58 protein-coding genes are annotated in these 57,671 nt (G+C 42.2%); 22 read left to right on the top strand and 36 right to left on the bottom strand.

Annotated elements, in window-relative coordinates:
- Positions 1 to 237: 237 nt before the first annotated feature.
- Positions 238 to 360, bottom strand: coding sequence for a hypothetical protein (locus F7734_RS65240; RefSeq protein WP_279239706.1), 123 nt, complete (start codon positions 358 to 360; stop codon positions 238 to 240).
- A gap of 216 nt (positions 361 to 576) precedes the next feature.
- On the opposite strand from F7734_RS65240, the gene F7734_RS12970 reads away from it, so the two are divergent.
- Positions 577 to 1,236: a hypothetical protein gene (locus tag F7734_RS12970; protein ID WP_155745119.1), complete on the top strand. Its 660-nt coding sequence runs from the start codon at positions 577 to 579 to the stop codon at positions 1,234 to 1,236.
- Positions 1,237 to 1,299: 63 nt separating this feature from the next.
- Positions 1,300 to 1,908 (top strand): hypothetical protein, encoded by a 609-nt coding sequence (locus tag F7734_RS12965; RefSeq protein ID WP_243146853.1) that lies wholly within the window; start codon positions 1,300 to 1,302, stop codon positions 1,906 to 1,908.
- Between the two features lie 287 nt (positions 1,909 to 2,195).
- Here F7734_RS12965 and F7734_RS12960 read toward each other — a convergent pair whose 3' ends face one another.
- From F7734_RS12960 to ltrA, 4 genes are all read right to left on the bottom strand, one after another.
- Positions 2,196 to 2,453 carry a hypothetical protein gene (locus tag F7734_RS12960; protein ID WP_155745118.1) on the bottom strand — a complete coding sequence of 86 codons (258 nt, stop codon included), beginning with the start codon at positions 2,451 to 2,453 and terminating at the stop codon, positions 2,196 to 2,198.
- A 195-nt stretch (positions 2,454 to 2,648) separates the two neighbouring features.
- Positions 2,649 to 4,583 carry a hypothetical protein gene (locus F7734_RS12955; protein WP_243146852.1) on the bottom strand — a complete coding sequence of 645 codons (1,935 nt, stop codon included), beginning with the start codon at positions 4,581 to 4,583 and terminating at the stop codon, positions 2,649 to 2,651.
- Positions 4,584 to 4,598: 15 nt separating this feature from the next.
- Complete coding sequence (locus F7734_RS12950) at positions 4,599 to 4,892, bottom strand: hypothetical protein (protein WP_207714085.1); 294 nt, start codon at positions 4,890 to 4,892, stop codon at positions 4,599 to 4,601.
- Positions 4,876 to 6,570, bottom strand: coding sequence for a group II intron reverse transcriptase/maturase (gene ltrA / locus F7734_RS12945; protein ID WP_347566189.1), 1,695 nt, complete (start codon positions 6,568 to 6,570; stop codon positions 4,876 to 4,878). Before ltrA ends, F7734_RS12950 begins: the two co-directional genes overlap by 17 nt.
- On the opposite strand from ltrA, the gene F7734_RS66100 reads away from it, so the two are divergent.
- Positions 6,490 to 6,672, top strand: a complete 183-nt coding sequence (locus F7734_RS66100; protein WP_347566190.1) for a hypothetical protein — start codon at positions 6,490 to 6,492, stop codon at positions 6,670 to 6,672. The two genes, ltrA and F7734_RS66100, sit on opposite strands and share 81 nt — an antisense overlap.
- A 523-nt stretch (positions 6,673 to 7,195) precedes the next feature.
- Here the strand turns inward: F7734_RS66100 and F7734_RS12940 are convergent.
- From F7734_RS12940 to F7734_RS12905, 9 genes are all read right to left on the bottom strand, one after another.
- A complete protein-coding gene (locus F7734_RS12940) occupies positions 7,196 to 7,726 on the bottom strand; it encodes a hypothetical protein (RefSeq protein ID WP_243146851.1) in 531 nt (176 codons plus the stop codon).
- 12 nt (positions 7,727 to 7,738) lie between these two features.
- Positions 7,739 to 8,164: a hypothetical protein gene (locus F7734_RS12935; RefSeq protein ID WP_155745116.1), complete on the bottom strand. Its 426-nt coding sequence runs from the start codon at positions 8,162 to 8,164 to the stop codon at positions 7,739 to 7,741.
- A gap of 56 nt (positions 8,165 to 8,220) precedes the next feature.
- A complete protein-coding gene (locus tag F7734_RS12930) occupies positions 8,221 to 8,508 on the bottom strand; it encodes a hypothetical protein (protein WP_155745115.1) in 288 nt (95 codons plus the stop codon).
- Between the two features lie 92 nt (positions 8,509 to 8,600).
- Positions 8,601 to 8,834: a hypothetical protein gene (locus tag F7734_RS12925; protein WP_155745114.1), complete on the bottom strand. Its 234-nt coding sequence runs from the start codon at positions 8,832 to 8,834 to the stop codon at positions 8,601 to 8,603.
- Entirely contained in the window at positions 8,834 to 9,076 is a 243-nt protein-coding gene (locus tag F7734_RS12920; protein WP_155745113.1) for a hypothetical protein, read from the bottom strand. The genes F7734_RS12925 and F7734_RS12920 overlap by 1 nt, the downstream gene beginning before the upstream one ends.
- Positions 9,070 to 9,282 carry a hypothetical protein gene (locus F7734_RS12915; protein ID WP_155745112.1) on the bottom strand — a complete coding sequence of 71 codons (213 nt, stop codon included), beginning with the start codon at positions 9,280 to 9,282 and terminating at the stop codon, positions 9,070 to 9,072. Before F7734_RS12915 ends, F7734_RS12920 begins: the two co-directional genes overlap by 7 nt.
- A 27-nt stretch (positions 9,283 to 9,309) precedes the next feature.
- Complete coding sequence (locus tag F7734_RS60685; RefSeq protein WP_166481880.1) at positions 9,310 to 9,465, bottom strand: hypothetical protein; 156 nt, start codon at positions 9,463 to 9,465, stop codon at positions 9,310 to 9,312.
- Positions 9,440 to 10,711 (bottom strand): hypothetical protein, encoded by a 1,272-nt coding sequence (locus tag F7734_RS12910; RefSeq protein WP_155745111.1) that lies wholly within the window; start codon positions 10,709 to 10,711, stop codon positions 9,440 to 9,442. Before F7734_RS12910 ends, F7734_RS60685 begins: the two co-directional genes overlap by 26 nt.
- A gap of 969 nt (positions 10,712 to 11,680) precedes the next feature.
- Positions 11,681 to 13,168 (bottom strand): hypothetical protein, encoded by a 1,488-nt coding sequence (locus tag F7734_RS12905; protein ID WP_155745110.1) that lies wholly within the window; start codon positions 13,166 to 13,168, stop codon positions 11,681 to 11,683.
- Positions 13,169 to 13,427: 259 nt separating this feature from the next.
- On the opposite strand from F7734_RS12905, the gene F7734_RS12900 reads away from it, so the two are divergent.
- Genes F7734_RS12900 through F7734_RS12890 form a run of 3 tightly spaced genes read left to right on the top strand, consistent with a single transcriptional unit; the run spans position 13,428 to position 18,192 of the window.
- Positions 13,428 to 15,596, top strand: a complete 2,169-nt coding sequence (locus tag F7734_RS12900; RefSeq protein ID WP_166481879.1) for an AAA-like domain-containing protein — start codon at positions 13,428 to 13,430, stop codon at positions 15,594 to 15,596.
- Positions 15,597 to 15,604: 8 nt separating this feature from the next.
- Positions 15,605 to 17,668, top strand: coding sequence for an AAA-like domain-containing protein (locus tag F7734_RS12895; protein WP_155745109.1), 2,064 nt, complete (start codon positions 15,605 to 15,607; stop codon positions 17,666 to 17,668).
- A 56-nt stretch (positions 17,669 to 17,724) separates the two neighbouring features.
- Complete coding sequence (locus F7734_RS12890; RefSeq protein ID WP_155745108.1) at positions 17,725 to 18,192, top strand: site-specific integrase; 468 nt, start codon at positions 17,725 to 17,727, stop codon at positions 18,190 to 18,192.
- Positions 18,193 to 18,290: 98 nt separating this feature from the next.
- Here F7734_RS12890 and F7734_RS12885 read toward each other — a convergent pair whose 3' ends face one another.
- Positions 18,291 to 18,515, bottom strand: a complete 225-nt coding sequence (locus tag F7734_RS12885) for a hypothetical protein (RefSeq protein WP_155745107.1) — start codon at positions 18,513 to 18,515, stop codon at positions 18,291 to 18,293.
- Between the two features lie 194 nt (positions 18,516 to 18,709).
- Here F7734_RS12885 and F7734_RS12880 point away from each other — a divergent pair, with 194 nt between their 5' ends.
- The 5 genes from F7734_RS12880 to F7734_RS12860 are packed head-to-tail and all read left to right on the top strand — an operon-like array spanning position 18,710 to position 20,775.
- A complete protein-coding gene (locus F7734_RS12880; RefSeq protein ID WP_155745106.1) occupies positions 18,710 to 18,853 on the top strand; it encodes a hypothetical protein in 144 nt (47 codons plus the stop codon).
- Complete coding sequence (locus F7734_RS12875) at positions 18,831 to 19,253, top strand: DUF6262 family protein (protein ID WP_155745105.1); 423 nt, start codon at positions 18,831 to 18,833, stop codon at positions 19,251 to 19,253. The genes F7734_RS12880 and F7734_RS12875 overlap by 23 nt, the downstream gene beginning before the upstream one ends.
- On the top strand, positions 19,250 to 19,852 hold the full coding sequence (locus F7734_RS12870) for a DUF6262 family protein (protein ID WP_155745104.1): 603 nt from the start codon (positions 19,250 to 19,252) through the stop codon (positions 19,850 to 19,852). The genes F7734_RS12875 and F7734_RS12870 overlap by 4 nt, the downstream gene beginning before the upstream one ends.
- The gene (locus tag F7734_RS12865) at positions 19,836 to 20,282 is read left to right on the top strand and encodes a hypothetical protein (protein WP_166481878.1); all 447 of its coding nucleotides are present in this window, start codon (positions 19,836 to 19,838) and stop codon (positions 20,280 to 20,282) included. Before F7734_RS12870 ends, F7734_RS12865 begins: the two co-directional genes overlap by 17 nt.
- A 19-nt stretch (positions 20,283 to 20,301) precedes the next feature.
- Positions 20,302 to 20,775, top strand: a complete 474-nt coding sequence (locus F7734_RS12860) for a pentapeptide repeat-containing protein (RefSeq protein WP_155745102.1) — start codon at positions 20,302 to 20,304, stop codon at positions 20,773 to 20,775.
- A gap of 401 nt (positions 20,776 to 21,176) precedes the next feature.
- On the opposite strand, the gene F7734_RS12855 is transcribed toward F7734_RS12860, so the two are convergent.
- The 18 genes from F7734_RS12855 to F7734_RS12770 form a co-directional block, all read right to left on the bottom strand.
- Entirely contained in the window at positions 21,177 to 21,683 is a 507-nt protein-coding gene (locus F7734_RS12855) for a DUF3368 domain-containing protein (protein WP_155745101.1), read from the bottom strand.
- The gene (locus F7734_RS12850) at positions 21,676 to 21,924 is read right to left on the bottom strand and encodes a UPF0175 family protein (protein WP_155745100.1); all 249 of its coding nucleotides are present in this window, start codon (positions 21,922 to 21,924) and stop codon (positions 21,676 to 21,678) included. Before F7734_RS12850 ends, F7734_RS12855 begins: the two co-directional genes overlap by 8 nt.
- 556 nt (positions 21,925 to 22,480) lie before the next feature.
- Positions 22,481 to 22,843, bottom strand: coding sequence for a hypothetical protein (locus F7734_RS12845; RefSeq protein WP_155745099.1), 363 nt, complete (start codon positions 22,841 to 22,843; stop codon positions 22,481 to 22,483).
- A 137-nt stretch (positions 22,844 to 22,980) separates the two neighbouring features.
- Positions 22,981 to 23,115, bottom strand: coding sequence for a hypothetical protein (locus F7734_RS65235; protein WP_279239705.1), 135 nt, complete (start codon positions 23,113 to 23,115; stop codon positions 22,981 to 22,983).
- Positions 23,116 to 23,227: 112 nt separating this feature from the next.
- Positions 23,228 to 23,554: an XRE family transcriptional regulator gene (locus F7734_RS12835; RefSeq protein WP_155745098.1), complete on the bottom strand. Its 327-nt coding sequence runs from the start codon at positions 23,552 to 23,554 to the stop codon at positions 23,228 to 23,230.
- A gap of 223 nt (positions 23,555 to 23,777) precedes the next feature.
- Positions 23,778 to 25,271 carry a Fic family protein gene (locus tag F7734_RS12830; protein WP_155745097.1) on the bottom strand — a complete coding sequence of 498 codons (1,494 nt, stop codon included), beginning with the start codon at positions 25,269 to 25,271 and terminating at the stop codon, positions 23,778 to 23,780.
- A 94-nt stretch (positions 25,272 to 25,365) separates the two neighbouring features.
- Positions 25,366 to 26,172 (bottom strand): DUF928 domain-containing protein, encoded by an 807-nt coding sequence (locus F7734_RS12825; RefSeq protein WP_155745096.1) that lies wholly within the window; start codon positions 26,170 to 26,172, stop codon positions 25,366 to 25,368.
- A gap of 245 nt (positions 26,173 to 26,417) precedes the next feature.
- Positions 26,418 to 28,721 carry a CHASE2 domain-containing protein gene (locus F7734_RS12820; RefSeq protein ID WP_155745095.1) on the bottom strand — a complete coding sequence of 768 codons (2,304 nt, stop codon included), beginning with the start codon at positions 28,719 to 28,721 and terminating at the stop codon, positions 26,418 to 26,420.
- 213 nt (positions 28,722 to 28,934) lie between these two features.
- Positions 28,935 to 29,228: a PAS domain-containing protein gene (locus F7734_RS12815; protein WP_347566187.1), complete on the bottom strand. Its 294-nt coding sequence runs from the start codon at positions 29,226 to 29,228 to the stop codon at positions 28,935 to 28,937.
- 180 nt (positions 29,229 to 29,408) lie between these two features.
- Complete coding sequence (gene rd / locus F7734_RS12810) at positions 29,409 to 29,570, bottom strand: rubredoxin (RefSeq protein ID WP_155745093.1); 162 nt, start codon at positions 29,568 to 29,570, stop codon at positions 29,409 to 29,411.
- A 105-nt stretch (positions 29,571 to 29,675) separates the two neighbouring features.
- Positions 29,676 to 31,457, bottom strand: a complete 1,782-nt coding sequence (locus F7734_RS12805; protein ID WP_155745092.1) for a M61 family metallopeptidase — start codon at positions 31,455 to 31,457, stop codon at positions 29,676 to 29,678.
- A gap of 590 nt (positions 31,458 to 32,047) precedes the next feature.
- On the bottom strand, positions 32,048 to 32,731 hold the full coding sequence (locus tag F7734_RS12800; protein WP_155745091.1) for a Crp/Fnr family transcriptional regulator: 684 nt from the start codon (positions 32,729 to 32,731) through the stop codon (positions 32,048 to 32,050).
- A gap of 62 nt (positions 32,732 to 32,793) precedes the next feature.
- Positions 32,794 to 34,086 carry a pilus assembly protein PilB gene (locus F7734_RS12795; RefSeq protein WP_155745089.1) on the bottom strand — a complete coding sequence of 431 codons (1,293 nt, stop codon included), beginning with the start codon at positions 34,084 to 34,086 and terminating at the stop codon, positions 32,794 to 32,796.
- Between the two features lie 347 nt (positions 34,087 to 34,433).
- The gene (locus tag F7734_RS12790; protein WP_155745088.1) at positions 34,434 to 35,612 is read right to left on the bottom strand and encodes a HetZ-related protein 2; all 1,179 of its coding nucleotides are present in this window, start codon (positions 35,610 to 35,612) and stop codon (positions 34,434 to 34,436) included.
- Between the two features lie 655 nt (positions 35,613 to 36,267).
- Positions 36,268 to 36,999 (bottom strand): TIGR04283 family arsenosugar biosynthesis glycosyltransferase, encoded by a 732-nt coding sequence (locus F7734_RS12785; protein WP_155745086.1) that lies wholly within the window; start codon positions 36,997 to 36,999, stop codon positions 36,268 to 36,270.
- Positions 37,000 to 37,084: 85 nt separating this feature from the next.
- Entirely contained in the window at positions 37,085 to 37,423 is a 339-nt protein-coding gene (locus F7734_RS12780; RefSeq protein WP_155745084.1) for a carbon dioxide-concentrating mechanism protein CcmK, read from the bottom strand.
- Between the two features lie 151 nt (positions 37,424 to 37,574).
- Positions 37,575 to 37,889 carry a BMC domain-containing protein gene (locus F7734_RS12775; RefSeq protein WP_155745082.1) on the bottom strand — a complete coding sequence of 105 codons (315 nt, stop codon included), beginning with the start codon at positions 37,887 to 37,889 and terminating at the stop codon, positions 37,575 to 37,577.
- A gap of 99 nt (positions 37,890 to 37,988) precedes the next feature.
- Positions 37,989 to 39,260: a hypothetical protein gene (locus tag F7734_RS12770; protein ID WP_155745080.1), complete on the bottom strand. Its 1,272-nt coding sequence runs from the start codon at positions 39,258 to 39,260 to the stop codon at positions 37,989 to 37,991.
- 122 nt (positions 39,261 to 39,382) lie between these two features.
- Here F7734_RS12770 and F7734_RS12765 point away from each other — a divergent pair, with 122 nt between their 5' ends.
- Entirely contained in the window at positions 39,383 to 40,033 is a 651-nt protein-coding gene (locus tag F7734_RS12765; protein WP_155745078.1) for an RNA ligase family protein, read from the top strand.
- Positions 40,034 to 40,060: 27 nt separating this feature from the next.
- Here the strand turns inward: F7734_RS12765 and F7734_RS12760 are convergent, their stop codons facing one another.
- Positions 40,061 to 40,726: a response regulator transcription factor gene (locus F7734_RS12760; protein WP_155745076.1), complete on the bottom strand. Its 666-nt coding sequence runs from the start codon at positions 40,724 to 40,726 to the stop codon at positions 40,061 to 40,063.
- 221 nt (positions 40,727 to 40,947) lie between these two features.
- Positions 40,948 to 42,252, bottom strand: coding sequence for a sensor histidine kinase (locus F7734_RS12755; protein ID WP_166481876.1), 1,305 nt, complete (start codon positions 42,250 to 42,252; stop codon positions 40,948 to 40,950).
- A gap of 333 nt (positions 42,253 to 42,585) precedes the next feature.
- Here F7734_RS12755 and F7734_RS12750 point away from each other — a divergent pair, with 333 nt between their 5' ends.
- The 8 genes from F7734_RS12750 to F7734_RS12715 all read left to right on the top strand — a co-directional run bounded on the left by F7734_RS12750 (position 42,586) and on the right by F7734_RS12715 (position 54,743).
- Positions 42,586 to 43,050: a Spy/CpxP family protein refolding chaperone gene (locus tag F7734_RS12750; RefSeq protein WP_155745072.1), complete on the top strand. Its 465-nt coding sequence runs from the start codon at positions 42,586 to 42,588 to the stop codon at positions 43,048 to 43,050.
- 86 nt (positions 43,051 to 43,136) lie between these two features.
- The gene (locus F7734_RS12745; RefSeq protein WP_155745070.1) at positions 43,137 to 44,084 is read left to right on the top strand and encodes an S-layer homology domain-containing protein; all 948 of its coding nucleotides are present in this window, start codon (positions 43,137 to 43,139) and stop codon (positions 44,082 to 44,084) included.
- Between the two features lie 187 nt (positions 44,085 to 44,271).
- Positions 44,272 to 45,597, top strand: a complete 1,326-nt coding sequence (locus F7734_RS12740) for a GTPase (protein ID WP_155745069.1) — start codon at positions 44,272 to 44,274, stop codon at positions 45,595 to 45,597.
- 158 nt (positions 45,598 to 45,755) lie between these two features.
- On the top strand, positions 45,756 to 46,019 hold the full coding sequence (locus F7734_RS12735; protein WP_155745067.1) for a hypothetical protein: 264 nt from the start codon (positions 45,756 to 45,758) through the stop codon (positions 46,017 to 46,019).
- 317 nt (positions 46,020 to 46,336) lie between these two features.
- On the top strand, positions 46,337 to 51,745 hold the full coding sequence (locus F7734_RS12730) for a caspase family protein (RefSeq protein ID WP_155745065.1): 5,409 nt from the start codon (positions 46,337 to 46,339) through the stop codon (positions 51,743 to 51,745).
- Positions 51,746 to 51,887: 142 nt separating this feature from the next.
- Entirely contained in the window at positions 51,888 to 54,083 is a 2,196-nt protein-coding gene (locus tag F7734_RS12725) for a caspase family protein (RefSeq protein WP_155745063.1), read from the top strand.
- Between the two features lie 112 nt (positions 54,084 to 54,195).
- Positions 54,196 to 54,387, top strand: a complete 192-nt coding sequence (locus F7734_RS12720; protein ID WP_155745062.1) for a plasmid partition protein ParG — start codon at positions 54,196 to 54,198, stop codon at positions 54,385 to 54,387.
- A gap of 50 nt (positions 54,388 to 54,437) precedes the next feature.
- On the top strand, positions 54,438 to 54,743 hold the full coding sequence (locus F7734_RS12715) for a hypothetical protein (protein WP_155745060.1): 306 nt from the start codon (positions 54,438 to 54,440) through the stop codon (positions 54,741 to 54,743).
- Here F7734_RS12715 and dcm read toward each other — a convergent pair.
- Positions 54,740 to 55,627 (bottom strand): DNA (cytosine-5-)-methyltransferase, encoded by an 888-nt coding sequence (dcm, locus tag F7734_RS12710; protein ID WP_155745059.1) that lies wholly within the window; start codon positions 55,625 to 55,627, stop codon positions 54,740 to 54,742. The genes F7734_RS12715 and dcm overlap by 4 nt on opposite strands.
- A gap of 191 nt (positions 55,628 to 55,818) precedes the next feature.
- On the opposite strand from dcm, the gene F7734_RS12705 reads away from it, so the two are divergent.
- A complete protein-coding gene (locus F7734_RS12705; RefSeq protein ID WP_155745057.1) occupies positions 55,819 to 56,325 on the top strand; it encodes a DUF393 domain-containing protein in 507 nt (168 codons plus the stop codon).
- A 264-nt stretch (positions 56,326 to 56,589) separates the two neighbouring features.
- On the top strand, positions 56,590 to 57,507 hold the full coding sequence (gene rnhA / locus F7734_RS12700; RefSeq protein WP_155745055.1) for a ribonuclease HI: 918 nt from the start codon (positions 56,590 to 56,592) through the stop codon (positions 57,505 to 57,507).
- The last annotated feature ends 164 nt before the right edge of the window (positions 57,508 to 57,671 follow it).

The raw sequence follows: 57,671 nt of genomic DNA, 5'->3' as shown, positions 1-57,671 counted from the left end.
TAAGTTTGAGCTAGGAGAATAAAAACTTGAACTGGTGTTACAGCAAAACTTTGTGGATTGTGGCTGTAGCAAACACAACCGTCATATTGTAGCGCGAGCGCGTACCTCTGCTCTCGTTCAGCTAATTATTCTCTAGTTCAACTAATTATTCTCCAGTTCAGCTAATCATTTTCTTTGTACACCAGTTTTTTTGGCTAACGTAAGATTAAGGCGAATGGGCTACGCCAGTGTAAGACTTTATTGTCTCAATACACTTGCGCTTTGCGATAAGCCGGGTACGGCTTGCGCCAAGGGCGATAAGCTGGGTACAGCTTGCGCTTTGCGATCGCAGTCTTTTTTGTGAATTTTCTGTGTTTCCATGTATTACACGGGACGGTTGATTTCCCTCGTACCACATAATACACCTTTAATTTCATTTGCCCTTTCCCAAGTATTACACGGTATGACCGCCATCAGATCCAGATAATGGTTTTTTCCTTATACAGTAAGGCATTAATTCCTCTCGCCCTCACAAAATGAGCGAACGTACAGTTTCTAGCCACCTTCCGCATTAATCAAGATGAGTGGAAGGATTTTATGGCACAGGCAAAAGCAGAGGGGTCGAGCGCCTCGGCTGTGCTGGTTGATTTCATTTGCTGGTATCGGTCTGGAAACAGAATTGCTGCTGACACCAAAAGAAGCACTCATCTAGATAATCTAGATTCTATTATAGATTCTCGGATTGAAGCTAGAATCCAAGTACAACCACAACTTCCATCCAATCTAGATACCATTCTAGACGAGCGAGAGAGAAATCTAGAATGGCGTTTGGTTCAGATTTTAGAGGAGAAACTAGAAGAACTACAGGGCAATCTCCGCCATCTAGAATCTGCTCTAGATGAGCGTACAGATAAGCGAGAACAGTTGCAGAAATCAGCACAACAACAGCCAATGGAGGTAGAGACAATGCCGTCTGAGAACGAGCAGCTTTTTGCACAAATAGAAGCACTCAAGGTAGAGAATCAGGAGTTACTTTTGAGACTGAATAATAAGGAAGCTCAGGAAAGAGCTGCAACCCCATTACCGGATTTACAGGCAATACGCTCGCGCATCCTCAAATCGCTGACTCAAGGTAAAAACAAGGTGGCTACCACATCTCCTCAGTACAAAACTGCTGTGAAGGTGTTGGATAAGTTCATTGCAGAAGTGGAACCAACAACAGGTGAATCTACACCACCATCTTCACCTGATGTTTGAATTTTGGTAGCCCTATTTTGATAGCAAGATTGCAAGCAAATACGCTATCAAGGTAGGTCAGCGTTGAACTCTAAAGACAAGAAGTCACAACCCAGTCAAATGCTCCGCGTCCCCACCGTGCTGATTCCTGTGGTGAAGGAGTTGGCTCGACTGCATAGGGAGGGTCTAACCATTGCCCTGCTTCAGGGGTTACAGGAGTTGATAGCGAATCTTGATAGCAATAGCGATATCGATTTTGGGACTGATAGTGAAGTAAAGCAACTGGCACTCCGGGTAGAAGAGTTGGAATCCCGGTTGGCTGACTCAAATCGCGATACCGATAACCAATCGTCAGCAAAGTTAGAGAAATCCTTGGGCAGTTTGGAACAGAAGCTCGAAGCCGTTACACTCAAGCTCGCCATACTGGAATCAGCCGTTGTGCAGAAACAGTACGGTCAAAGAAAGGCATACAGAACACCGTACAATAATCCCTACGTACCGCAAGCTCTCGAACTTCAGCCCTTTACTGAAGAAAATCTAGCTCGCCGATTGGCAGTTGATGTATCCACCCTAATCAAACAAAGGAAAAGTTTGAGCGAATCAGAGTTTGAGAAGTGGTCTCGAGGTCGGGATACAAGTAAAACGGGTTGGCGGTATAAGGATGATGGTTTGTATCATCCTATCAGCCAGTAAATTCAAGAAGCACCTTCTTGACATGAATGAACCTTTGTTCCTAGTGTATCAAAAAAGGTTCGGCTCTCGATATAGAATCAATCAGGTGTAGTGAGCTTTCCATTAGGCATTTGGGCATCTTTCCATTGCTTGCTCATGGTGCTTTCTACCACAATACTATTATGCCCAGTGGTTGGATTTTTGTTGATCCCGATTGGGTTGAAAGATGAAAAATCCTCACTCAATTTTTGGAGTGAGGGGTCAAATGAGCGTGGAAGTTCCTATCAGTAAGACAGAGAGTAAGACGGCTAGTAAGACATTGGACTCGCAACAATTGAAAGCTGAACTGATGACAGAGGTAAGACAATTGTTGGACGGCGTAAGACAAGAATTTGATGAGAAATTACAGTCAGCGTTGGGGGAGTTAGTCGCCTGAGAGATTCCCAATCTCTTGGGCTAGCTAGAGGGGAACTGGAAGCACTGCGCGATCGTATACTCAAAACCTGGCGTGTTGCCAAAGCACCGGAGAAGAAAGAGCGGATTAAAGAAGCACTTGACCGATTCATTGAGGAGTTGCACCGTGCTGACTGAGGAACAGGCAATTGAACTGGCCCGCAATAGAGCAGTTGATGGAGTGGGTACAGCAAGCGTGCTACGGATTGCTAGGGGAGAACAGTAACACACATTTAAGCAGTTACTCTCCTAATTTTTCTTCTTTTTGAGAAAGTAACTGCCCTTTGACTAGTTATGGATAGGGCTGTTTAAGATTTAATTTCGTAGCCAACTTCTTCGTTGCCATGCAGTTTCTTGGCTTCTACGAGCATTAAAAGGGCTTTTCTGAGTTGTGGGACACTTGGACTGTTTTTGTCCCACTTTCGGCTTTTGCGAATCGACTCAAACTTCACTGGAAGAGCTATTGCGCTATGAACAATCTCTACAATTTTCTCTAGGGCAGAGTCATCAAGCGGATCGTCCACTTCCACAATCTCAGGCTCAACTGCTTCTTTTTTGAAAACGCTTTCAAGATGTGCAACGGCATCTTTGGGGGCAAGCTTTTCTCCCCTAGGAATAGGAGAGGGGGACTCTGAAGCTGTGTGATGCTGTTGTAGCTCTGGGAATAACTTAAGCAACGTCCTGGCTGGGTCTGGTTGTCCGTTCCCTGGGTGCAATTCTGTCTTCAGCCATTCGGGAACTGCACCCAACTGTCCACCTGCTACAGGACTGCCAAAATCATTGGGATTGGCTTTGAAATACTCCCCACTAGCGACATTGATTTTACGCAGTCCGCCAACATTAACGGATTTGGCGACACACCCAATGAAAGAAACACTCTGCTTAAAGGTGTTTGCCAACCCTGCTGTTGCCTTGCCCACAACTGAAGTTAGATTACTACCATGCAGAACAATAATGAGCGTTCCTCCTGTTTTAGCAAACCGAGAGAGCAGGTATTGAATTGCCCAAGTCCGGTCTGATTCCTCAAGCAAGGACAAAAGCCGCATTGCTTCATCAATAACTAACAGCAGGTTTTTGTGGGAATAAGGATGCGAACCATCCAGACCTTTTAAGAACATCAACAAATCCTGAGCTATAAATCTATCTGCTGTATCTGAATCTTTATCTGAGTACTTAAGGGCAGAATGCAATTTACAAGCAAAGGGGTAAACATCCACACCTGCCGTGAAGTATTGCGTGTTTAGGTTGGGGTCAAGTGCTGACGACAATATCGCCAGTATTGCTGCTAGAGTTCCCTTTCCCCCTCTCTGAGTCCCTGCGATCGCAATCACTTGTGAACCCATCATTTCATCAATTTTGAAACCGCTCAGTTGCAGGGCGTTAATTACGGCTAAGCCTCGTTCGTCTAGAGGCATTGTCCCCAAGTTTGGGGGTAATGTCGAGTTGGTTGTTGCGTTTAGGGCTGGTTGGTTTTGTGCGTGTGGCAGGTCTACAAGGTTGGGTTTTGGCAAGTCCACAAACCGAGGGACTACGGTCTCTTGAATTGCCCGAACCTCCTCGACTTTCACCCTGCTGTCAATGGTGACGGTCTGTAGGTGGGTGTCTAGTTGGTCTTTTTTGGGGAGACTTCGTCCTTGAAATTTCTCAAACCAACCAAGCAACCAACGATAAGCGTAAAAGCGCTTTCCTGGTTCTACCTGTGATAGGTAGTCAATTACCGTCTCAAAGTAATCGCTGTAGAGGAAAACATACTCTTGGGCGTTGTGCCGTGGCAGAAATTTGATTGTTTCGGCTAAGTGGTTGATTCTGTAATCCTGTCTTGCGTCATAATCTCCAGCACGGGATAAAGCATCCAGAAAGTTACCTCGTACAAAAGGCAGCGGTGCAATTTCTTTGGTGCGGTTGTAATGGTCCACAACAAACCACAGCCATGCTGCACCTCCAACCATCCCGCCAACAAGCATAAAAGGATTGACGGCATAACAGACAGTACCAACACCAGCAGCAAGCAGTCCCAGCACACGAGCTGCATCCGCTTCGTTTTCTGCGGTCTGTGCTTGCTCTAATAATTGGTCTTTCCTCTCTTGCAACCATTCCGCTACCCTCCCGGCTTCCAGATGACTCAGGGAAGGATAAAAACTACGTAAATACTCTGTTTCTCGTGTAGTAATTTTCGGGATATTATTTTCCATGATTTCCAAGTGATTTCCTTGCAGTTGAGTATCCCCAAAGGAACAACCCATTGGGGAATACTGTTTTTAATCTTTAGTGAGCCGCCAGATTGCAAAACCAATCTCACCCGCCAGCATTGTACCGATGTTAAATAGAATGCACAGAATAATGGTCATCGGCACAGTGTAAGAGAATGGATTGCGAGCCGCGAAAGTTGTTACCAAGTCAAATACCCAGATTGCCAAACTGATTAGCCCGGTCGTGTTGCGATCGCGCAGACCTGCTGTTTTGTCGGGTAAGGTCGGAACATCGCTGTTCCTTCCTCCCCTAAGAACCGGACTTGACAATTTCTCATCATCCGGCTCAAGCCTCGGTAACATCCCCAGATTGTTTTCCACTATGTATGTTTTTGTGGCAGGCTTTGTGTAGATGTACCAAATTGTTAACATCTTCTTTTCCTCCTGCTTTTACCATTACTTTGTGGTGAATTTCTAAGTCTTCTCCATTGAAAAGGTATTCCCCACATACCGGGCAGTTCCAGTCTTGATTTACGGCTATTTTGTAATAGAGACTTCCTTTAGCGAATCTGAGCTTACCGTATTGTGTCTGTCTCTGCTTCCAGTATGCTTTTAATGTTGGGTCATCCGGTGATGCTTTATCTTTCACTTTTGCGTGTCTGAGTATGTGCATCTCTTCTGAAAGTTTAAGGATATATTTAGTAGTTGGGTTTCCCCTTCTATCTATTCCTTTGGCTTTGAATTTCCAGATGCCATTGGTTGTAAAGTATTTTTGTACTATCCACTGTTTATGGCGTTTCTGATGTCTCTTGAGCGCCCAGTTATATAGCATTTCCCATACTTTCCAATCCACATATTTGAATGCCTTTCCACTGCAATTAGTTCTGTGGTAATTTCCCCATCCTCGGAGTATCGGGTTAAAGTGTTCTACAACTTGTTCGGGGGTGGCATTAGAATTAGTTTTTAACCATTCCCTTAGTCCCCTTATCAAATTGAGAACCTTTTCTTTTTGAGGTTTGACCAAGTGTACTTTCTTATATCGTTTAATGTTATATCCAAGGAAATTAAATCCATCGGATATATGTACGATTCGAGTTTTCTCTTGGTTCAATTCCAGACCCCGCGTTTCTAACAATCCTTGGATGTATGGAAGGATAAATTCTAAGTCCTCCTTCTTCTTAGCAGTTATTACAAAATCGTCAGCGTATCTTATAAATCCGTAGCGATTGGATGTTTTCTGCCAGAGTCTCTTCCCTACTGCATCTCTCATCACTTTTTTTGTTATGAATTGTTCTAAGAACTCTCCTAACCCATGAAGTGCAATGTTTGCTAGTAGGGGACTAATGACCCCGCCTTGCGGCGTGCCACTTGGACTCGAATGAATTTGTCCCATTTCCACATATCCGGCTTTTAGCCACTGTTTTATTAGCTCTCGACCTGGAACATTCCCAATAGTCTTGAGTAAATATTCGTGGTTTATATTGTCAAACGCTCCTTTAATATCGGCATCTAGCGCCCATTCATCTTTACCTGTACTGAACCTGAGGTGTACTTGTTGTATTGCATCCTGTGCGCTTCTGCCTGGTCTAAATCCGTAGCTGTGAGCTTCAAAGAGAGCTTCCCAACTTGGTTCTAGAGCATTTTTGACAATTGCCTGTGCGACTCTGTTCCGAATTGTTGGTATTCCTAGTGGTCTTAATTTTCCATTCGCTTTAGGAATGTATAACCTCTTAGTTGGTTGCGCTTGCCACATTTTGTAATCCAACATTTCAGTTACCAGTTTCACTCTTTCTTCTGGATTAAGAGCTTTATGTCCATCGACTCCGGCTGTTCTTTTTCCAATATTTACTTGAGTTACTTTTCGCACTGCTAATAGCAGGTTGGAGAAACTTCTTATCATCAACTTCATAAGGGACCGAACCTTATTCCATTGACCATTCTGGGTTGCACGGTAAATTCTTTGTCTCAGATTTTTAACGATTTTGTTGACTTTCTTCCAGTTAACTGTCCTCCAATCAACGAATCGCTCCCGGTTTCCGATTTCATTGCTGAATCTATCTTTCATCGAGGATTAAATTTCCTTTACTCAGTTTTTACCATCCAAGACCAATTGGAAGTCAGCCGCATTTTCAGCGTAGAGTGATGTTTCAACTCCTATCCCAGGCATTACCCCAGGCATTCGCTTTCTCCAATCTCCTTTACCCCCCTGATAATTCCGTCTTCCTTGCGGTTGACCTACTTATAGTATTCGACCTATCTATAAGAACCATTGGGGCTTACTGTGTTTTGTACGTTAGACATTCAATCGATTGGGTTCCATCTATGCTCCGGTAGGGTTATCCATTGAGGATGTCCTTTCGTTCGTGTACCGACTACCCGCACCGAACCTTACCTACTTACCTTTTGGTTAGAGTGTATACAATATCAATATGACTGGGAGTCATTTTCACTCTTTGTGGCTTACGAAGCTTTAAGCAGATGATTCGCTTGCGCTAACCCTTTATCGACTTTCCCCTTGGCTTTTGTCGGGTGATATTCCCCTTAGGAAGCCTTTCATGCTTTGCATTCCAGTAGTTTCATTACTTACTCCTACCGTAAGCGGGGTCAATGACCCTTTTATGCGGGGACAGGGTGAAAGGATACCCAGGAAGAGTCGGCTCTTCAGTCTAAAATACAACTTCACATCGCACGTAGTCCTTCCACAGCTCCGTCACTAGGTCAATCTTGCCACTGGGCTTGGCTTCCAAGTCATAAACCATGTGGTCTTGAAGTTCTCTCCGTGCCGAATCAGGATTCTTACCCCGCAAAGCGTATGCTTCAACTACCTGCAACCCTACTGCTATCAAGAAAGCCAGATAGAAGAAGGGATTGAACACCGTTAGCGGAACATTTGCCCATGACCAACCAGCCTCGAACCAGGGGAAAAGGGGGCGTTGCTGAAACACTGTTTGCCAAATGCTATCAGCACTGATAGCAGAACCCAAGATGAACAACAACCCACCTACAACCGCTCGCCCCACACCACCATTGCCAACAAACTGAGCAACGATAGCAGCTGCAAACCTAATGGGCATTCCCACCACCAAAACAATCATCTTGGCTATAAAATCAATAATCTGACCGATTGAACGCTTCGGTGGTTGTTTGTTGCTAGTACTGGAACCGCCCTTAGGCGCGTTATCTGAACTAAAAGCCATCCTCCTCCTCCTTTAATTGGGTCTACCGTCACAAGCGTTGTCGTACTTGTGCTTCCAATACCATTGGTTTTGTTCAATCCTTCCCACGCATACGCCTGCCGAATCGTACACGTACACCACCTCATCAGTACCCCATCCCGTTGTGTCTGGCTTGGGGTCTTGGTTTTGATTGTCCAGATACCGTCTGATTCTTAACTTGGTGGCGTTTGGTGCAATACCTGCTTTGTACAATTGCTCAGAGGTCAATGCACGTTCTGCGATGCGCGAGCGTTCAAACTCTTCTTGGGTTTTTAAGTTTTGCACTCGCAATTCCATCTCTGCCCGTACCCTCTGGGCTTCAGCGTATGCACCAATTCGGGGGATAAGCGGTAAGACTACGGGCATGACGCAGATGGTCACACCTATGAGTGCAAGCCTTATTTGCTTTTGGTACACCATATACCTCACTTGTATGGATGCGGCTATGGATAACCCATAACCGCTTTAACAAAGTCCTAGAGCATATTCTTTAACTGAACTTTTAGCTGATTCACAATTGCATCCATCAGGCTCAATCGTTCTCCTGCTGATAGTTCTTGCTCGATGCGATTCATGGCATTCTCTATCTCGTCTCTCACATCCCCAGCCTCTGCATCGTGCAACCAGAGAACGTGTCCGATCCGGTACAGCAACCAGCATTTCTCCACTGGGGTCATGTTCTCGAACTGGCTGCCAAAATAGTCAACCATCTCATCAATGAGACTGCTGTCAGATGAAGCATAATACCCTACAGGCTTAGTCATGGTCCATAATCCTTTGTGTTGTCTATCGTTTGCGGCGGTAGATGTCCATGTGGGGGAGGGCGATACCCAATATGCGTGGGTATCACTCCATCTCAAACAATTTCCCCAACTACCGCTCCCAGAATGTCGAGAGCCATTTGCAGTTCAACGATTTGGTCAATGCTCATTCCTGACAAAAATTGAATTGCTCCCTCAACAACTTGTGGAGATGAAGCTAAGAAATGATGCTCTTGCACCACTTTTTGAAATGCTTCACAGTGCCAGTCGTCGAGTGCTTGTACTGAAGTCAGAAAGTTCAATTGTTCTTTACTCAACTGATGGTCCATCACAGTCCTCTAAATGCTTCAAGATGGCTTATTTCAAGGGGTTGGCGTTCTGTGACATCTCTTCTGGTTTGTTCTTGACTGAGGGATACGGTCACGCGACGGTTAGAGTCTTTCACTGCATAACGCCAGAATACATAGCGTTTGGACTTTACCTCATTTACACTGTGCGAGTAGTGCCATTGTCCCGGTTTGCCTGAGATGGTATACAGCTTGGACTTGCTCAGTTCTGTACAATCTAACATCCAAAAATCTCCTCAATTGTTGGTATGTAAGCGGGTTCAGTCTCGGAATAGACTGCCCATTCAATAGCTTGTGTTGCGTCAGCAAGTGTTAGTTGTCTGGCATCTTCAGCACAATTGCAAAGGTGTTGCCATTGGGGGTACTGTCCGAGGGTTTCAAGCGAGCGCAATACGAATTGGAGTTGTTGAGTGAATTGTTGGTTGGTCATATGGGTTGTGCAAATTAGTAACAACGCTTATGCACTCTTGCCTAGCCGTTCGTTGACTGCTTGTTCGAGTATTTTCCTTAACAAATAGGCTGGGGTTGTTCCATCCATATCTGCTAGCAGTCGAACCTTTGGGGCTAGCTCTTTGGGTATGTCCCAGTTAAGCCGCTTGTTCAAGCTCTGCATCGGTAATCTCCTCCTGTTCATTTACATAAAGTCTTTTCAGTTCTGCCAAAGCAACCATTCCAGGGTCGGGAGCTTCAATTAAATGCTCTGGTGGTATACCCTGGCGTAACATTTGGTCTTTAATCAAGTGCTGTGCTGGCTTGATGGCGAATCCTCCACCACACAACACAACTGGATATCTACGAGCGCTCGTACCTAGTGACTCAAGGGCAAAGGTGAGCGGACTGTCCACAATCCAGTTTTTGATAGCTGCTTCTAGTGCAAGCCCGATGTCACGTCCATCTGGCGCAATAGCCGATACTTTGCCATCCTCAAATTTGGCTGTCTCTAGTACTTCCCGTAACTGGCTGGGCTTGATGACCTTGGAAGAATCGGTGTTCGCCACTGCTTTGGCAAATTCTTTGATTAATTGCGATACTCCACCACCACCATTTGGCTCGTGGGCAACACGCTTGGGCAGTTTGCCAATATTGCTGTATTCACTCACACAAGCTGTTCCATACCCAATATCAAAAGTAAATATTGTAGGGGGTTCTAGCTTGTTACCTTGCCCGTACAAGGCAGCCCCATAACCCTCTGGGAAGTTAAGAGCGTCTTTAGAGAAGGAAAGCCGATACTTAATCCCATCTACAACCATCCACTTGCATTGACCGATTGCTTTTTTGAGTGTTAAAGGATTGGCAAGGCTTAGAGTCACCAACCGGATGGTCAATGCTCTGTTTTTCTCGTTGGTTCCGGTAGAGAATTGGTAAAGGTTGGGGAGGGATGCGATCGCACCAAGGGCAAGGATTGGGAAATAGCGTACTTTGTTGTCGTCATCATCTGACATCGCTATCCATTCAGCGCCTTGCAGTTTGGCTGAACGACCAACCACCCAATGTTCGACCTTGTCGCGTAGCTTCCCCTCTACCTCTACCTTTTCCCGACTCATGCTAAAGGCTCCCATCTCCCCAAAGGGTGGGGAATCGACCTCACACACAATCGAATCAAGCACGATAGAAGATGCAGCAACTCCATTAACAATGGACATAGCCTTAATACGAGAACGCCCGCAGTCCATCACAATAATGATTTCTTGTTTGGGGATGCTCATACGCGGTTTTCTGGTTTTGGATGGTTTCTCCGTATCCTCAGTGTTTTCTGTGTTTGCGGTAATCTCTGCACTTTCAACTGTCACATCACTTTCTTGGGATTCTTGTACTGACGTTGTCGTTTGTGTCGCTGTTTCGTCCTTTTTGCGTGGCATTGGCTTGACTCCTTATTAAAACTTCTCGCAACTGTCACACAGGACAGACTCAGTAGATATGTTTTATGTACTACAGAGTTTGCTGATTGGTTCTAACTTGTTCCTAAAACTGCAATTGGAATACAAGTGTTGTGGCGAGGGTGGTTAAAACTAGAAACTTTGTGTCAGGGTTGGCTACTACACCGAAATCTTAAATCAATATCTTGATTTCACAAGTGTGCTTTATTCTCTGGGAATATGGTTCGCGAGTATTCATGGCGAACCACTGGTTTTTTTGATGATGAAAGACATGTGGGTTCGTGCATAACATGAAATTTGAACAACGAATTTACATGGGTTTCAGGCGACGAGATTCGCGCATAAAGTGAAATCGACCTTGGGGTAAGGGTTTTAGCCTCCTACCCAATTCGCACATAAGTTGAAATTTTGCATCTAATCACGGAAATTCACGGAATTTTGTAGAAAACTGACAACATTTTGTACATAAGATTCTGTCCATTCTATAGGAAAGCTACTTGACTACCTTCTTATCATGAGTGCATTGGCAATGCGATCGCACCTCAAAAGTGAGCTTTAAAAAGCATTTGGGCTAGAGTTAAATCCACGCGTCGGAAAATTTCATATTATGTGCGAATTTACTGGAGGGCTAAAACCCTTACACTAAGGTCGATTTCACTTTATGCGCGAATTAGGGTGGCTGAAACCCCTATAACTTCGTTCTTAGAATTTCATCTTATGCGCGAACCCACAAGTGGCATCTTTTAAAGAGCGCTTAGAGCAAGAAATTCAAGCAATTAAGACAAGTCTTACACCAGCCCCTCCTGGTTGTTGGATTGCTCGTTACCTAGCAAAGGGGCGTCAGGGATTTTATTGGTACTATAAACTACAAGCAACTGAGCCAATATTCCCCACTTTAACTGAAGGTAAGCTTTCTAAATATAAACACTTAGGTAAACCAGGAAGCAAAAATTACATGGAGGCCCTTGAACAAATTACGGCTCGGTCTAAAATTGATGCCTTAGACCGCTCTGTTGAAACTCTTAACCAAGGTTTGAAAGATTTAATTGAAGAAACCTCTAAATACAAAAAATGATGAGGCAGTGGTTCGCCACTAAACCTCGCGAACCACTCTTCCCTTTCCACATCCCGTGAAAAGTCAGCTAAGTTGGGATACTTGCTACCAAGTGCATCGGTAATACTTCCTTCAAAGTCCTCATCTTCAATTAATCCACCTCCTGCAATTAAATACTGGGGCTGGCTACCAGCAGGTGGTAAATTTGCAATAAAATGCACTACCCCAAAGTCATATTCCTCAATTTGTCCCGCTAGTTCCTTCCGCATTGTGCGGAATAAGCCTCCTTTGGTATAACGACTTAACGCATCTAATACAGGTGGAATCTTAGCCTCATGATGCTGTACTAGGAAAAACGGCGCTCCTAAACCAATAGCAATACCCAGTTCCAGGTAAACGTTTCTATCCTGGGATGGTGGCAGCAGGAACATACTGAAACGTGTGGTGTAAAGTTTATCGCAAATACCACACAGACGAAAACCACCTAGCAACTTATCCCCTGAAAAATACGGTTGAATAGCATCCTGACTGCTACTAGCCTTAGCTAATGTATTAGTAAGGGTTTCTCGCCAGTCAGCCAATAAATCGGGTGTAAATCCGTGGGAGACAAAATACTCATTAGGCTTAGGAGATAATAAACGCCCCTTACACAATCCCATTTCAAATAAGGCAGGGATAGGTTGTAGTCGTGCTTGAATAACCTGCAAGGACTGTTGTTCGTTAACTAAACCAACATTATTTAATTCTTCAGTAAAACTCAGGGCTAGTTGTTGTTGTCCACTTTGGTAAGCAGCGTTTAAGCTTTGAGGGGATAGTTGGTTCTGTTTTAATTCGGCGATATACTGCTGTATTCTTTGTTCACTGGCACGCAACTCTGCAATAAAGCTGTCGTTTTGGTTGAGTAGCTCCAATAAAACAACTACTTGCGGTAGGCTAAGTTGCTCTCTCAATACCTGGCGATAGCACTCAATAAAGTCTTCAATTATCTGCTTGGAGTTTAAATTTTGTTGTTCAATCTGCTTCTTAGAATTTTCATATATTCCTACTGTTCGGTCAAAAGCTTGCTGAACCTTAACCCAATCAATGGCTTTGCGCTCTAGTATGTAACCGCCAACTTGCCCACCAACTTCTGCGTCGAGGAAAAAATTATCTATACCAAGCAAATCATGTTGAGGATATTTATTAAAGTAGAGGTCTAAAGCTTTCGACAGGCTTTCACGCAAGCTGTCATATAAATTCGGCTCAATTAATCCAGCCCACTTTAACGCCTTTCCTGCCAGAGTGCCTTCAAGAGACTGTGCATGATATTTAAGAAGATCGCTAGCAATATTGGTGAGAATACCAGCAGCTACTGGGGCAGCAGTAAATGGTTCCGGGATAAGCATAATATAAGCGCAATTCCAATTCCGGCATTCGCTCGCTTCCTCGATCAAGTCGGGCTGGGAGTAAAACCGACTAGAGGTCAAACCGTGGTGGACCGGGCTGCTGTGACTATCTCGAACCCGTAGCTTAATTGATGATGCGATCACCCTTCTCACCTTTTTAATGGAGAATTTTGGCGGAAATCCTTAAGAATTAATGAAAAACCAAAATGGAGCGCTAGCTGTTTGTATATTTTAATCATCCCCCTTCAGAGTTATTGCTGTGAAGAAAATCTTAATTCTGAGTGCGAACCCAAAAAATACAAACGAACTACGCCTGGGTGAAGAAGTACGGGCAATCCAAGCGGCGTTGGATCAGTGCAAAAACAGGAACGAGTTTGAAATTATGACTCGTTGGGCAGTGCAAGTAGATGATTTACAGCCAATTCTCTTAGAGCACACACCTGATATCGTGCATTTCTCAGGGCACGGTGAGGGAAGCCAGGGGTTAGCACTGGAAAACGAAATCGGGCAGATGCAACTCGTCAGTTCTACAGCGTTAGCAGGGTTATTTAAGTTGTTCAGGACACACATAGAATGCGTCTTTTTGAACGCCTGTTATTCTGAAGAACAGGCAAAAGCGATTTCTCAGTATATTAATTGTGTTGTGGGAATGAATCAGGCGATTGGAGACGTTGCAGCCATTAAGTTTGCTAAAGGCTTTTACCGGGCGCTGGGGACTGACAAGACTTACAAAGAAGCTTTCGAGTTTGGGTGTAATTCAATCGATCTCCAAAGTATCCCGGAGTCTTCTACACCTGTGATTAAGCTGAGAAAGCCTTCCCAGGCAAAACGCAAGCAGTTTCAGTCCGACCAGGTAAAAGCCGTCTCTCCCTCCACTGGGACAACCAAAGTATTTATTAGCTACCGCAGTCAATCCCCCGATCTCGAATTGGCTCAACAGTTTTTTCAAGCACTCACGGCAGCAGGATATGAAGCATTTATGGCAGGAGAAAGCATCCGTCTGGGCGAAACCTGGCCACAGAGAATTGATGCTGAATTAGAACGAAGTGATTACTTTTTGTTACTGCTGTCTGAGCAATCAGCCATCAGCGAAATGGTGACAGAAGAAGTGCGGCGGGCAAAGCGCTGGCGTGACAGTCGTGCCGATCAGCGCCCAACAATCTTGCCAATTCGGGTGAACTTTCCGATGAATTCTCCTTTGAATTACGATCTGCGGGGGTACTTACAGAATATTCAGCAACGGCAATGGCAATCTTCTCTGGATACACCCGCACTCATAAAAGAAGTGCTGACTCTGTTATCAACAGGACATTCGCCTGCAATTGTTACCTCTGAGCCAGTCATCCCTTACGAAGATAGTCCAGACCATCCTCCTTTGCCAATCGCAGAACCAGAGGTATACCGAGAGCCTGGGGGATCGATACCGTTAACTTCGGGACTGTATATTGAGCGCCCTCCCAAAGAAACAGATTGTTACCGGGAGATTGTGCAATCTGGCGCACTGATTCGCATCAAAGCTCCCCGACAGATGGGCAAAACTTCGTTGATGGCAAGAGTGTTGAACTATGCCAAAGAGCAAGGCTATCAGGCAATTCCCATCAGCTTTCAGAGGGCGGATAATAAATCATTTACGAACTTAGATCAATTTTTACGCTGGTTCTGCGAGCAAATTGGGCGGCGATTAAAACGACTGAATCAGTTAGAAGATTACTGGAAGGGAGACAACAGTAAGGATAAGTGCATTACTTATTTAGAAGAGTGCATCTTAGAGGAAATTGATAGCCCGATCGCGCTGGGATTGGATGAAGTGGATTTGGTCTTTCCCCACCGCGAAGTTGCCGATGATTTTTTTGGATTACTCCGTTCCTGGTACGAAGCGGCGCGGTATGGTGATGCTTCTAGCGATTTGTGGGCAAAGCTGCGGCTGGTGGTGGTGCATTCGACGGAAGCTTATATTCCCCTCAACATTAACCAATCGCCGTTTAATGTAGGGATGACTGTGGAGTTACCGGAATTTAACTCCAATCAGGTGCAAGATTTAGCACAACGCTACGGGCTGACATGGGGTAGGCAACAAGTAGAACAACTCGTAAAATTGGTAGGTGGGCATCCCTACCTCGTCCGTAAGGCATTGTATCATCTGCGTCGTCAAGATGTGACATTGGAGCAACTGCTTTTGGAAGCACCCACAGAAGCAGGCATTTATATTGACCATTTACGTCGGCACTTACTGAATTTACAGTGCTATCCTGAGTTAACTGAAGCCCTGCGCCAAGTTGCGATCAAAAGTAAACCCACAGAATTGAACTCAAAATCAGCATTTAAACTGGAAAGCATGGGATTAGTTAGTTTGCAGGGCAATCAAGCTATGATTCGTTGCGATTTGTACCGCTCGTATTTTCGCGACCATTTACAAGACAAAGGGTAGCGATCGCCATGACTACACCACCGCAAGATTACGAATACAAAGTAGGGGGTGGGCTAGACAGCAAAGCTCCCAGTTACGTGGTGCGACAGGCAGATGAGGAATTTTATGCATCTCTAAAAGCGGGTAAGTTTTGCTATGTGTTCAACTCGCGGCAAATGGGCAAATCGAGCTTGCAGAACCGCACAGCCCAACGATTACGGGCAGAGGGGATTGCCTGTGGTGTCGTCAACCTCAACTTTATGGAAGTCCACAACGCAACAGTGGCAGGTTGGTATCAGGGTATTATCGGACGGTTAAAAAGCAGTCTAGGAATCAAAATTCAGTATCTTGACTGGTGGCTGGAACGAAAAGATATTCCCCCTCTGCAACGCTTTGTAGAATTTATTGAAACTGTACTCTTGGTGGAAATTTCGCAACCCATTGTGCTGTTTTTTGATGAAATTGACAGTGTATTTAAATTCGATTTCAAAGACGATTTCTTTGCTCTGATTCGGGCTTTTCATGAGCAGAGAACAGAACAGTCGGAATACCAGCGCCTCACCTTTGCCCTTTTGGGCGTTGCTACCCCTGCCGATTTGATTCAAGATAAAAGCCGCACACCGTTTAATATTGGACAAGCGATCGCCCTAGAAGGCTTCCAACCGGAAGAAGTGCAACCTTTGATACCAGGATTAATCGGCAAAGCAGAGAACCCAGAAGCGGTTTTAAGAATTATTCTCGAGTGGACGGGGGGACAGCCGTTTTTGACACAGAAGCTTTGTAAGTTAGTGCTACAATCTGCTTTTGAAGTGGGGAGATGGGGAGATAAGGGGCAAGCGGAAAATGGTGAGTGGGTTGAGGGTCTGGTACGAAAGTGGATTATAGAAAATTGGGAAGGGCAGGATGAGCCAGAACACCTGAAGACAATTCGAGATAGGATACTACGAAGTGGGGAACAGCGGACTGGGCGATTGCTGGGGTTGTGTCAGCAAATTTTGCAGCAGGGTGAGGTAGCAGCCGATGACAGTCCTGAACAAACAGAACTGCGGCTGACGGGATTGGTAGTGAAGCGGGATGGTAAGCTGCGAATTTATAACCGTATATATCAGGAGGTGTTTAACCAGGATTGGTGTAAAAACATTCTGGACAAACTACGTCCTTATTCTGAAGCTTTTACTGCTTGGGTGGCGGCAAATTATCAAGATGAATCATGTCTATTGCGTGGGCAAGCTTTGCAGAATGCTCTGGTTTGGCGAACTGGTAAAAGTTTAAGCAATTTGGACGAACAGTTTTTAGCTGCCAGTCAGGAATTTGAAAAAGTCCAGGTACAGAGTGCCTTAAATGCGCAAACAGAAGCTAATCAGATTTTAAAACAGACGCAACAGCGCTTGGCAGAGGCGCAACGCAAAACTCAGCGACAGATTCGCCTTGGGGTTGGGGTTTTAGTGTTGTCTTTAGCGTTGTCTGTAGTTGGGGCAATAGCTGCATTAGTAGTTGCTAGCAAGGCAAAGCAGGAGCAGTCTCAGGCAATATTAGAACGAGACAAGGCAAAGCAGGAGCAGTCTCAGGCAATATTAGAACGCGATAAGGCACAAGCAGAGCAGTCTCAGGCAATATTAGAACGCGATAAGGCACAAGCAGAGCAGAAGAAAGCGATAGATGCACAGAAGGCGGCAATGCAGAAAGCCAAAGAAGCAAAAGAGAAATTTATTCAGGCACAAGCTAAATTAAACAAAGCTCTTCAGGACGTAACCCAGAAAAAGCAAGAATTACAACAGGCGACACGGCAAGCAACCGTGGCAAATGATAAGGCTAAGTTAGCAGCAGTTCAAGCTGATAAAGCCAAGAAAGATAGAAATCAAGCGCTAAAAGATTGGCAAAATGCTAAGGATCAAGTCGGAACGTCAGAAAGCGCCCGGCAAGATGCTGAGAATCGAGTCCAAAATACAGAAAACGCCCTGCAAAATGCTGAGAATCAACGCCGAATGGCAGAAAGCGCCCAGCGAAATGCTGAGAATCAACGCCGAATGGCAGAAAGCGCCCAGCGAAATGCTGAGAATCAACTATACTTTCGCCAATTTATGAAGCATTAAGTAGGGGTAGATATAACGTAGACACTGTTGGCGAAATATTGCTTAACATTTAACGGATGGAAAAGCCCATTTTTGGATTAGATCTGGGATTGAAGTCTCTCATTTCTAGAGTTTTCCATGTAATACAAGGAAGAAATTTCTCCCCTATTACCTCTGTTGCCAGTCAACTGCAATCGGCGAACGATTTTTTGGCGGAGTTGCAGCAGAAAGCTCAAACTACCCAGAGGGGGTATGCTGGCAATATCAAGATATTTTTTGAGTATTTTTTGCAAAGAAAACCAACGCCAAGAGATATTGAAGAGTTTTGGGCGTTAGATGACCAGACGGCTAACGGGTTAATCCTTAAGTTTAAGAAACATCTGGTGGCAGAGGGTAGGAAGGCGGCGACCATCAATCGTTATCTAGCTGCTATTAAATATCTCATTAAGGTGGGGCGTAACCTCAAGCGGTGTCAGTACCATTTTGATAGCGATCGAACTTCAGTAAATCGCAAAGTTTTCAAAAACCCGATAAATTGTAACTGAGAATACAATTGTTTCGAGAAAATCTTAACTATCGCTCAAAAATCAATTAGATTGGTTCTTTCGTACATAGCGTGCTAAATTTTAATTAAAATCTATAGTTATGCTTTATTTACAAAGCTTACAGGCACTCGCGGATTAAATTTGAGCAAGGAATCCCGTTTTGAAACTAATAATGGCTGTAAGGTAAGCCCAGCAATAGTTTTAAGCTTATTTTTCGACAATTTTAGCACGCTAAGTACGCAAGAGCCAAAATTTTCAGTCAAACAACTTATAACTTCATCGAGTGTTTCTAAGTCTGTAAGAGCTAGTTGCTTTGCTGTCATAAGCGTCAAATAATAGATAGCATCTGTTACTAAATTTTCCCAAGAAATAATTTTTAGTAATGTGTGGGTTCGCGCATTTATAAGTACTCGATAGTTTCCACTATTTTATGTAATCAACGTATCAGCATACTTGTAATTTAATACATTATGTAGTATTTATGTAGTGTTAGTGTTTGAACTATGTAAACTGCACAATGAAAGTCGAAATGGTTGTCAATTCGTCAACTGGCATCAAGAGTTGGATGGTGCTAGATAATAACTATTTACCCATCATCGTCATCGAGAGCTTTATTAATGCTCTACAGGATGTGCCAGATGCAGCAGAATTGGAAACGTAATACAAATGGCTTAGTTGCGAATGCCAAACGCAAGCGTGAGGAGTGTTTTCAGCGTACTGAAAAAGCCATTAAGCTGCTGATTAAAGAGAACAAAGACATCAACTTTAATATAGTCTCTCAAACTGCCAAAGTGACTTTAGGATGGCTCTATAAACAACCAGAACTAGTGGAACGTATTCGGACTTTAATGAAGCAACAAGAAAAGGTTGTAGAATTACCACAATTGCAGCGCCGTAGTGTTTCGAGTAGCCAGATCAGCGACAATTTAAAACAGCGAATTAGAGACCAAGATTCAGAAATTAAACAACTGAAAAAACAACTAGCTGTTTGGGGTGGATTAATACGACAGCAAGCAGAAACGATTGAACATTTGAATAATCGGCTAGGTGAAAAAACATGAATAATTTTATTCGGAATGTTTCAGGACTAAAAGATACGGCTCAGTTAAAGCATTTAAATGCCTTCGACAAAGTAGAGAATGGTATCAAAAAGTTGCTAGTTCAAAAGACTCCTATTACTTTTGAATCTGTTGCTAAAGCATCAGGGGTATCAAGAGCGTTTTTGTACAAATACCCTCAGTTAAGAGAGCGAATTAATAGCTTAAAATCTCGGAATCAACCTAAAAACTTTCCACCAATTAACCAAAAAGCTTCTGATGCTTCAAGGATAGCAATTATTGATGCACTCCGCTATCAAATCCAGCAACAACAAAAAGAAATCAATATTCTTACCAATTTAGTTGGAGGTAGTTGCCTGACACCTCAGCAGATAGAAAAGTATGACTTTATAGCAGAGAATAAGCGGCTAAATGAGGCATTAGAGATGACTCAAAATCAACTGAATGAATCAATTATTAATAATCAAAAGCTAACTGAATCAGTCCAAAAGTTAAAATATCAGAATCAGGAATTAAATAACGTTATAAGTTTAGTTTATAAATATAGTGCTGATTGCAACATTAGCATACGCATATCCACAACGCTTGAAAAAACTTTGTGATTTACTGAATATTAGAGGTGCAAAAGTGGTGGGAGAGCAATTTGTTAAAAGATTGTTATCCGAGGAACGTTTAGAAACGCTAGAGGCAATAATTGGTGGTTATTTCTTATTAAAAGTAGGAGATGATGAGCGTTTAGCTCAATGGGTCAATAAATTTGTTAACTTAATTCCGTGGCTGCCAGATATTGCGGTAATTCATTCCTGGTTCCTTCTTCGCGAAGAGGACGTGCCAAGGGTTAAGTTAGCTCGAAGTTGCTTATTAGAGGCCGTAAAGCAAGGAATTCCCGTATATACCGAAGGGATGCGTTTACTATTTGATGGCTTGCTATTGTTTAGCCAAGATGCTTTGACGCGCGATGAGCAAGATACAGAAATTGAACAGGCTCTAGAACTAAGAAGTACTCGCCGCCGCCAGGGAAATTCAGTCTGAGTATTATCGCGCCGATGCCTTGAGAGCGTTAGCGGAGAAACTGCCATCACACAATGTCAGCCTAACCAATGTTAGTGTGAGTTGTGCTAACCTCAACCATGCAACCTTAATTAAGGTTAATCTAAGTCAAGCCGACTTAAGGTATGGCAATGTTAGAGGAGCTATTCTGAACCAAGCCAACCTGAACCGTGCTTTCCTAAACAGTGCTGATTTAAGCGATACAAAGCTGATTCGCACTAACCTAAGTAGTGCCAACTTGAGGAATGCCAATCTAATTCGTGCTAATTTAATTGGTAGCAACCTGAAGGATGCTGTTCTGATTGGCGCTAATCTGATTGATGCTGATTTGAGTGGTGCAAATGTAAAAAAAGCTCGATTTGGAAACAATCAAGGAATTTCAGAATCCATAAAACGTGACCTAATTCAACGAGGCGCAATCTTTGTTGGAGAGCCTCCCACCCAAGATTCAAAAGTTTTGGCTACTAGGTATTGAGTAAAAAGTTTGTAGCTTTTGTTGGGATTCATGAGTGCTACAGCATTACAAGTATGAGCCATTTCGTTGACCTGACGGCTCAAAGTATTAATTTCTCGTAGTAGTTATGAGCGGCGTCACCAACCTTGAGTGTTTTACCAACTTAGGGTCATAAGTTGGTATTTGAGTTCTAACTGTCTTAATTAATTCCCATCCCCTGTCAACCGTATATTTATGCTTTTTTGTGTAGCACTATTCTTCTTAAGAATGGCTAAAAAGTAGATATAACAAAGGTTTTCAGACCATCTTGCATGATTTTACAAACATCTCGGCTTAATGCCATCAATGGGTTTCCCTTCCCGCAAGTCTTCGCGAGGGGTTAAACTGTCAATTTTATACCAAGGTTTGAGTGCTGCCATCGTTTATTCCCCTACTAATGCCAATGCTTGATTCATCACTCGGTCAGACAAATACATTCCGCAGAGGCGCAATTGTTCTAAAAGCGGACGCGCTGATGGAATTGCGCCTTTTTGTTTAGCATTAAGAACTATACCTAAAGTTCCCCGTACTGTAATTCCTAGAGATGCTGCACATCGACGAGCGGCTAAATCGTCTACAATCGCCTCAGTACCGGGATGAAAATAAGCCCAGGTAAGTACTGCTGACTCCCCTAGATCTAAATTACTTGCCAGGATGATTTCTGGTACAGGTGGCGTTTCAACAACAATTAACCAGGTGATTTGGGCTAGAGCTTGAGCAGTTACGTCCATTTCACCATATTGCTGAATTTCTGTTACTACCGCAGCAGGCACGAGTATCTCTGTATTCAATAATTGCAACAACTCAAGCAAGCCTGCCTTAGTCAATAGAATTAAGGGTGAAGCATTAATGACGGGGAGTATAGATTTGCTGGGCTTGCTATCAACCAAGTTCTAACTCCCGTTTGAGATCGTCGAAATCTACAACAAAGACATCGACTTTTTCACGGGCTAGTGCCTCCATAAATTCCTTGCGGTTTAATCCGGCAATTTGGGCAGCTCTTCCTTGGGAAATTTCTGTACGTTGATACCAGTAAATAGCAGCTGCTTTTCGGAGAGCGGAAGCAAATTCTTCTGGTGAGGAATAACGAGTCTTAAAGGCGTCTTCAGGTATGTCTAAAGAAATTTTCATCTAGTTTCTCCGATACTAATTAAAATACTAAACCTTTCTTTCTTGCTAGCACATCATCCACCCAACGTTTTTTATATCCTTTCCTCCTCATCCCATAAAATACCTTGCCCTTAAATCAATGCTGTAATAAGTCTGTCACTCCAAATTGAGTGATGACAATTTCTCTATTAGGAAAACGTGCAGTGATTGTAAGATTTCCGCCGAGAGATGTAATATATCTTGAGAGCGTAGAAACCTTGGGTCTATTTCCGTGCCGACCGAGTTAGTTGGGGGGAAGACGAAAAGCTGCGGGCGCGTAAATGCGTGAGTTGCAATAACGTTCAGTTATTTACATCTGCTGAGTAATACCCGCTTTGTCTGTATGTAGTTGAGTACAATTATTCACAGGGAAATGCTCCAGATGTGGTGCTGATGGATGATAGGGACTACATAGCCCGAGTCCATTGGGACTGTGAGTGTGGGTTTAATGGAGCACGATCGCATTGCTCAAATTGTACAAAGCTGGCATTAAAAGCAGTTAGCGATCGCTTCCATTGGACACTCCAAGAGCGATCGCCTAAGATGCAGCAGGCTCATTCAACTTTCCCGACATCTCCAAAACTCGTTGCGACCAAGAGCTAGCTTGAACAGTTACTTGGTTTCTGGCTGTGGCGTCAGACCATGTACTTTCCCAATTCAATTTCCACCCAGACAAAACGCGCATTAAATCTACCAACTCTGCGGCAGTGTCAATATCCATCTCTCGAGCTGTCCACTCAATAAAGTACTGACTTTCCCTAATGAGACGAATTGCTTCATCAGGTTGTGTTGTCTCAGTTGAAAGTAAATTGATTTTAGTCAGGTGAGCCGCCAAGTTATGAAGGCGAGTGGGAATATCATTTTGTACGAATTGTACTCGATCAATGCTTATGGTTGTCATAACGAATTTTCACTTTAGATTGCTGTACAGCTTTAGCTCTTCCTTGAGAAATTTCTGTACGTTGATACCAGTAAATATAGCGTTTCCCAGTCTGCTAAGGTACAAATTCGTCTGCGTCCGTCTGCGTTCATCTGCGGTTAATTATTTTTTCTGTACCTCACGGAAGTGGGAATTGCTATAGCAGCTGCTTTTCGGAGAGCAGAAGCAAATTTTTCGGGTGAGGAATAACAAGTCTTAAAGGCATCTTCAGGTATGTCTAAAGAAATTTTCATCTAGTTTCCTCCTATACTAATTAAAATCCTAAACCTTTCTTGCTAGCACACCATCCACCCAACATTTTTCATATCCTTTCCTCCGCGTCCCATAAAATACCTTGCCCTTAAATCAATGCTGTAATGAGTCTGTCACTCCAAATTGAGTGATGACAATTTCTCTATTAGGAAAACGTGCAGTGATTGTGAGATTTCCGCCGAGAGATGTAATATATCTTGAGAGCGTAGAAACCTGAATATCGTTCTGATGCTCAATTTTTGAAAGAGCAGGTTGACCTATCCCCATATTCTCAGCAACTTCGCTTTGCGTCTTGCCTACAGATTCCCTGACTTCAGAAAGTGTTAAATATAATAGTGCAAGATTTGCTTGCATCTCACTTTCTGCTTGCTGCTCTGGTGTCATTTTTTTACGAAGTTCGCTAAAAGGCTTATTTTTCATCTACCTCTCACCTCATGTTGCTTACATAATAAATATTTTAACTAAAATATCACCTTTAACTCATATTAGGACTGCACAGAGAGGAGAAGTAAAGAAAAAAACATCTGTAACGTTGATAGTGCTTGGGCTAATCGCCAAAAATTTCTCGCCGTGCATGGGGGGAAATTCGCTTGATAGGTAGGTCAACCTCAATGAGGCGTTTGGGGTAAGTCGTATTCATTGGCTAAAGTTGCTTCCTCCACTGGTCTAGCCCTACTAGGAGGACATCCTCTAGCCAAGGATCGAACCGTTGAATAACAAAATCTTCTTTCTCAGTATAAGAAAATTGGAAAACTTCGCTACACAAAACACGAGGTTGAAGGAAAGTGACTTCTTGTTCTTCAGTTTTATCCCGGTACTCAATGAAGGCAGATGCTGCCATAATGCCAAAAAACTCAAAACCCAGTGCATGGAAAGAGAGAATAATCTCAGTTTGTCTATCCTCCTTAATTTTTAGCCTAACCCAAGAACGGTAAGTTCTAGTGTCCGCGTAATACTGTAATGCAATAGCTATTTGAATAATTTGTTGCCTGTACCAGTAATCGTTATTTTTATCGCTTCGTTGTACATCTGCAAAATAAACTTCTTCTAGGGACTTCAATTCATGATTGAGTTCCAAGGCAACTAGTCCAAATTTGGCTTCTGCAATATCTTCTAGTTTTTCAGCAAGCTCAAATGCCTGACTTTGCATTTGCTGAGTTTGTTGTTCTTTCCTAGCTTTTAGGCGTTCTATGCCTGCTAAAATCACTTTTTTAAGTGGCTCTCCATCGTTGAGAACATTTTCCGAAAGACTGAGAACCTTGACAAATGCTTTCTTTTGCAGCTTGGCAAATAAATTAACTAAATTGAATAAATTGCCCTTGTCTGCTTCTTGTAACCCATCAAGATATTCATCTCTAAAGTCTCGACTAATAACTAAGGGAAACCAACCTGCTTTGATAAAAATAAACGAAGCTAATGCTCGTGCTACTCGTCCATTCCCATCTTGAAATGGATGAATTTGGGTGAAGCGATGATGTAACCAAGCTGCTTCAAGTTCTGGAGGAACTCCCTGTTTCGTATCCTCTAAATGCATACTGACTAAGCGCTCCATTTCAGATTGAACTTGCAAAGGAGGAGAATACTCATGTACTTTTCCATCTCTAAGAGTTGGATTATTGGGCTTTTGCTTCCATTGTCCGTGTAGTAAAGGAACTTGTACTTTATGCCCAAAAGCATCTACAGCATCAACTGTTTCTTGGTGCTGTGTGAAAATTTGATGTAGTTCTCTTATATAAAAAATCGAAAGTTCTCGCTTTTGAGCAACAAAACTAAATAATGATTCTAAAGCCTCTTGCTGGTCAATTAAAACCGGAACAATTCTCTCTGCTGGTTGATCGGTGGTACCATAAGGAATTAAAGTTGTTTCAATTCCTTTTTCAATCAGAAGTTGTGTTGTATCTCTATCAATAGAATAAAGATTTTCTATTATGCCTGTTTCAATAGCCCACTCTCGGCTCAGCTGCTCATAAAATTTCTTCAATGCATCAGACTCCTGAAATTTCCTAGCCTGACTTTTCCAAATTCTCGCAAGACCTTCCAGTTCAGTAGAAGCTAATGCCATCCAATTTAGAGGCAAATCTTCAATGGGTTTCCAGACAAAAGTTGTTTGTACCAAGTTACCCCCCTTCTCAGTCAAGAGTTATAAGCTGTTCCATATCTATTGTGCATATTGAACCGCAGAGGCGCAGAGGGCGCAGAGTAAGAGAGAGAAGCTGGCGAACCCGTAACGGTCACTGCTTACTGGTCACTGTCACGCTGCCAACAATAGGTTCTTGTACAATTATTCCCAAGTTAACATTTTCAGCACTTAACAAATCCTTCCAAACATTCTGAAGGTTAGTATTTTGTGGTTCTTTCAAACGTAGTTGGGCTAATTCTGTTAGTGTCTCCAACCAAATACCTTGTTTGGCATAAACAGCAATTCTTTCTAGAGGTGTTTTTGCGGCACTTAGCTCCTTTTGCAGTTCCGGTGATGCTGAAACTCTCTGCACAACTCCAGTTAAAGAAGCTGGTGTTAGTGATTCGCTATTAGATGTTGCACTCGGGCAGTTAATATCTACATACCAACGATATTCTTTACCAACTGCCAAAGGTGGAAGATCTGACGGCAAACTTACACTAACAATACCCGGTGTTGCGTTTAATTTAAAACGAGTTCGATAAACGTCTATATCCCCATTTTGCAGGACAAACTCGCCGTCGTTAACTTCATTGGAAGTATAAGGAACGTAAATCCAGAGAGTAGGACGTTCTTGTACGGTCAATTTCAAGTTATGGCTACCTGCTAGGCGAGTCAGTGGAGGCTTATTTTTTTTTGCAAGACAATCGCCTCGGCTTCCCGTACCGTCATTTGTTGGAGGTGTTCCCCGATCGGGAGGATCGTTGTATGGTGGGATAAAGCGAATTTTTGATTGAGATGTGTTGTTTGTAATGATTTGGGTTTGTGCTTGTGAGGGTATGGAAACGAGATTCCAGCTACATATTACCCAAGACAGAATCAATAACCCTTTTAACTGTAATTTCTGTAATTCTTTCATTTTGGAATAATACCGCAAAGGGCTGGGCATTAGGCATGGGGCATTGTCCACGTGCAAAAACACGATTGAAATTAATTATGTCCAATTACCGACACTAAACTACAAATTTAAATTATCGCATTCCGGATGTGACTCCCTTTCCGCAATAAGATTGATCCTCTTCTCCTCTGTCCTCTGTGTCCTCTGCGCCTAGTAAGGTTCATTTAATTAAGAATCTTTAAACGAGATAGGAGTAGTTTTATTAATTAAGAATTTGTCTTATACCTTAAAGTATCAATAATTACTAAACCACTAGCAGTCACCATCAAAGCAAAAGCAGAAGGAACTAACGGTAACCATCCACCCTGTAGCACCAATAAGCTCCAACAACTGCCGTATAAAACCGTAACCGCGATCGCTTCTCCTAGTAAAATACTTGCAGGTGACCTAAAAGACCACGCCACTAGACCCCCAACGAATGACCAAAACCCAATCCATAAAACTTCTAGTGGTTTTGACAACCACCAAATTAAGGGTCTGCGATCCAATACACTGCTCAGAAGTTGACTGACCATATGTGCTTGGATTTCCAAACCAGTCAAACTTCGTACCGATCCCTGACCTCTACCAGAAATCGTGCGCCAGCGATGGTCGTTAAAACTAGGATCGGTTGTACCAATGAGAACGATACGATCTTTGGCTAAATCGGGATTGAATCGATCGCTCAGGACTTCTTGCATGGTAACTTTTTCAGCGATAGGTTCAGCAGCGCGGTAATTGAGCAATATTTGATAACCGCTAGCATTAATATTATGATAAAAACTCGTATTTCTTTCTAAAGTCTTAAAGACTGTTTGACCAATTCTTAAATAAGACTCCGACGTAAAACCGCTTTTAATTTTCTCTTGAAGTAAATAATGTGTAGCTAATTGCCAACTAAAAGCATAACTATTTTGACATGGCTTGGCATTACTCACTGCCAAGAGATGGCGGCGGAGAACATCATCAAAGTCTATGACAACATTATTAAAGCCTTGATGATTGTTTGAAACTTCTTTTGGAGCAGCAACACCCGGATTGCCATACTTACAGATAGCAAAAAAACTACTATTTTTCAGAGCGATCGCTAAGTCTTTGTTCTTTGCGCTTACAGGTATTTCACGATATATATCCAAACCAATAGCTCGCGGTTGCGATCGCTCTAATTTAGCTAACAACTGTGTCAACGAGCGTTCGGATAGGGAAGCAGCACCTCGTTCTGTAACAGGTTGAGATTGCACGTCTTGTTCGGTAATAGTAACAAGTAAAAGCCGCTCATCTTTTCCCTCATTGGGTCGCAATTGCATCAATTGGTCATAAGCTTGCAGTTCCCAGGATTGCAGAAAACCTAGCGTTCTCATTCCAACGGTCAAACAGGTCACTAAAAGACTCGCCACCGTTACCGCTTTTATAGGAAGGAAATTCACGCGAGTTTCAGGAGTTGGGATTTGTTGGTTAACCCAATGGCGATTGAAAACAGCTTGATATATTGGGTTTTTTACAACTAACTGACCCTGTTGCTGGTGTACTAACCCAGATAAACGTAATTCCAAATGCTCGCAATTATTTTTTGCCGGGATTTTGCCTCGTTTTAAAATTAGTAAATATAGGTGTAGTAACTTTTGCTGAGAACGAGAGCGTAAAATGCGATCGTGAATGGTTCTCAAGTGTTCTGGCTGGTCGTAAGATTCCCAATCATTAATAATTCGCGATCGTACTAATTGACCAATTGATTCGGGAGTTTGTATTTCTGGTTCTTGAGAAATCAGCCAACATATTTTTTGCGTTAGAAAAGGTTGTCCGCCACTCCAGTAAAGAATTTCCTTTAAAACAGCTTCAGGATGACTCACTTTGTCAAGTAATCCCTCAATTAAAGCCGCACTTTCATGAAATTGAAACCCTTTCAATTCAATAGCCCGACCAATATTAAAAGGTGTTGCAAATTCATCTTTAATCAGATCTGAAGGTGTTGCTACTCCCAAAAGTACAAAAGAAAGCCTTCTATACTCTGGCTTAGTTGCACGTTTATCATAACAATTACGAATCAAAGCAAAAAATTCATCGGTAGAAAAACTTAAACTAAGAACGCTATCTATTTCATCAATAAAAATAATAATTTTTTTATCAATTTGCTTTAATAAAATGGTTTCAATAAACTCTCCTAAACGTTGTATTGGCGATAAATCATTTTGTTCGCGTTGCCAATTACGACGGTTTACTTTTAGTTCAAACCCACTGATTAACTCCTGAATAATACCTCCATACCATTGCTGTGGTGTAATCTGTTGGCTACCAATTCCACTGAGTTCAATTTCTGCACAGCACATTCCTTGTTCGTGCAGCTTAAACATGGTATGAATTCTGAGGGAAGATTTACCCATTTGGCGTGAATTGAGGACATAACAATATTCACCCACGAGTAGAGCATTGTAGAGATCAAAATCTGCTTCTCTCTCAATATAGGTAGGAGCATTGGGAGGCAAACTTCCCCCTATTTGATATTTGTATTCAGAGTGGGGTACATTGCTCATCAAGAATTTTCCTCAAACAACAAGTTATAGTAATAACGATAACCCCAACATTTATCAAAAAAAACTCCTGACCTTAAACCCCCAATCTTCCCCAATTTATCTGAATTTTTACGAACATATTAGTAAGTCGGTGCAAATAATCTAAGAAATAACTGGTCACTGGTTACTGGTCAGGTGGTCACTGGTGAAAGCTCGGCAACAATCACAATTAATTCAGATGGGTGGTGAACGCACCTCAACTAACCTTGCGGTATAGTTGAGGATTCTTTCGCTATACAGTCCTTTCAAAGCCCAACGACTCATTGTAACAATGGCAGTACCATCTTTCTTTGTCCGAACCAATTCCCCTTGCCAACGCCCGGTGCTAAACAATTCAGCTTCAATTTCTTCTATTGGTTGGGGGAATTTGATTGGCAACAGGGTGTAAGAGTTTTTTCCTAAGGATTCTTCTTTCGTCCAGCCATAGATCTCCCACGCACCCTGATTCCAAAAGGTAAAATGCAGCACAGCAGACTCCGCAGAGCAAAACTGGCTTGAGACGGGAGGCGGAGCCTCTCTTAAGGCATTCCCAGCCTGAGGCTGGGAACGAGGTGAGGGGTCTGACTCCTCATTTGCCAGTTGTATCCTTAAAGAAGTCGGGGATTTAGTTTTCTTAGAAATGATTTAGGACTGTTATATAAGTAATTCTTATTCTTCCGGTTCAAAATCTTCTTTTCTTGCACCACAAACCGGACATATCCAATCTTCTGGGATGTCTTCAAATGCTGTTCCCGGTTCTATACCACTGTCTGGATCTCCTATTTCCGGATCGTATACATACCCGCATATAGTACATATATACTTTTCCATTGTATCCCTCCTCCATACTTTGTTTGTTATTGGCTCAATCTTAGTTCACAGTTTCTAATTCGTAATTCGCAATTATTAATTTAATTACGAATTACGAATGAAAAATTACAAATTATTAAGAGTTGTGCCTAACCAACCACTAAAGTTTTTCTTTTGGATGGTAGATGGTTTTTCTTGCTGTTTGACTTGATACTTACTAGGACGTGGAAGAGCCAAAGTCACAGGGAGGGTGCGAAGTTCTTCATGATGAAAAACTGTGACTTGGATGGTATCGTTTGGTTGGTAATCTTTGAGCCTTTCGCACAAGTCATTTGCTGTTATCCGCAAACCATCAATAGCCAGCAATTCATCTCCAGCATCGATTCCGGCTAATTGTGCGGGAGAGCCAGCTTCTACAAACTTGATGATTTCTCGCCCGCGATCGCTACTGACTCTTATACCTAAATACGGTTCCTCCTCAGTTTCTACAACCAGTTGCAAGCCAAAGGGTTCTAAATACTCTCCGAAAGGTAAGTCTTCTGTATCATCAATGTAGCGTTTAAAGAAATCAGATAAATCGACTCCAGCCACAGACTCAATAACTTCCTGCAATTGTTCTGGAGTGTAACCAATTTCATCTTTGCCAAATTGATGCCACATTTTGACCATGACATCATCAAGTGAGGTCTGATTTCCATTACGCGCACGAATCAGCAAATCCAGTAGTAAAGACACCAATTCTCCTTTGAGATAGTAGGAAATTTGGGAATTACCACTGTTTGCATCTTGACGGTAAAGTTTAATCCAAGCGTCAAAACTCGATTCCGACAGAGGTTGTACTTTCCGCCCTGGTGTGGTTTCATAACGAGTAATTTCCTTGCTCAAATTACTGAGAAAGGATTTGGCGTCATAAATTCCTGCCCTGAGGGGTATCAGTAAGTCATAGTAACTTGTTGTCCCCTCACAGAACCACAAAGAAGGCGTGTAGTTTTCTCGATCGTAGTCAAAAACTTCCAATTCTTGGGGACGAATACGCTTGACGTTCCACAAGTGGAAGAACTCATGGGCGACTAGTTGCATGAAGCGCTCGTATTTGTCGCGATCGCGAAATCCAAACCTCTGATATATGAGCGAAGAACAATTTTTATGCTCCAAACCACCATGTGCCTGGTTAAATAGATGCAGCAGAAACACGTATTTTTGATACGGTAATCCACCAAACATCTTTGCTTCTGTACTGACAATTTTTTTCAGATCTGCAATCATTTGCTGGACGTGAAAATTGCCCTTACCCCAGATAGCTAGTTCGTGGGGCTTTCCCAAAACATCAAATTGATATAACTGGTGGTTACCAATTTCAAAAGGATTATCTACGAGAGTATCAAAATCTGAAGCATAAAAAGAATTTTCTTTTTCCGGAACTGGAGGTAGTGCTGTAGTCACCCGCCAGTCTGGGCGTGGTGGTACAACAGTTACCTCAATTGGGTATTTTTCCCAACCTGGTATTCTAAAAAACAAGGCTGCACCATTAAAATATCCATGACTACCGTCTAAGTGATTTGTCCTTACTGTTAGCTCGTTAGCAAAAATTCGGTAAAAAATGGTCACGTTTGATGCACCATTCGTCTCGATTTGCCAATGATTTTTACTAATTTTCTGCCAGAGCAACGGCTTGTCTTGAGTCAAAGCAGCAAAATCTTGCAAATGTCTGGCGTATTCCCGTACTAAATACGAACCAGGAGTCCATACAGGAAATTTCAAGTCCAAAACCGGAGATGGGTAGCCTACAATTTGTAGAGTCACCTCAAACAGATGTGCTTCTGGTTGGGGCATCGCTACCTGATAATGAATTGTCGGGACGGTCTGCTGCTGATAAGTATTGCTCTGCAGTACAGTTGCTTTAGTCATCAGTGGTTGTGTGTTAGGAGATCTAGGTACTAGCGACAAATGACTAGTTAATAGTCATTAGTCAACAATCAATGGTCAACAGTCAATAGCTTTAAGTAAAAAGTACTGCTTACCAATACAGTAATCACTACTTTTCACTTGGTAAAATCAATTACTTTCTACCATTAATAGCACTACTTCAAGAATAAACATGATTTAGCGAGAATATGACCCTTTTAGTGGTCTTAATTAATACATCTGTTAACTGATAGATATTGTGGGATATAAAAACGGGCGAGACATCATTACTATAAGAAAATCTATAGCTAAGAAAGCTCAGAAAATTTAATTTACCTGAAAATTTGTACACCTGAAAATTTGACTATTATATTGCAAGAAATAGAAAAAAGCTATCATTTTATTTAAACGACAGCTATGCTGTAGGGTAGAGCGTGCATAAATGTGACCAATTTAAGGATTTCTTAATAATATATCTACGCATATATTTTGTCTCATTACTAAATACACTCAATTAAAAATTATACCTCTTTTATTCTGCCTTCAGCATAGCTGCCCTCTGGCTTTCTTCGTTAAAATTTTGCTATTTGCTACTATACTTTGCCTGCCAAGTTTACCAACTGTTTCAAATTGGCTAAATAAATGCTCTGATTTGTCTTATCGATTTTAATCCAGCCTTTTTCGTGTAGTTTTTCCATAATTTTTGTGGTGTCTTCAACACTAATTTCTGTGACATCTGCTAAATCTTTGAAAGGAATGTTATATATTTCTTTTCCCTTGTCTAGAGACTGACCATAACTCTCACCCAAGGTGACAAGAGTGTGAGCTAACTTGACAGCTGGGGGTGCAGAACGCATTTGCAAGCGGACATTAATTTGTCTGAGTCGCCGCACCATGAGTTGCAGCATTCGATGATGTAATTGTGGATCTTTAAATAATATTTGAATAAAGCGTTCTCTAGAAATACTGAGCAACTTTACAGGCGAAAGAGCAATAACATCAGTTGAGCGAGGGGATTCATCTAAAATTGCCATTTCACCAAAAAAATCGCCCCGACCCAAAATCGCTATAGCGACAGAATCCTCACCTACTGTACGCCGAACTTTAACCCAACCGGAAACCAGAAAATAAAGTGCATTACCCCAAGCATCTTCCATGAGAACAGCTCTTCCTGCTGGATATTCGCGATCGGTAGCAACAGAGAGCAGCCATTCTATAGTTTGGGGGTTGGCAGTGCTCATTAAAGGAAACAGTTCACTAAAAACCTCAGTCTGCATGAAAATATATCTTTAAATAAAATGTTAGTTGTTAGTTGTTATTGGTTAGTGGTTGAAGACAACTACTGGCTATCCTTTCTCTTTTCTTTTTTTGGTGGTAGTGGTTCTGGAATATCTGTCAGTACCTTGAGCTGTAGATCTAAATTTTCCAGCATTTGTTTTAAGCTATTGAGAGCCTCTTGTTGTCCGTTGTTGAGATTGGAATTAAAAGTAAGGCGTCCTTGGAGTTCGCGTAACTTGAACTTTAATTGCTGAGAAATTCCCACTGCATCACGGCTCAAACGCGCTAATTGTTGCTGTTGATAAAATTTTAAGGCTGCTCCTCGCAACACTTGTAATGTTGCCTCTTCACCATACATTCCGGGCATGACGCGCAAGCGCAGTAACAAGCGATTTTGTTGATAAAGGCATTCCTTCTCGACCTGTTTTGGTTCTACAACCGTAGTCATGGGTAGAGACGCAAAACGCTTTAATTCATTCAGGACTCCTTGAAAGACAGAGAGAGGCACTTTTTCTAACACAGACTGCAATACTCCATTTTCACTCCAGAGTATTCTGCCGTGGTAAGGTCTTCTCTCCAAGTACAAACGACCTATTCCGTCTGATAAAACTCGTCCTAGTAACTGTTCTAGTAATTTTCTGGGGGGTAATGTCGCTAATTCCTCAACTGGACTGAGAGTATCAAGGCTGGGCAAGTGCAAAACATATACGTTAGGAGGGTGCTCTGTCCTAGCCACATCCCTTTCCTTATTTTCTTGAGTAGGGCTGGGGCTTTCATCGTGGGGCGTTGGTGCCAAACCTTCCGATTCATTAAAGGTTGAATACCCAAACTGCCAAACAGTATCGCCATTGTGTACCATTTGTGCGTGAGTATGTGTTTTATCTAACCGTCTTTCTGGCGTTTCAGGAATGATACTGTTAACTGGTGTATCGGAGTTATTCGCGATCGCAGCCGGTTTTTTTTCTTGAGCAACGTCTTCCCAAGATTTTGGCATTGGTCTGCCCGCAGTCGCCCCTGTATTTTTATGATTTAGGTATGCTGAGAGTATGGTGCGGTGAGTATCGCCGTTGATAGGCTGAGTTTCCATGGTGCAATTGATGTATGGCAGTATGCGGTTGACATAATCTATAGCCGCATTGTCTTGGGGATTCACCATTCCCAGTACCAAATTGTTGTCTTTTATGTTAAAGGGCAAAATCTGGTGATACAGACACGCTTCAAAGGACAAGGTACTTTCAATCAACCGAAAGATTTGCTCTCGGTCTAGTCCTTGTTCCGACTGATTTTGTGTGCTGGGTAGCACTTGCTTACCACTTACTGCGGTATCAGCTGGTTTACCCTCTGAAGACAACATACGGTTTTGATGCTAGATGTTTCTATATATCCTATACTGCCCACAACTAAGTTGGCAGTAAACAGAATACGATCCTAGAGTAAAAAAAGTTAAATAAATCACTAAGAGTGGCGCGTCCAGACTCAAGTGGTGTGTTGTTAGATGGACAATACCAGCTGACAACTTGTATACACCATTTTCGAAATGGACGCGCCACCGAAGATGACTTTTTTACTAAGTAGCTTGCGTTAAGTCAACACGCAATTACTAAACTCAATTTGTGACTCAAGTCAATAAAATCAATTTTTTTCCCTTAATGATTCCCATATCCATAATGATAGTGTGGTGATTGGCTCAAATTTAAACACTCATTCAGCTTGGGTTCTCATACCTTGAGCTATCAAGTAGACTTTCGTCCATTCACCCATAGCTTGATGGGTCTTAATTTTTAATTGTTGAGCTATTTCCTCTACAGAACGACCTGCTTTTCGCAACTCCAGTATCTGGCGCTGTACTGCGGTTAATTTCTCTTGCAATCGATCCCATTGCTTTGGTGTCAAACCCAAATTGTGTTCTTCTAAAGAAGTTGACAACCAGCCATCTACCAGTTCTGGCTTATCTTTCAGCGCAAAGACACGGACTGCGTGGTAGCTGATTTTTTCTCTCAGTCGGTAGATTTCTTTAATGGGTTTGTTGAGTTGTTTGGCGATCGCATCTTGTGACTTCCCTTCTAGGTAAAGATGCAGCCACGCCACAGCTTCTTGTCCGAGATGCTCTTGCAGGTAAGTTTCAAATTCCTGCTTCACAGCTTGACGTAGAGTTTGTTGTTCCTCTGCTTCTTGTGCTTCTTGATACTCTATAATTGCTTGAGTATCTACCAAGTTCACGCGGTTATCGCTGTCATCTGTGAGAATTTCTTCTGAAACCAGCCTAACTAAGTCACTGCTTGGCACTTGAGTTAAGCCACCACGCTGAGTCCGTCTCAAATAGTTCACAAAACGATATACGAGCAATGGTTGATTCCGTACTGGTCGCAAACAATACTCTTCCACACTGGCAAACAATAGGGCATTTTTTAATCTGTCATCAGTGGTGCATTCCCCAATGGAAAGCATTTGCTGTTGCATATAGTTATCACTTTGCAATAATTCTTGGATAACTTCTTGCAACACGTCTAACACTGTCCGTTGGCGATCCCGGCTTAAGGCAACCCAAGTCTGAATTTTGTTACGTAATGTTACCAGACTGCCCAACCGAGTTATCAAGTTGCGATAAGCACGCTCCCTGGCAATACCCAAGTAACGTTGACGCAAAATCCGATAGCGGTACTCCATTGCTTGCTGAGCAATCTCTAACTCCTTTGCGGAGAGTACCTCAAATCGTTGCAAGTCACTTCCTAAAAGCCAATCAACGATACTTTCCCTATTGACAAGATTTTGTTCTGGGCACTCATCAGCTAACCGATTTCGCCAATAATGTGCCAGTTTTTCCGCCTCCAATGCCATAGTGAGATTGCGCTCCTCGAAACCCTGTTTTAAAGTTTGCATCACAACCCCCTTTTTTCCCACTTAACTTGTTCACTGGCAGTTGCCCCTGATAAAATCATGTCCGTCATAAACTAAGCGCGTCTCTACTTTGTATTACGTTCTAGTTGACTGGAGTTATGCAGAAAGCTTTATCTCTTGAAGCATCTTTGTCTAGCTCAAATCACGGAAAAACCTGTTTTCTAGACCTTTATTGGCTTTACAAAAATTTACATTTTGTTAAACCACAGCAGGTGCTTTCAACTTAGAAAACCGTTTTTATAACAACATACTAGGTATGCACGGTATATCTGATGAGGGTCTTGGAAGAACTGGCATTTTACACCCGCTCTCGTAGCGCGAAGATAACTCATCCCGTCTAGACGCGGTTTTGCCAATATCTGTTTCATAAAAAAGGGAACAGGGAACAGGGAATGCTGTTCCGAGTCCTGTGCATTTGGGAAGAAAAAACCCCACTTCTATAAGTCATTCGCTTTAAGCGGGGTTTAAATCACCGCTTAAAACATTTCACCGTTAAGGGTTCCCTCGTTAATAAAATTGCCTCATCTTACTGTGTACCGTATTGATAGTTTTTATACCGTAACTTAAGCAACCAGTGTATTTAGGGTTACTTAGGGATTATACCACCGATCGGAAGCTTCCATGCCTTAATGGTCAACTAACGAATCTCCTCATAGAATCGTTTGAGGTATTGAGGCGAAACACCAAAACCCCAAAGGAAGCCAATATAAAGATATATGGCTGTCGCTTTAAAAAATCCCCAATGTGCTACACGGCGATCGCTACTTTGAACAATTCGGTTCAGCAAACAAATTCTTCCCCGTTGTACCAACTTCAAGCACAAGTCAGCTTCTTCCATAATAGGGAGATTGCTATCAAAACCCCCGCATTCCCAAAAATCAGTACGACGTACAAATATAGCTTGATCCCCAAACAACAAACGCAATCCTCGAACAAACAAATGCGGGCGGAAAAGCAGTGGTGCGTAATAAGTTTTCAAAAAATTGTGTAGCGTCACACCCCAACGGGTGGTTTTATCTCCTGCCATCAGGGAAATAAAACCACCAGCAGTCACAGATTTATCTGCCAATGTCTTCTCAATCAGAGTCACAAGGTCATCACACACTAAAGTGTCAGCGTGTACAAAGCATAAATAATCCCCAGAGGCTATCTTTCCACCCTGGTTCATTTGTGCAGCACGTCCGCATTTCTGAGCAATCAGGACAGAAGCCCCTGCTTGTTCGGCTATAGCAACGGTGCCATCAGAACTTCCACCATCAACAACCAGCACTTCAAGTGCAGGTGGCGTTAACAGACTCAGATGGCGCAGAGTACGTCCCAAGCACTTTGCTTCATTTAAAGTCGGGATAATAATAGAGACTTTAGACATAAAATTAGTCCTTAGTCCTTTGTCCTTAGTCCTTTGTCCTTGGTAACTTTTGACCAATGACAAATGACCAATGACAAATGACAAATTATCTTCTTACTATTGGATTTTCTACTGCTTGTCGGTACTGTTCGACTTGTTCTGTATAACCAATAGGTAGAACAGCTTCAACGTTTTCATGAGGACGCGGAATAATAACCCATGATTCCAGAGTACCGCCATGAACCTTTTCCACAGCATCAATACCAGCTGCCATAGACGTTTTTACTTCTTGAACATCACCCCGTATATTAACTGTAAAACGAGCGCTACCCACTCTTATATAACCAACGAGGGTGACCCGACCTGCTTTCACCATCGCATCTGCTGCCGCAAGTACGGCAGGAAAACCTTTAGTTTCAATCGATCCAACTGCCTGTAGTGGCATTGGTTATCTCCTATATTAATAAACTTATCTGGCGCAACAAAATTATTGTACGAATGTTTCTACCTATTTTGATAGGTTTTCTTTTAGCTGGCTGGAAGAAAGCGCCAAAGACAGCTATGCTGAAGCAGAAGAAAAATCCTTCTCTGCCTTCTTAAGAAACACGGAAGGGTTCCGATTTTGTAGTAAAGTGTATGGGCAAAACACTTTCCACGTTTTCTGGGGGATTGGGAACGATGTAGTAGGTAATAACCTTACCACCATTAGATTGTTCGTTACCTGCGGCAATACCTGCTGCAACTGCTCTTTCTACCTCAGCTGTATCTCCACGAACTGCAACCAACAATCGAGCACTTTCTGCTAGACCGTAATATACAAGGGTAACTGCTGCTGCTTTCACCATTGCATCGGCTGCCGCAAGCACAGCAGGAAAACCTTGAGTCTCAATAACCCCAACTGCCATTGGCATGACTTTACACTCCAAGATTAAGTAGTCATTGTAAAACTCATCTTACTGGAAAAGAGGGAGTAGGGAGTAGGGAGTAGGGAGTAGGGAGTAGGGTGAAGTTCACTTCTTTACCAAAATATAAGCTGTTGCATACTCGGGAAGTTGCCTGATATTGCGTTCGAAATCTGTTCTCCCCTGGAAAATACCTGCTAAGAAATCGAGTTGATGAAGATTGGGTAAAAACGCTCCGCCTGTATCCGCAATAATTCCCAGTTTTAATTGTTTGCGCCCACCTTGAAGGTATTCAAGAGCAACAACTTTTCCCAAACCAATATTAAGGATATCTCCAGCAAAAGTAACTCCGGGAGAAATAGAAATTTTTGCATCTATTTTGTATCCATAGCCTTTAATAGCATCGACTTCCCTAAAATACCAATAGCGCTTTTGTGCTCTGGCTACTGCACCTCGAATATAAGGAATTCCATTATTTCGATCTACGTTAAACAGTGCTTCAGAACCATCGTTAAATTTAATAAGTATCGTTCCCTCCATGAGAGCTTCTTCCAAACCCTGTCGGGTTAAATAGGCAAGGGTCTCGACCTTACCAAATTCTTTACCTCCTGGTTCGTAAATACCTGACAACACATCTTGCTTGGTATATTTAGTATAGAAATTATCTGTCACTAAATTATCTTTTAAACTATAAATAGCTGTATTGAAAGTTCGGGTTTTCTTACGAGAGCCTGGATGAATAAAAACAGCATATTTTGTGAGTCTCACTCGTCTCTGACCGGGATTTTCTGGATTATAAGCAGACCATTTTATAACCTGAAAATGAGTATTGATAAAATTCGGGTCTTGTAACCTTGTAGCTCGCTTATTCTTAATATCTTCCTGTAAAACACCAATCATGAAGTCCAGAGTTTTGAGAGCATCTTGTACGGTAATCCCTTGGGTCTCTAGCAATCCCGGTCTTTGAATATTTGGATCTTCTGTAGCATAGTCTTCAAAATACTTTCTCGTATTTGAGAGAGTTGCTAATAAATCGGTTTGATTAAAATCAACTTTAACAGTTGGTAGTTTTCCCCGTGTAAACACGCGCTCGCCAGAAACTTTAAATTTATCTTTTTGTAACTCATCAATCACTTGATAAGTCTTTGGTGCAATTGTGGGTTCTTTCGTTGATGGAGTACTTTGCTTACCTTGCTGGATCGAGGATTGGGAAACCAGAAAATTATTGTGAATTGAGGCGAGATTTTGTGAAGCTAAATTTTGTTGGGCAATTGGTTGAATTTTTGACTGAGTATAGAGATAATGACTAGCTAAACAAACAAGTAATGAAGTGGCAAAGCCTATTGCTATGCGGAATATTCGGTTAGAGAGGATAGGCATAAGTTGAAGAATCGATTTCCTTTAGCTACAATTGTCTGTTACATATTGTATATCTCAGCTTCCGGTTTAAAACCAAAAATCCGGGATAATACTTGTGCTATCGCATTTCGGTTAGTTACAATATGGCTCAAATCAAGCTTGCGTATCCCAAAATTCCCGACAGTAAAAACTGCCCTTTTAAGCAATGTATCGCTTTTGAGAAGTACGACGGCACTAATCTACACTGGGTTTGGGATTCCGAACTAGGCTGGTATGCCTTTGGTACGCGACGTGACAGATTTGACCTAGATGAAATGGGTATTAGAGACTTTAATACCGCTCATCCCGGTTTAGAGGAAGCACCTGGCATTTTTTTAAGAGACTTTGGGAATTCACTTACAACTATTTTCCACAACAATCCACAATATCATTGCCCGGAAATCACTGTTTTCACTGAATTTTTTGGAGCTTCATCATTTGCAGGAATGCACAAAAAGGAAGATTCAAAACAGCTTATCCTATTTGATGTGCAAACCGACAAAGGCTTGATTGAACCGGAGAAATTTATTAAAGATTTTAAGGAATTAAACATGGCAAAAATTATTTATCGAGGCAAACTCACTGGAAAATTCATTGATGATGTTCGTGAAGGAAAGTACAATGTAGCCGAAGGAGTTATCTGTAAAGGAGGTAAAAGTAGTGAAGATTTATGGATGGTTAAAATTAAGACAAATGCTTACCTAAAAAGGCTTCAAGAAGCTTTTAAAGACGATTGGAAAAATTACTGGGAATAATTAAAATAACAAGTTATTGGTCATTGGTCACTGGTCACTGTTAAAAGAATTGGCAAAGATAGCCGCTTGAGTTCTATCGCGTAAATTTAACCGACTCAGAATACTTGTAACGTGATTTTTTACAGTTCTTTCTGAAATATAGAGAGACTCAGCTATTTCCTTGTTATTAGCACCAAGAGCAATTAAATGCAACACTTCTCTTTCTCTAGGAGTTAATTCAGCAAATTTAGGCGGAGGACTTGGAGGTTTGGGGGTTGAAAGTTGTTGTAAGGGAGTGAAAACTTTTTCAAATAGCCCCGGTCCTAAATGAGTATGCCCCAAATAAACCGAACGAATTGCATTTGCTAATGGTTCTAAAGGAGTGTCTTTTAATAAATAACCTCTTGCTCCAAATCGCATAGCTTGAGCTACATATTCATCATCATCAAATGTTGTTAATACTAGAACTTTAACAATAGGAAAACGTTGACAAATCACTTGAGTCGCCGCTACACCATCCATCACAGGCATGCGAATATCCATCAATACTAAATCTGGCTGTTGAGAACTTTTATAAGACATTTCAACAAATGCGATCGCACTTTCACCATCTTCTGCTTCCCCCACAATTTGAAAATCAGGTTTTAACTCCAACAAGCTTTTTAAACCTTGACGAATAATAATTTGGTCATCTACTAGTAACAGGCGAATCATGGGATTTTGGATTTTAGATTTTGGATTTTGGATTTTGAACTGTAGACTTTGAATGTGAGAGGTCATTTATAAAGTAGGTTGGGTTGAGGAACGAAACCCAACATTGAATTGAATTGTTGGGTTTCGTTCCTCAACCCAACCTACGATGTCTTAATGTTTACTTTATAAATTGAGTACAAGCCATTGTAAAAATTCATGTAGTTTTCAATGCCCAATGCCTATTAATAAGGTAATGAAGCCGTTATACAACAACCTTCACCCGGTTTGCTATCAATATAAAATTGACCTCCTAACGCCAATGTTCGTTCCCTCATTCCCTGTATGCCAAATCCAGTTGTATTTTGGTGTGGGTTAAAGCCCTTACCATTATCATAAATCTCTAAACTTAGTAAACTTACGGTTACTTGTATATTAATTTTGACATGAGTGGCAGCGCTGTGTTTTGCGGTATTTGTCAGGGCTTCTTGAACAATACGATAACTTGCTGTACAAACTTCAGCAGGTAAAGATGAAGATAAGTTAAAGATACAATTTGGAGTAATCCCAGTTCGACGCTGAAAATCCACAAATAAAACTGTCAGCGCAGACTCTAAAGATTTTCCATAAAGAGGGTCACAGCGTAATGTAGCGACGGACACCCGTACTTCTTTAAGAGCATTGCTACCCAATTGTTTTGCTTCTATCAAAAAAGTTTTGGCTTTTTCAAGATTAGATTGTAGAAATACCAAAGCATTCTCTAATTGGATGCTCTGCGCCGTGAGTGAGTGGCCCAGTGAATCATGAATTTCACGAGCAATACGGTTGCGTTCCTGTAAAGTTGCCTGATCCTCAATGCGAAGAGCATATTCTCGGAGTTTTTGGTGGGCGTTAGCTAACTTTTCCCGACTTTGGCGTTCTGCAAGCAAGGCGTTTACTAACAATAACACAAAAACTAGTACCAAACCAAACATTAACCCTGAATTTAATGCCAAGTGCCAAATTAAAGTTCTAAAATCTCCATCTGGTATTGATTTTTGTATCAAGACTGCTGTATGCGGGGGAATTTTGGAGAGTGGTGCTCGTACAAAATACACATTTCGTAATGGTAGCAACCAAATGAAAACAAAAGATAGAAAAGCTATACCTGCTACCAGCAAGCGTCCGCTTAATTGAAAAAGCAAGCAACTGCGAATAACGAGAATCAACAGAAGTGCGGGTGAAAAACCCATGACTCGACCACTCATGACAATCGCTAAAAAAATTAGTCCAAACTCAAACCCCGTATAAAGTATTTTGACAATTAAGGATCTAGCAGTTGGTAACCACAAACCTACTATTCCAAAGCTAGCAATGCATAAAAATAATGGCAGTCGATCTTGGGAAGAAATGGGAGGAGGTAGAAATGCTGGATGTGGAACTTCTACTAAGGGGAACTCCACTAGAAGCGCCATGCCTAAAAGTATCCACTCAAGATAGAGTAGTAAGCGAAAGGGGTGAGGCTTGGGCTGAATCAGATGTCGCAAAACAGCAATTCTAGTTTTTTTCACTCTGCAAGACAAGATTTTGTAATTAATATATAAATTTTATTTGATTTTTGAAACACACCGAAGGTTGGCTTTAGCCCTACCTACACAAAATTTTTTATGATTCCTTTCAACCTTTCATAGAGACATTATTCCTATTTTGGCAACCGTGAAATAGGACTTAAGTACTAGTCAAAGTTAGTACTTTAGGCTTAAGCCTGTTCAGGAATTTTGTTCCATGTATGACGCGAGCGTAAATGTTTAAAGTTAGGGGTTAGTAGGGGCGCAAGGCATTGCGCCCGTGCATAGTTAGTGGTTAGTCACTAACAACCAACAACCAACAACTAACAATCCTTTATGAAACCTCAACTTATCTCGATTCTAATTGCCACAATAAGTTTTGCGATCGCATTTGGGGATGCCAAAATTTTTTCTCAACCTTCCAATGAACTGGGAATACTGAAAGTTAAACCTAATAATGGAGCCATTTCACAAGGAGAATCTTTGCTCTCAGGCAAAGATATTAACCTAACTGATGAACAAAAAAAGCAAATTTGGCAAATTCGGCAAGAAATTTTGCCTCAAATTTCAGAACTGATACCTCAGCCACAATTAACAGAAGAACAAAACAATCAACTCCAATCTGGTCAACGCGTACAAATTACTTTACAAGCGCCAACATCCGAGCAAAAAGTTAAATTGCAAGAACTTATGCAATTATATATGCAAAAAGTAGAAGCAGTTCTCTCTCCCGAACAAAGGCAAAAGTTTCGTGAGAATGAGAAAGATTTAGTTTTGTTTCAACAGCGTGTCAATTGGTAAAAAGCCTTATATCGCTAGAGGGATAAATCAATGAAGTTATTTCTTTAAAATTACAGTTAAAAGAGATATATTCGGGGGCATAACTAATGAATGGGTTACTGCGGTTATTTTTACCACTTATATCTTTGCCAACTTTATGTTTACTCTTACTGTCTGAAGTGCCAAAAGAAACTTACGCTCAAAATTCAGTGCAACCAATTTTTCCTGATGTAAAGCCTGATTATTGGGCGCAGCCATTTATTCAGGGGCTAGCAGAGAAAAATATAGTAGCCGGGTATCCTGATGGCACATTTCGACCCGAACAGTCCGTCAATCGTGATGAGTTGGCTGCCATGATTGAGAAGGCTTTCAATCAACCACCAGTCCGCCAAATATCTAGCGGTGCAGCTTACAAAGATGTCCCGGAAGGTTATTGGGCAGCTCCTGCTATAGAAGATGCTTACGAACAAGGATTTATGACAGGTTATCCTGGTGGTGTCTTTCGTCCCAATCAAAATGTTTCCAAGGTTGACGCAATAGCTGCTTTATCAAAAGTAGTCAATCCAACTTCTACAAATGCACAAACAACGAGTTCATCAGTTGCTACCGCACCAGCAACGACTCAACAAGCAAGAAAACCAACGAGGAAGTTTGCACTGTTACCGTTGGCGATGACTTCCTTAATGCAGCCATTATTAATAGCAAAAGCCAATGCAGCTAGTGTAGCTCCAGCACAACAGATTGGTACGGGTGAAGAGGCAAAAACAAGCGATCGCTCAGCAAATGCCAACCGACCTGATTCATTTGCCATAAAAGATTTATACAGAGATGCTGGAGAAATCCCTCAAGACAAAGTCGATGAAATCGCAAAAGCAACTAGGGCAAATATTGTAGTAAATTACCCAGAACTTAACGTTCTTAATCCCCGAAAAACTTTATCTCGTGGCGAAATGAGTGCCTTAGTTTACCAAACAATGGTAGCCCAGGGAAGGATGGAACAAATACCTATTAATACACCTGCTTACCAGTATATTGTGCGTCCTGAAAATAGATAAAATATGAACAGCGATCGGTAACCAGTGACCAGTGACCATCTCTCGTTCCCAGGCTCCGCCTGGGAATGCCTCAAGAGAGGCTCCGCCTCACGTACTTAAGAGGTGGGAGGCGGAGCCTCACAGTCTGTATTCCCAGGCTCCGCCTGGGAACAAGGTAACTCCCCAATCCCTAGTTCCTATCTCACCAATGACTGAGCAAAGCGATTCTGACTTGCCATCTACTGATTCTCAACCATCCAGTAAGCCGACTCTAGAGGAACATCTCAAGTCTGGTGAAACTTCATTGAGAAGTTCTGCAGCAGCCATTTGGAATCAAGCAACAACACGTTTCCTGAAACTCTTACCTGTAGACCAAATGGCTCAAACATTAGTTAAATGGTTTAGTGTCAGTGAAAGTCAAGTTGCAGAAATTTTGGAGAGAGTTCGAGCAGAACTACCGACAACAGAAGCTTTATTGATTGGGAAACCCCAAGCGGGGAAAAGTTCAATTGTGCGGGGATTGACAGGAGTTTCTGCGGAAATTGTAGGTCAGGGATTTCGCCCTCACACAGAACACACTGAACGTTACGCCTATCCTTCTAACGATTTGCCCTTGCTGATTTTTACGGATACGGTAGGACTAGGAGATGTAAGTTGCGAGACTGTGGGGATCGTTCAAGAATTGCTAGGGGATTTGCAACAGCAGAATCATGGCGCTAGATGCCTGATTTTAACTGTGAAAATTAATGATTTTGCAACGGATACCCTGAGGGAAATTGCTCGATCGCTACGTCAAAAGCATCCAGAAATTCCCTGTTTGTTAGCGGTAACCTGCTTGCATGAAGTTTATCCCCCCGGTACAGAGGATCATCCGGCTTATCCACCGGAGTATGAGGAGGTGAATAGAGCATTTAGCGCCATGCAAGAAGCTTTTGCAGGGTTGTGCGATCGCGCTGTCTTGATTGACTTTACTTTGGAAGAGGATGGTTACACGCCAGTATTCTACGGTTTGGAAGCGTTCAGAGATACACTTGCAGACTTGCTTCCAGAAGCAGAAGCTCGCGCAATCCATCAGTTATTAGATGAGGATAGGGGAAAAGAAATTGGTAATCTTTACCGAGATACTGGGCGGCGCTATATATTAGTGTTTTCTGTCATGACAGCTGCGATCGCAGTTGTACCGCTACCATTTGCGACCCTACCAGTACTTACGGCACTACAAGTATCAATGGTAGGTTTGCTAGGAAAATTATACGGACAAACATTAAGCCCATCACAAGCTGGAGGCATTGTCAGTACAATTGCCAGTGGTTTCTTAGCGCGAGCAATTGGACGTGAGTTAATCAAATTTATACCAGGTTTTGGCAGCGTCATAGCTGCTTCTTGGGCAGCTGCATACACTTGGGCGCTAGGTGAAGGCGCTTGCGTTTACTTTGGTGATTTGATGGGTGGCAAAAAACCCGATCCACAAAAAATTCAGTCAGTTATGCAACAAGCGTTTCAGGAAGCCAAAGATCGTTTTAAGGCAAAGTAAGCAAATTAGCAGAATTATACCAAAAACAGTTTAGAACCTAACTTTTCAAAAATTATCAAAACCTCGTAGGGGCGCAAGGCATTGCAGACGGTAAGTTGGAAGCTTTAGCCTCCGAAGCGATCGCCCTCATTTAAAGCAGGGCAATGTCGTGAAATCTGATGCATTACACAACGCGAAGATTTTGTTCGTGCTATGAGGCTCTCCCTGAAAACGTACAGGAAATAGCAGATCGATGCTATGAACTATTGAAAGCCGATCCGTCTCATCCATCGTTGCACTTCAAAAAGATTGGAAAAAAGTATTGGTCAATTCGGGTAGGGCTAGATTATCGGGCTAATGGTGTTGAGGTGGAAGGTGGCATTTCATGGTTTTGGATCGGGACTCATGCAGAGTACTATAGGTTAATTGGGGAGTATAGTTAATATTTGTAACAAATGTGATTTTTTTGGGCATTTCTAGTTATACCTTATATGAGATTAAAAGAACTACGTATAAATAATCATAAATTAAAATGGTAAAAGAATATTAATATACTTAGTACTTAAAAAGTTAATGGTCAGTGTAAGTGCTTAAAGTTACTAAAGGTAACTCGAAAAGTCATTGAAGAAATTTGCTCAAGAGAAACAATTCCAAAGAGTTAACAACAGTGGGAGTAAGGTCAGGGGTGACTACGCCATACGTAAAGATAGGAAGATTAAATTCCTCCATCGTGCTTTCCTAGAACTCAAGAAGAAGTTTAATGAAGAAGTGGGATAAAAATAAAACAAATTTTGAGCGTAATTTAGCAGTCATCATTGGTATCGATCGCTATGACAGTTCGGGAATTCACGATCTCTCAACAGCAGTCAATGATGCAAGAGCGCTCGCTAACTTGTTGCAAGAAAACTATGGCTATAAGGAAGAAAACATTATCCGTCTGTTCTCACCTCGTCCTGACGATACCACTCTAAAGGATCTGAAACAGCCTTACCGTGAAGCAACTCTAGATGAACTCAACACGCTACTTGAAGAAACCCTACTTCACAAACTGAAGCCAACCGAGGGCGATCGCCTACTCTTGTACTTTGCTGGTCATGGCATTCCTCAAGAGAGCAAGGATGGACCAGCAGGTTACCTCATACCGCAAACGGCTGAACTGGGAAACCTGAAAACATACTTATCTATGAGGAAGTTGCATGATGCTCTGAGTCAACTTGAGTGTCATCACTTGCTAGTAGTTTTAGATTGCTGTTTTGGAGGAATGTTTCGTTGGGCAAGTAGCCGAAAACTTATTTCTGTTCTAGAAACCGTTCGTCGAGAACACTACGATCGCTTCATTCGCTACCCAGCATGGCAAGTTATCACCTCTGCTGCCCACGATCAGGAAGCTTTAGACTTATCAATCGATCGTCGCAAAAGCAACGAGAGCTTATCTCACTCTCCTTTTGCTCAAGCGCTGATTGAGGGATTACAGAATAACAAAGCTGATGTCATACCCGATGGTGTAATCACTGCCCATGAACTCTATCTTTATTTGCGCGATCGCGTTAGTCAGTTATCTCGCGAACAGCAAACACCAGGTCTTTATCCCATGAGGTTGGAGTATGACAAAGGCGAATACATTTTCACCCGACCGGGTTTTAAGCGAGATGACTTAACACAAGCACCTCCATTGAATGAAGAAAACAATCCCTATCGCGGACTCAAACCCTTTGAAGAAAGACATTCACGCTTTTTCTTTGGAAGAAAGGCATTGGTAGAAGCGTTATCCTATCGACTTGTCAAATCTCATCACCCGCTTACGGTTGTTTTAGGTGCATCAGGTTCTGGCAAATCAAGTCTAGTTAAAGCAGGATTACTGCCTTATCTTCGGGAAGAGCAGAAAAAGGAGTCGCAAGCACAAAGTTGGTACATTCTCGATCCCATGCGTCCTGGCAAATCGCCCTTTACGGAGTTAGCTAGAGCGGTTCTACCCATCGCCAACAGCAATTTGATTGCTCAATTAGCTCAAATCAGCTTTTTGGATAAAACATTTGCTGATATTCTTAACCTCAATTCAGAGCAAAAGCAAAAAATTGCTAGCCCAAACCCAACTCAATCCGATAGTCAAGAACGACTATTAAGTAATGAAACCTTTGATGAAACTAAACTGGCTGAATGTTGGAATAATGCTACGCCTGAAGCTAAATTGTTGCTGGTAGTTGATTACTTCAAGCAGTTAAAGCGATTTTGTCATCAATCCCAAGAGCAAAAACAACTTTCCGATCTCTATCATGCAATTGAGCAAACTCTCAACCCACTTATCAACGCTCTTCAGCATTCGCCTCAGTCCTTCACGAATTTGATGTCAGCATGGAGCCAAAATTATCCAAATACAAAACTCCTGCTCGTCATTGACCAGTTTGAAGAACTCATTACCATGAACCAAGAGGAGAGAGGACGTGTAGAACAGAGCGATTCGCAGGAAGAGGATGAGCAGAAGGAGTGGCAACTGTTTTTATCGCTTTTGAGAATTGCTTTGGCAGAATATCGTCGGCAACTGTATGTTGTGCTAACATTGCGTTCTGATTTTGAGCCTCGGTTCCTCAACTCAGATCTGAAGTCTCACTGGAAGAGCGCTCGGTTTCCGGTAAGGGCGATGAACTCAGATGAGTTGCGGGATGCAATTGAGGGTCCTGCTTTAAAACGAGCGTTGTACTTTGAACCACCGGAGTTGGTAGGTAAGTTAATTGATGAAGTGGGGCAGATGCCTGGAGCATTACCATTGCTCTCGTTTACCTTAAGTGAAGTATATATTAAGCTCTATGAGCGGTGGACAAAAGATAAGAGTACAGATCGAGCTTTGCGAATCGAAGACTATGAGGAACTTGGCGGAGTTGCAGGAGCACTAACTCGTCGTGCGACTCAAGAGTATGACAACCTTGTGAGATATTTTGGTGAAGAATCGGGCAAGGCATACCAAGCAACGATGCAACGGGTGATGCTGCGGATGGTGACGATTGAGGGAGGAGGCGTCGCACGACGACGAGTGCTGGAGTCAGAATTGGTGTATCCAGATTCGGAAGAGAACAGGCGTGTGGCGCAGGTAAGCGATCGCCTAGTCAAAGCCCGTTTGTTGGTAAAAGCCCAGGAGACAGGAGAATCATACGTGGAACCAGCTCACGATTTTCTGGTGCGAGGTTGGGAAAAGTTGCAAGAGTGGATCAAGGATAACCTGGAAAATCTCGCTCTACAACAGCGTTTAGCACCTGCTGCGAATGATTGGGAAAATAACCAAAATGTTGGACTTCTCTTACCTGATGGCGATCGCCTGAACCAATTGGAAAGAATTTTGAAACAGCCTGATAACTGGTTGAATGCAAGAGAAAAGAGGTTTATAGAAAAAAGTATTGAGCGTAAAGAAGCTTTGAACAGGCAGGCAGAGATACTTCAAGTGACTGCTGAGTTACAGGAGAAAGCACCTCAAGTTCTGAATTTACTGCCTATCAATCCTTTAGAAGGCTTACTCCTTGCAATTCAGTTAATGGGTAAGAATTTAGGGAAGTTTTCTGAAAAAATTCTTACCCCAGTAGAGAGCAGTTTACGTGAGGCTCTTGAAGTAGCACGAGAACAAAATCTTTTTAGAGGACACAATGACTTGGTTAATTGTGTTGCATTTAGCCCAGATGGTCAGTATATTATCAGTGGCAGCCGAGACAAAACTGTACGTCTATGGGATCTTCATGGCAATCAAATCAAACAACCATTTAAAGGACATACTGAACCGATTAACTCTGTTGCCTTTAGTCGAGATGGTCAACTTATTGTCAGTGGCAGTCAGGACAAAACTGTACGACTATGGGATTTTCATGGCAACTTAATTATGCAATTTGAGGGTCATGAAGCTAATATCAGTTCTGTTGCTTTCAGTTCAGACAGTCAGTACATTGTCAGTGGCAGTCGAGACAAAACCGTGCGGCTATGGGATCTTCAAGGTAATCAAATTGGTACACCCTTTAACGGGCATGAGGATGGAGTCATCTCGGTTGGTTTCAGTCCAGATGGTCAGCATATTGTCAGCAGCAGTCGAGACAAAACCGTGCGACTATGGGATCTTCAAGGTAATCAAATTGGTACACCCTTTAACGGGCATGAAAATACAGTAATTTCCGTGTGCTTTAGTCCAGATGGTCAACATATTGCGAGCGCTAGTCAAGATAGTACTATTCGACTATGGGACAGAAAGGGCAATCCTGTTGGTGCTTCTTTTAGAGGACATGAAGGCTCGGTTATGTCTGTTGCTTTCGCTTCCAATGGTTTCTGTTTAGCTAGTGGAGGTGCTGACGGAACTATCCGCTTGTGGGATAAAGAGAGCAATCAGATTTGTAAACCTTTACGAGGACATAAAGATGCTGTTATGTCTGTTGCTTTCAGTCCAGACAATCATCATATTGTTAGTGGTAGCGATGACTCAACTTTAAGATTATGGGATATTAACAGTCATTCTTTTGGTAAACCTTTTAGTGGTCATAAAGATGAAATTATTGCTTTAACGTTCACCTCAGATAGTCAGTATATTATTAGTGGTAGCCGAGATGGCATTATTCGTATCTGGGATCGACAAGGACGGCTTATCAAAAACCTATTGACAGGGAATGAAGACTCTATATCATCTATAGCTTATAGTTTGGATAAAGAATATATTGCCATTAGTAAAGAAGGAACTATACAGCTTTTAGATTTCAATGGCATCTTTGTATCTGAGCCTTTTAAGGGACATTATGCTTCTATTACTTCCATGTCCTTCAGTTTAGATGGACAATACATAGTCAGTGGTGACGAAGAGGGAGAAGTCCGACTTTGGGATTTACGAACGGGTACTCAAATCGGCAAATCCTTTCAAGGAGATGCGGTTTATGCTACTCGTTCCGCGCAATTTTTGCGAGCAGGGATATTTGTAGCACTCAGTTCTAATAATCAGCGTATTATTGCTATTGGTGGAGAAACACTAAAACTTTGGAATTTAGAGAATGATAGCTCTATTATTAAATTCCCCACTCTAATTTCTCCAGCCCATCAAGGAGGTAACATTCAATCTCTAGCTTTCAACCTTGGAGGTATTCTTGCTACTGGAGATTCTGAAGGAACGGTACAGCTATGGGATTTTGATGGCAATCCTATTGCTGAACCTATTGAAGCATTTTCGACTGCTGTACTTTCGTTAGCCTTTAGTGCAGATGGAAAGTTTATTGCCTGTGGCGACCAAACTGGGAAAGTTCGGCTCTTAGATCTTGATGGCAATCCTATTGCTGAACCTTTTGACGGACATCAAGCAGAAATTCTCTCAATAGCTTTTAGCCCAGATGGTCAATATGTTGTCAGTGGCGATGGTCAGGGAGAGATTCGATTATGGGATCTCCAAGAGAACTGGGAAACTAAATTACAAGAGGCTTGTGAGCGCTTGCGTCATCATAGTGCTTTCAAAAATCCTCAAACTGAAGTAGAAAAAGCAGCTTGCGAAACTTGTAGACGATATGTTTGGCATGATAAAGCTTTTGAGGCATCTAGTATTTCTAAGATAAATTCTGACACTCTGAATTTACTGCAAGAGGATGATTTAAAAGCTCAAGAATCAGAAGCTTTAATTAGACAAGCTAGGAACTTAGCTCAGTATAAAGGAGATATTGAAGGTGCAATTAGTAAATTTCAACAAGCTTTAAATTTGAATCCTAATCTGGATATCGATCCAGTAAACGAAGCAAGAAAGATGGCAGCAACAGGTTTAATTGAGAAAGCTCGAAACCTTGTTTATAAAGGAAAATTTCGAGAGGCTATTGAAACCTATACAAAACTTCAATTTCATAATTTGGAGTCTGAGTTTCCTGCTGATGATTTGAATCACTTATGTTGGTTTGGTTGTTTACAAGGATATGCTTCTGATGTAATGTTCGCTTGTGAAAAAGTAGTAGAGATTAAAACTAGTGAAATTAGTTACCGTGATAGCCGAGGACTAGCTAGGGCATTAACTAATGATATTGAAGGTGCTATTGAGGACTTTCAAAAATTTATTGCTCAAACTAGTGATGAGGTGAAAAAACAACAAAGACAGGATTGGGTTGAGGCTCTGCGTAAGGGGAAAAACCCTTTTACTTCTGAGGAACTGAAGAGCTTACTTGATAAATCTCTTTAGTTTTTTTAACAAAACACCTGAATCTTGATATGTAAGTAGAAATGTAAAGAAAGCTTGATTTTTGATTTGGTTTACGATCTACAACATTGCTGAGCTAAGCATTTTCTCTTGTTAATTATTGTTATAGAGATATTAGATTTATATGACTGACAAAATTGCTCAAACACCAAATTTGTACGCACTATTAATCGGAATCGACTCTTATATGCCAAACGTATTGCCCGGAGGTAGTCGCTACAAAAGTCTTGGTGGGTGTGTACGAGATATCAACCATGTAGAAGCATTCTTAATTGATGAGCGGAAAGTTCCAAAAGAACAGATTTTGAAGCTGACAGCTTCAATTAGTGACCCTAATGAACCTACCAAACCTCTAGAACCACCAGAAAAACTACCAACCCGCCAAAATACGATCGATGCCTTTAGGAAACTGGGGAAGATGGCTCCCGAAGGATCTCAAGTATATATCCACTACTCAGGTCACGGCGGACGAGCAAAGACAGTTTTCAAAGATAAATATGGTGAGTATATTAAGGGTGAGGATGGAATTGATGAGGGATTAGTGCCTACGGATATTGGCACTTCGGAAGGACAGTATCTCCGCGATCTCGACTTGGCACAACTATTGAAGGAATTGGTAGATAAAAAACTGATAGTTACGGTGGTGTTGGATTGTTGCCACTCTGGAGGTGCAACGCGAGGGGATGTAGAAATCCGAGGAATTGAGGGAGTTGATGACAAACCTCTTCAACCCGGTCAAGAACTTGTTGCATCTCCAGAAACTCTAGCAGAAACTTGGCGATCGCTCACCGAACAAACCACTCGCGGACTAAAAGCTTCTGGACTTCGCGCAGCTAGAGATTACGTGCTGTTAGCAGCGTGTCGTCAAAATGAGTATGCTTACGAGTATGCCTTTAATCGGGAAACAAAAGAGCGAAATGGAGCACTCACCTATTGGTTGCTCGATACTTTAAGACAGCAAAACCCCGGATCAACTTATAAAGATTTGTTCGATCGCATTAATGCCAAAATCAACAGCCAATTTCCCCAACAAACTCCAATAATAATGGGTGAAGCCAACCGCATCGTTTTTGGAGATGAGTTTGCGGAAACTATTTATGCAGTTCCAGTTTTGAAGGTGGAGAAAGATACAGAAACAGTCGTGCGGGCTAGGTTAGGGGTTGGTCAAGTCAATGGTGTTGCAGTAGGAGCAGAATTTGCTGTCTATCCTCGTACCATAACGGATTTAAAAAATAAAGAGAATCGAGTGGCGATCGCTACAATTATTCAAAGGGGAGCAACTGAATCTCTGTGCCAGCTTCAACCAATTGAGGGCAAAGAGTTTAAGGTTGAAGATGGAGATCGAGCGGTTTTAGTCACTCCATCAATTAATCTTGTTCGTAAAGTTTCCCTGGTTTATCAAGAAGAAGCAACAGCAGTAGAGGTGGGTGAACCCGATCGATTACCGCCTAACAAACTTTTGCCAGAAATCTTTAAACACCAAGAGGATGCTTTGGAGGCAATTAAAAAAGCTCTCCCTGGAAATGGCAAGGGCTGGGTGGAGTTAGCAGAAGAAAAAGTCACGGAGGATGATTTTGAGGGAGTTGCTTATCAAGTGGCTGTTAATAATCAGGGAGAATATGAAATATGCGATCGCACTGGACACCCATTTCAAAATATCGCTCCTCTAAAAGTCAGCGATCGTGATGCTGCTGCCACAGTGGTAAAACGATTAGTTCATTTAGCAAAATATCATGCGACAGCAGAGCTAGATAACAAGGATAAAACTTCACCCTTAGCAGGTAAGCTAACTCTTAAGTGGCTGGGAACATCAACTATATATCAACCAGGAGATGATATTCCACCAAAATCTCAGTTGAAACCGTTTGCCGATCCAAGCGTTCCAACTGTCAAAGTAGGTGAATATGTATTCCTGTCAATTCACAACACTTCCAACCAAGATCTCAATGTTGCTGTCCTAGATATTGCTTCTGATTGGTCAGTCGAGCAAATTTACCCTGGTAAGAACGAAGGAAGTTTAGTGACAATTGAACCAGGTAAAAAAGAAGTTGTGCCAATTCCAGCAGGTTCAGTTGGTGAAGATAATGTGAAAGTATTTGCTACAGTGAGTTCGGCAAACTTTCGCTGGTTAGAACTGCCATCACTCGGTCAAGAACTTGAGCGTAAAGGATTAGCTCGTTCTGGTAATCCACTAGATGCTCTCCTTGCAGTAATTGATGAGGATAAGCCACCAACTAGAAAATTGTCTGTAGCTGCTTCTCCTAGCCGAGAGTGGACAACGAGACAGATCGGTTTAACAGTGGTAGCTCCCAACAAGTGATGATAGGCAATTAATTCTACAATACCACGTAATACGCGCATACCTGTTATACGTGGTAGATTTTGTTCATAACCGTATGCGAGAATGCTAGATAACGAGTATAAAAGTAGATATGCCAAAACATATTCCGCCCGGTGCGGCGGAACTTAGCGTTTACATAGATAAGGAATTAAAGATGGAATTTAAGTTGACTTGTGTAGCGCAAAACAAGTCAATGAGTGAGGTTATTGGTGAGTTAGTTAAACAATGGGTTGATTCTCAACCTCAAAAACAATCACCAAAAAACCGTGAGGAGGTAGTATGACCTAAAGTGGGGGAGATAGGTTAGACAGAATTGAAGCGGGACTTGAGAACTTGAAGCAACGACTTGATTCTCAGGTAGAGGTAAATGCCGAGTTGAGAACATCGGTGGAAACCTTAAAGAATACAACTGAATCTTTGCGAAACTCTGTTGCCGACTTTAGAGCGAGTGCTGAAGCATTACTGGCAACAACTCAAATTCATCAGCAGAACTTTGAAACAATTGCTCAGGAAATGCGCCAAATGAGAACGGATATTAGTCAACTTCAAGCATTTGAGCGTACCACCAGTACCACACTCGATAGAATGGGGTTGATTTTAGATTACCTAGTTAGACGTGGTGATAAAGGAGATAGCTAAAATCCGTTTTTCTCAATATCTAAAATTCGCTTTCCGATCCATTCACTAATGCTTGGGACGATGGCGTTGCCAAGGAGTCTCCCTCGACGACCGTCCAACCTGGGGGAAAACCCATCAGCCTCTCCCATTCTGTCCAAGTCAAGTTTCTCGCCACACAGTATTGGTCGGTCTGAATGACCTCCTTGATGTCCTCCAGTTTGGGCACGTAGCGTGGGGCAGATGCTTTGTGCCAAGGTATACCCGAAGCCACCGCGACGTTGTACCACAAGCGGAGGGTTTCCGAAAGCGCTTTGATGAAAATTGGATCTAGCTTTCTTCCGGCTCGATTCTCTCGTCGAAGTATCCCAAGACAATTCGCTGCTGTTAGTAAAGAAGTGATAGGCACGTTCCGATCTAAAACTTGCGATAAAGAATACTCTGTCTCGGTTGTGGGGTAAGCCCGCATGCACAGCGTTGCACGATACCCATCCCCCCAAATACCCATTCTCTTCCAACGTGTTGATAACTGTCTCAAGAGCGTTTCCTTGCTCTGCTGAGAGTAAACCGGGCACATTTTCCATGACCAGCCAAGTTGGCTGAACTTCTCTAACCAATGCCATAAACGTGAAGAAAAGACCACTTCGCTCGCCTGAGAGTCCTCTTCGGTCTGTGTTGGCAGTGCTGATGTCTTGGCATGGCCATCCCGCGCACCAAAGTTCAGAGGTAGGGATAGTTGTTGAATTGAGGGTCGTGATGTCGTCATGAAAAGGTATATGTGGCCAATGGCGCTTGAGTATCTGTTGACAGAAAGGATCTATTTCACACTGAAAAACAACACGCATTCCCGCTCTTTCAAATCCGAGATCGAAACCACCAATACCAGCAAAGAACGAGGAAACACGCATAGCGACAATGAATTTAGGATTGTGCAGTCTAACCAATCATAAATGATTAATTCTTCGTATTTTCGTATTTGTATGCAAAACCTACGCAGTATTGGATGAGATATAAGCTTTACATGTCATAAATTTTTTGCAACATATCCTTAATTTTCTTAAAATATTTAAGTATATCTTAACATTGCTTGTAACTACCTATGCCATCTTCCAAAATTCAGTCCTCTGAATCTCCTGAAGTCACTCAAGTAACCTCTGTACCCTCATGGCAAATCAAGTTGTTGTACGACGGTGAATGTCCGTTATGTCTGCGAGAGGTCAACTTTTTGAAAAGACGAGATGCAGGTCGAGGTTTAGTGGTGTTTGTAGATATTGCAGACGATAACTATACCCCTGAAGCTCATGGTGGTATTGACTTTGAAACGGCGATGGGACGAATTCATGCCGTGCTTTCTGATGGTACTGTTATTAAAAATGTGGAAGTCTTTCGTCAAGTTTATGAAACTCTAGGAATGGGTTGGGTTTATGCTGCGACCAAATTGCCCATTATCGGACTTATCGTTGATGCACTCTATGAAATATGGGCTAATTTGCGACTTGCTCTTACCGGACGCTCAGACATAGCAACGATTGTTGCTGAACGTCAAAAGCGTATTGAAGGCAAGAGTCAAGGACGTTGTAGGCTGACTCCTAATAGTGAATGTTAATGCAATACTGCAAGGGCTGAGAATTTTTGTAGGTTGGGCTTTCCCCTTGGGGAAACCCCAGCAATCAACCTCATTAGCAAAGCATTCACCACTAACGATGTACGGGTGCAGCAAGCGCTGGCATTGCCCACCCAACTAACCACCAACCACCAACCACTAACCCTTAAATCAACAGAGTTAGCAATTATGCTAACCTTAATTATCCTTTCTATATTTTCAGAAGCTCTGGTTCTTAGCGTCTTGGCAGTTATATAATTATTACTTATGTCTTCACTTCCTAAAATCGAAAGCATATACACAGATGGGGCTTGTACCGGAAATCCCGGACCGGGAGGTTGGGGGGTAGTTGTTTATTTCAGTGATGGTTCCACTCATGAAATGGGCGACGGGTACCCTCAAACCACAAACAACAGAATGGAAATGCAAGCAGCAATAGCAGCCCTTGAATTTCTCCAAGAATCAGGACAAACCCAGCCAATCACCCTTTACAGTGATAGTGAATATCTTATTAATAGCGTTACCAAATGGGTAAAAAGCTGGAAAAACAAAGGCTGGAAGAAGTCAGACGGGAAACCCGTTCTCAACCAAGATCTCTTGGAAACTCTAGATCGACTCAATAACTATAAAGTTAAGTGGGAGTACGTCCGGGGCCATGCTGGTAATATTGGTAACGAACGCTGTGATGCGATCGCCCGTGCTTATGCAAACGGTAAAATTCCCTCTTTAGAACAAATGACCTTCTCTTACAAAGACGGACAAAGAGAGCAAAAAAGTGAGGGAAATTCAACCAGAGCATCCGATTTTGAGTCAGACTCTACAGTAATTACCAAAAAGAAACAAGAAATCAGGATTCTTGAAACCAACATAACCAATCCTATGGAACCACAAACCTCTCATACTAGCCCTGTATCTGAAGAAGTACCCAGAGAAATGAGGGTTACGCAACTCCGTAATTTAGTAGAAACCCTCCGCATTGCAGACGAAATAGCAGAAAAAGGTTACTTAATTACAAGTTCCGAACTTGCAGATCTGATGGATGTGCATGCAAGTGCAGTTACCAGCCGTGGCGACGAATGGCGATGGCGGAATTGGATTGTTTCGCGGGTACGGCGTGAAGGGAATCAGATACTTTGGGAACTAGAACGGGGCGATAAAGTGGCGAGTGAGGAGGAAGGGGATTAGGGCATTGGGCATTGGGCATTGGGTAGACAAGGTAGACAAGGTAGACAAGGTAGACAAGGTAGACAAGGTAGACAAGGTAGACAAGGTAGACAAGATAGAAGGTTCTCCTGTATCTTCCTTGTCCCCCTTGTCCCCCTTGTCCTCCTTGTCCCCCTACCCCCTAC

Source organism: Scytonema sp. UIC 10036 (assembly GCF_009725235.1).
This window is presented reverse-complemented; position numbering and strand designations above follow the sequence as displayed.

Coding starts and splice junctions, on each gene's coding strand:
- F7734_RS12870 (WP_155745104.1), top strand. CDS start 19,250: ATGAATAATTTTATTCGGAATGTTTCAGGACTAAAAGATACGGCTCAG.
- F7734_RS12790 (WP_155745088.1), bottom strand. CDS start 35,612: ATGCAAACTTTAAAACAGGGTTTCGAGGAGCGCAATCTCACTATGGCA.
- dcm (WP_155745059.1), bottom strand. CDS start 55,627: ATGCGTGTTTCCTCGTTCTTTGCTGGTATTGGTGGTTTCGATCTCGGA.
- F7734_RS12885 (WP_155745107.1), bottom strand. CDS start 18,515: ATGACAGCAAAGCAACTAGCTCTTACAGACTTAGAAACACTCGATGAA.
- F7734_RS12895 (WP_155745109.1), top strand. CDS start 15,605: ATGACTACACCACCGCAAGATTACGAATACAAAGTAGGGGGTGGGCTA.
- F7734_RS12740 (WP_155745069.1), top strand. CDS start 44,272: ATGACTGAGCAAAGCGATTCTGACTTGCCATCTACTGATTCTCAACCA.
- F7734_RS12825 (WP_155745096.1), bottom strand. CDS start 26,172: ATGAAAGAATTACAGAAATTACAGTTAAAAGGGTTATTGATTCTGTCT.
- F7734_RS12930 (WP_155745115.1), bottom strand. CDS start 8,508: ATGACTAAGCCTGTAGGGTATTATGCTTCATCTGACAGCAGTCTCATT.
- F7734_RS12845 (WP_155745099.1), bottom strand. CDS start 22,843: ATGACAACCATAAGCATTGATCGAGTACAATTCGTACAAAATGATATT.
- F7734_RS12850 (WP_155745100.1), bottom strand. CDS start 21,924: ATGAAAATTTCTTTAGACATACCTGAAGACGCCTTTAAGACTCGTTAT.
- F7734_RS12935 (WP_155745116.1), bottom strand. CDS start 8,164: ATGGTGTACCAAAAGCAAATAAGGCTTGCACTCATAGGTGTGACCATC.
- F7734_RS12950 (WP_207714085.1), bottom strand. CDS start 4,892: ATGTTACCGAGGCTTGAGCCGGATGATGAGAAATTGTCAAGTCCGGTT.
- F7734_RS12890 (WP_155745108.1), top strand. CDS start 17,725: ATGGAAAAGCCCATTTTTGGATTAGATCTGGGATTGAAGTCTCTCATT.
- F7734_RS12775 (WP_155745082.1), bottom strand. CDS start 37,889: ATGCCAATGGCAGTTGGGGTTATTGAGACTCAAGGTTTTCCTGCTGTG.
- F7734_RS12925 (WP_155745114.1), bottom strand. CDS start 8,834: ATGGACCATCAGTTGAGTAAAGAACAATTGAACTTTCTGACTTCAGTA.
- F7734_RS12745 (WP_155745070.1), top strand. CDS start 43,137: ATGAATGGGTTACTGCGGTTATTTTTACCACTTATATCTTTGCCAACT.
- F7734_RS12705 (WP_155745057.1), top strand. CDS start 55,819: ATGCCATCTTCCAAAATTCAGTCCTCTGAATCTCCTGAAGTCACTCAA.
- F7734_RS12955 (WP_243146852.1), bottom strand. CDS start 4,583: ATGGGTTGTTCCTTTGGGGATACTCAACTGCAAGGAAATCACTTGGAA.
- F7734_RS12795 (WP_155745089.1), bottom strand. CDS start 34,086: ATGTTGTCTTCAGAGGGTAAACCAGCTGATACCGCAGTAAGTGGTAAG.
- rd (WP_155745093.1), bottom strand. CDS start 29,570: ATGGAAAAGTATATATGTACTATATGCGGGTATGTATACGATCCGGAA.
- F7734_RS12780 (WP_155745084.1), bottom strand. CDS start 37,423: ATGCCACTACAGGCAGTTGGATCGATTGAAACTAAAGGTTTTCCTGCC.
- F7734_RS12760 (WP_155745076.1), bottom strand. CDS start 40,726: ATGATTCGCCTGTTACTAGTAGATGACCAAATTATTATTCGTCAAGGT.
- F7734_RS12915 (WP_155745112.1), bottom strand. CDS start 9,282: ATGACCAACCAACAATTCACTCAACAACTCCAATTCGTATTGCGCTCG.
- F7734_RS12960 (WP_155745118.1), bottom strand. CDS start 2,453: ATGAATCGGTCAAGTGCTTCTTTAATCCGCTCTTTCTTCTCCGGTGCT.
- F7734_RS12905 (WP_155745110.1), bottom strand. CDS start 13,168: ATGCTTATCCCGGAACCATTTACTGCTGCCCCAGTAGCTGCTGGTATT.
- F7734_RS12820 (WP_155745095.1), bottom strand. CDS start 28,721: ATGAGCAATGTACCCCACTCTGAATACAAATATCAAATAGGGGGAAGT.
- F7734_RS12750 (WP_155745072.1), top strand. CDS start 42,586: ATGAAACCTCAACTTATCTCGATTCTAATTGCCACAATAAGTTTTGCG.
- F7734_RS12785 (WP_155745086.1), bottom strand. CDS start 36,999: ATGTCTAAAGTCTCTATTATTATCCCGACTTTAAATGAAGCAAAGTGC.
- F7734_RS12770 (WP_155745080.1), bottom strand. CDS start 39,260: ATGCCTATCCTCTCTAACCGAATATTCCGCATAGCAATAGGCTTTGCC.
- F7734_RS12970 (WP_155745119.1), top strand. CDS start 577: ATGGCACAGGCAAAAGCAGAGGGGTCGAGCGCCTCGGCTGTGCTGGTT.
- F7734_RS12875 (WP_155745105.1), top strand. CDS start 18,831: ATGCAGCAGAATTGGAAACGTAATACAAATGGCTTAGTTGCGAATGCC.
- F7734_RS12910 (WP_155745111.1), bottom strand. CDS start 10,711: ATGCCACGCAAAAAGGACGAAACAGCGACACAAACGACAACGTCAGTA.
- F7734_RS12765 (WP_155745078.1), top strand. CDS start 39,383: ATGGCTCAAATCAAGCTTGCGTATCCCAAAATTCCCGACAGTAAAAAC.
- F7734_RS12720 (WP_155745062.1), top strand. CDS start 54,196: ATGCCAAAACATATTCCGCCCGGTGCGGCGGAACTTAGCGTTTACATA.
- F7734_RS12800 (WP_155745091.1), bottom strand. CDS start 32,731: ATGCAGACTGAGGTTTTTAGTGAACTGTTTCCTTTAATGAGCACTGCC.
- rnhA (WP_155745055.1), top strand. CDS start 56,590: ATGTCTTCACTTCCTAAAATCGAAAGCATATACACAGATGGGGCTTGT.
- F7734_RS12730 (WP_155745065.1), top strand. CDS start 46,337: ATGAAGAAGTGGGATAAAAATAAAACAAATTTTGAGCGTAATTTAGCA.
- F7734_RS12920 (WP_155745113.1), bottom strand. CDS start 9,076: ATGTTAGATTGTACAGAACTGAGCAAGTCCAAGCTGTATACCATCTCA.
- F7734_RS12880 (WP_155745106.1), top strand. CDS start 18,710: ATGAAAGTCGAAATGGTTGTCAATTCGTCAACTGGCATCAAGAGTTGG.
- F7734_RS12835 (WP_155745098.1), bottom strand. CDS start 23,554: ATGAAAAATAAGCCTTTTAGCGAACTTCGTAAAAAAATGACACCAGAG.
- F7734_RS12735 (WP_155745067.1), top strand. CDS start 45,756: ATGCATTACACAACGCGAAGATTTTGTTCGTGCTATGAGGCTCTCCCT.
- F7734_RS65235 (WP_279239705.1), bottom strand. CDS start 23,115: ATGAAAATTTCTTTAGACATACCTGAAGATGCCTTTAAGACTTGTTAT.
- F7734_RS12805 (WP_155745092.1), bottom strand. CDS start 31,457: ATGACTAAAGCAACTGTACTGCAGAGCAATACTTATCAGCAGCAGACC.
- F7734_RS12940 (WP_243146851.1), bottom strand. CDS start 7,726: ATGGCTTTTAGTTCAGATAACGCGCCTAAGGGCGGTTCCAGTACTAGC.
- F7734_RS65240 (WP_279239706.1), bottom strand. CDS start 360: ATGGAAACACAGAAAATTCACAAAAAAGACTGCGATCGCAAAGCGCAA.
- F7734_RS60685 (WP_166481880.1), bottom strand. CDS start 9,465: ATGCAGAGCTTGAACAAGCGGCTTAACTGGGACATACCCAAAGAGCTA.
- F7734_RS12725 (WP_155745063.1), top strand. CDS start 51,888: ATGACTGACAAAATTGCTCAAACACCAAATTTGTACGCACTATTAATC.